At 55.2% G+C, this 57,671-nt stretch carries 51 protein-coding genes and 3 tRNA genes (1 of these 54 running past the window's edge); 19 read left to right on the forward strand and 35 right to left on the reverse strand.

Annotated elements, in window-relative coordinates; translation table 11 throughout:
• Positions 1–2 precede the first annotated feature (2 nt).
• From AC27FC_RS07495 to sdhC, 22 genes are all read right to left on the reverse strand, one after another.
• Positions 3–75: transfer RNA gene (locus AC27FC_RS07495), tRNA-Lys, on the reverse strand.
• Between the two features lie 3 nt (positions 76–78).
• Positions 79–154, reverse strand: a tRNA-Val gene (locus tag AC27FC_RS07500).
• A gap of 123 nt (positions 155–277) precedes the next feature.
• Positions 278–353: transfer RNA gene (locus AC27FC_RS07505), tRNA-Lys, on the reverse strand.
• Positions 354–514: 161 nt separating this feature from the next.
• Positions 515–1,309: a cell division protein CpoB gene (cpoB, locus tag AC27FC_RS07510; protein ID WP_023310799.1), complete on the reverse strand. Its 795-nt coding sequence runs from the start codon at positions 1,307–1,309 to the stop codon at positions 515–517.
• 9 nt (positions 1,310–1,318) lie between these two features.
• Positions 1,319–1,840 (reverse strand): peptidoglycan-associated lipoprotein Pal, encoded by a 522-nt coding sequence (gene pal, locus AC27FC_RS07515; protein WP_003858578.1) that lies wholly within the window; start codon positions 1,838–1,840, stop codon positions 1,319–1,321.
• 35 nt (positions 1,841–1,875) lie between these two features.
• Positions 1,876–3,168: a Tol-Pal system beta propeller repeat protein TolB gene (tolB, locus tag AC27FC_RS07520; protein ID WP_008501103.1), complete on the reverse strand. Its 1,293-nt coding sequence runs from the start codon at positions 3,166–3,168 to the stop codon at positions 1,876–1,878.
• Between the two features lie 134 nt (positions 3,169–3,302).
• The gene (gene tolA, locus AC27FC_RS07525) at positions 3,303–4,589 is read right to left on the reverse strand and encodes a cell envelope integrity protein TolA (protein ID WP_487159922.1); all 1,287 of its coding nucleotides are present in this window, start codon (positions 4,587–4,589) and stop codon (positions 3,303–3,305) included.
• A 28-nt stretch (positions 4,590–4,617) separates the two neighbouring features.
• Complete coding sequence (tolR, locus tag AC27FC_RS07530; RefSeq protein WP_003858589.1) at positions 4,618–5,046, reverse strand: colicin uptake protein TolR; 429 nt, start codon at positions 5,044–5,046, stop codon at positions 4,618–4,620.
• Between the two features lie 3 nt (positions 5,047–5,049).
• A complete protein-coding gene (tolQ, locus tag AC27FC_RS07535) occupies positions 5,050–5,742 on the reverse strand; it encodes a Tol-Pal system protein TolQ (protein WP_008501101.1) in 693 nt (230 codons plus the stop codon).
• On the reverse strand, positions 5,739–6,143 hold the full coding sequence (ybgC, locus tag AC27FC_RS07540; protein ID WP_003858593.1) for a tol-pal system-associated acyl-CoA thioesterase: 405 nt from the start codon (positions 6,141–6,143) through the stop codon (positions 5,739–5,741). The genes tolQ and ybgC overlap by 4 nt, the downstream gene beginning before the upstream one ends.
• Before the next feature lie 148 nt (positions 6,144–6,291).
• The gene (ybgE, locus tag AC27FC_RS07545) at positions 6,292–6,582 is read right to left on the reverse strand and encodes a cyd operon protein YbgE (protein ID WP_014831116.1); all 291 of its coding nucleotides are present in this window, start codon (positions 6,580–6,582) and stop codon (positions 6,292–6,294) included.
• Entirely contained in the window at positions 6,582–6,695 is a 114-nt protein-coding gene (cydX, locus tag AC27FC_RS07550) for a cytochrome bd-I oxidase subunit CydX (RefSeq protein WP_003858598.1), read from the reverse strand. Before cydX ends, ybgE begins: the two co-directional genes overlap by 1 nt.
• Before the next feature lie 14 nt (positions 6,696–6,709).
• Entirely contained in the window at positions 6,710–7,849 is a 1,140-nt protein-coding gene (cydB, locus tag AC27FC_RS07555) for a cytochrome d ubiquinol oxidase subunit II (protein ID WP_047061368.1), read from the reverse strand.
• A gap of 15 nt (positions 7,850–7,864) precedes the next feature.
• Positions 7,865–9,433, reverse strand: a complete 1,569-nt coding sequence (gene cydA / locus AC27FC_RS07560) for a cytochrome ubiquinol oxidase subunit I (protein ID WP_023310795.1) — start codon at positions 9,431–9,433, stop codon at positions 7,865–7,867.
• Positions 9,434–10,165: 732 nt separating this feature from the next.
• Positions 10,166–11,035, reverse strand: coding sequence for a succinate--CoA ligase subunit alpha (gene sucD, locus AC27FC_RS07565; RefSeq protein ID WP_008501094.1), 870 nt, complete (start codon positions 11,033–11,035; stop codon positions 10,166–10,168).
• Positions 11,035–12,201, reverse strand: coding sequence for an ADP-forming succinate--CoA ligase subunit beta (sucC, locus tag AC27FC_RS07570; protein ID WP_023310791.1), 1,167 nt, complete (start codon positions 12,199–12,201; stop codon positions 11,035–11,037). The genes sucD and sucC overlap by 1 nt, the downstream gene beginning before the upstream one ends.
• Before the next feature lie 83 nt (positions 12,202–12,284).
• Entirely contained in the window at positions 12,285–13,505 is a 1,221-nt protein-coding gene (gene odhB, locus AC27FC_RS07575) for a 2-oxoglutarate dehydrogenase complex dihydrolipoyllysine-residue succinyltransferase (protein WP_008501093.1), read from the reverse strand.
• Positions 13,506–13,519: 14 nt separating this feature from the next.
• Complete coding sequence (gene sucA, locus AC27FC_RS07580) at positions 13,520–16,327, reverse strand: 2-oxoglutarate dehydrogenase E1 component (RefSeq protein WP_033144953.1); 2,808 nt, start codon at positions 16,325–16,327, stop codon at positions 13,520–13,522.
• A 266-nt stretch (positions 16,328–16,593) separates the two neighbouring features.
• On the reverse strand, positions 16,594–17,310 hold the full coding sequence (gene sdhB, locus AC27FC_RS07585) for a succinate dehydrogenase iron-sulfur subunit SdhB (RefSeq protein ID WP_008501090.1): 717 nt from the start codon (positions 17,308–17,310) through the stop codon (positions 16,594–16,596).
• A 15-nt stretch (positions 17,311–17,325) separates the two neighbouring features.
• The gene (gene sdhA / locus AC27FC_RS07590; RefSeq protein WP_023310789.1) at positions 17,326–19,092 is read right to left on the reverse strand and encodes a succinate dehydrogenase flavoprotein subunit; all 1,767 of its coding nucleotides are present in this window, start codon (positions 19,090–19,092) and stop codon (positions 17,326–17,328) included.
• Positions 19,092–19,439 carry a succinate dehydrogenase membrane anchor subunit gene (sdhD, locus tag AC27FC_RS07595; protein ID WP_008501088.1) on the reverse strand — a complete coding sequence of 116 codons (348 nt, stop codon included), beginning with the start codon at positions 19,437–19,439 and terminating at the stop codon, positions 19,092–19,094. Before sdhD ends, sdhA begins: the two co-directional genes overlap by 1 nt.
• Complete coding sequence (gene sdhC / locus AC27FC_RS07600; protein ID WP_020684965.1) at positions 19,433–19,837, reverse strand: succinate dehydrogenase cytochrome b556 subunit; 405 nt, start codon at positions 19,835–19,837, stop codon at positions 19,433–19,435. The genes sdhD and sdhC overlap by 7 nt, the downstream gene beginning before the upstream one ends.
• A gap of 639 nt (positions 19,838–20,476) precedes the next feature.
• Here sdhC and AC27FC_RS07605 point away from each other — a divergent pair.
• The gene (locus AC27FC_RS07605; protein WP_023334930.1) at positions 20,477–21,760 is read left to right on the forward strand and encodes a citrate synthase; all 1,284 of its coding nucleotides are present in this window, start codon (positions 20,477–20,479) and stop codon (positions 21,758–21,760) included.
• A 99-nt stretch (positions 21,761–21,859) separates the two neighbouring features.
• On the opposite strand, the gene nei is transcribed toward AC27FC_RS07605, so the two are convergent.
• The 7 genes from nei to AC27FC_RS07640 form a co-directional block, all read right to left on the reverse strand.
• Positions 21,860–22,651 (reverse strand): endonuclease VIII, encoded by a 792-nt coding sequence (gene nei, locus AC27FC_RS07610; RefSeq protein WP_094934376.1) that lies wholly within the window; start codon positions 22,649–22,651, stop codon positions 21,860–21,862.
• An 18-nt stretch (positions 22,652–22,669) separates the two neighbouring features.
• Positions 22,670–23,410 carry a 5-oxoprolinase subunit PxpA gene (pxpA, locus tag AC27FC_RS07615; protein WP_094934377.1) on the reverse strand — a complete coding sequence of 247 codons (741 nt, stop codon included), beginning with the start codon at positions 23,408–23,410 and terminating at the stop codon, positions 22,670–22,672.
• On the reverse strand, positions 23,397–24,329 hold the full coding sequence (pxpC, locus tag AC27FC_RS07620) for a 5-oxoprolinase subunit PxpC (RefSeq protein WP_094934378.1): 933 nt from the start codon (positions 24,327–24,329) through the stop codon (positions 23,397–23,399). The genes pxpA and pxpC overlap by 14 nt, the downstream gene beginning before the upstream one ends.
• On the reverse strand, positions 24,323–24,979 hold the full coding sequence (gene pxpB, locus AC27FC_RS07625) for a 5-oxoprolinase subunit PxpB (RefSeq protein ID WP_094934379.1): 657 nt from the start codon (positions 24,977–24,979) through the stop codon (positions 24,323–24,325). Before pxpB ends, pxpC begins: the two co-directional genes overlap by 7 nt.
• Positions 24,980–24,993: 14 nt before the next feature.
• Positions 24,994–25,737, reverse strand: coding sequence for a type 2 GTP cyclohydrolase I (locus tag AC27FC_RS07630; protein ID WP_094934380.1), 744 nt, complete (start codon positions 25,735–25,737; stop codon positions 24,994–24,996).
• Between the two features lie 10 nt (positions 25,738–25,747).
• Positions 25,748–27,160, reverse strand: coding sequence for a deoxyribodipyrimidine photo-lyase (phrB, locus tag AC27FC_RS07635; protein WP_094934381.1), 1,413 nt, complete (start codon positions 27,158–27,160; stop codon positions 25,748–25,750).
• A 600-nt stretch (positions 27,161–27,760) separates the two neighbouring features.
• A complete protein-coding gene (locus AC27FC_RS07640) occupies positions 27,761–27,967 on the reverse strand; it encodes a YbfA family protein (RefSeq protein ID WP_023310781.1) in 207 nt (68 codons plus the stop codon).
• Between the two features lie 308 nt (positions 27,968–28,275).
• Here AC27FC_RS07640 and kdpF point away from each other — a divergent pair, with 308 nt between their 5' ends.
• The 9 genes from kdpF to potE all read left to right on the forward strand — a co-directional run bounded on the left by kdpF (position 28,276) and on the right by potE (position 40,208).
• Positions 28,276–28,365: a K(+)-transporting ATPase subunit F gene (gene kdpF, locus AC27FC_RS07645; RefSeq protein ID WP_014069365.1), complete on the forward strand. Its 90-nt coding sequence runs from the start codon at positions 28,276–28,278 to the stop codon at positions 28,363–28,365.
• Complete coding sequence (gene kdpA, locus AC27FC_RS07650; RefSeq protein WP_094934382.1) at positions 28,365–30,044, forward strand: potassium-transporting ATPase subunit KdpA; 1,680 nt, start codon at positions 28,365–28,367, stop codon at positions 30,042–30,044. Before kdpF ends, kdpA begins: the two co-directional genes overlap by 1 nt.
• A gap of 18 nt (positions 30,045–30,062) precedes the next feature.
• Positions 30,063–32,111, forward strand: a complete 2,049-nt coding sequence (kdpB, locus tag AC27FC_RS07655; protein ID WP_023310779.1) for a potassium-transporting ATPase subunit KdpB — start codon at positions 30,063–30,065, stop codon at positions 32,109–32,111.
• 12 nt (positions 32,112–32,123) lie between these two features.
• Positions 32,124–32,699 (forward strand): potassium-transporting ATPase subunit KdpC, encoded by a 576-nt coding sequence (gene kdpC, locus AC27FC_RS07660; protein WP_033144943.1) that lies wholly within the window; start codon positions 32,124–32,126, stop codon positions 32,697–32,699.
• On the forward strand, positions 32,700–35,387 hold the full coding sequence (kdpD, locus tag AC27FC_RS07665) for a two-component system sensor histidine kinase KdpD (RefSeq protein WP_033144942.1): 2,688 nt from the start codon (positions 32,700–32,702) through the stop codon (positions 35,385–35,387). It abuts the gene before it with no gap.
• Positions 35,384–36,061, forward strand: coding sequence for a two-component system response regulator KdpE (kdpE, locus tag AC27FC_RS07670; protein ID WP_008501074.1), 678 nt, complete (start codon positions 35,384–35,386; stop codon positions 36,059–36,061). Before kdpD ends, kdpE begins: the two co-directional genes overlap by 4 nt.
• A 279-nt stretch (positions 36,062–36,340) precedes the next feature.
• A complete protein-coding gene (gene speFL, locus AC27FC_RS07675) occupies positions 36,341–36,445 on the forward strand; it encodes a leader peptide SpeFL (protein WP_003858645.1) in 105 nt (34 codons plus the stop codon).
• A gap of 254 nt (positions 36,446–36,699) precedes the next feature.
• On the forward strand, positions 36,700–38,898 hold the full coding sequence (gene speF / locus AC27FC_RS07680; protein WP_094934383.1) for an ornithine decarboxylase SpeF: 2,199 nt from the start codon (positions 36,700–36,702) through the stop codon (positions 38,896–38,898).
• Positions 38,895–40,208, forward strand: a complete 1,314-nt coding sequence (gene potE / locus AC27FC_RS07685; protein ID WP_094934384.1) for a putrescine-ornithine antiporter — start codon at positions 38,895–38,897, stop codon at positions 40,206–40,208. Before speF ends, potE begins: the two co-directional genes overlap by 4 nt.
• Before the next feature lie 143 nt (positions 40,209–40,351).
• On the opposite strand, the gene pgm is transcribed toward potE, so the two are convergent.
• Positions 40,352–41,992: a phosphoglucomutase (alpha-D-glucose-1,6-bisphosphate-dependent) gene (pgm, locus tag AC27FC_RS07690; protein WP_058841816.1), complete on the reverse strand. Its 1,641-nt coding sequence runs from the start codon at positions 41,990–41,992 to the stop codon at positions 40,352–40,354.
• Positions 41,993–42,016: 24 nt separating this feature from the next.
• Entirely contained in the window at positions 42,017–42,565 is a 549-nt protein-coding gene (seqA, locus tag AC27FC_RS07695) for a replication initiation negative regulator SeqA (RefSeq protein WP_094934385.1), read from the reverse strand.
• A gap of 183 nt (positions 42,566–42,748) precedes the next feature.
• Here seqA and ybfF point away from each other — a divergent pair, with 183 nt between their 5' ends.
• The 4 genes from ybfF to fur all read left to right on the forward strand — a co-directional run bounded on the left by ybfF (position 42,749) and on the right by fur (position 45,361).
• Positions 42,749–43,522 carry an esterase gene (gene ybfF / locus AC27FC_RS07700; protein ID WP_196354700.1) on the forward strand — a complete coding sequence of 258 codons (774 nt, stop codon included), beginning with the start codon at positions 42,749–42,751 and terminating at the stop codon, positions 43,520–43,522.
• A 128-nt stretch (positions 43,523–43,650) separates the two neighbouring features.
• Positions 43,651–43,938: a LexA regulated protein gene (gene ybfE / locus AC27FC_RS07705; protein ID WP_028019455.1), complete on the forward strand. Its 288-nt coding sequence runs from the start codon at positions 43,651–43,653 to the stop codon at positions 43,936–43,938.
• Between the two features lie 155 nt (positions 43,939–44,093).
• Complete coding sequence (fldA, locus tag AC27FC_RS07710) at positions 44,094–44,624, forward strand: flavodoxin FldA (RefSeq protein WP_008501067.1); 531 nt, start codon at positions 44,094–44,096, stop codon at positions 44,622–44,624.
• A gap of 290 nt (positions 44,625–44,914) precedes the next feature.
• Positions 44,915–45,361, forward strand: coding sequence for a ferric iron uptake transcriptional regulator (gene fur, locus AC27FC_RS07715; RefSeq protein ID WP_014169146.1), 447 nt, complete (start codon positions 44,915–44,917; stop codon positions 45,359–45,361).
• A 140-nt stretch (positions 45,362–45,501) separates the two neighbouring features.
• On the opposite strand, the gene chiQ is transcribed toward fur, so the two are convergent.
• From chiQ to nagE, 4 genes are all read right to left on the reverse strand, one after another.
• Entirely contained in the window at positions 45,502–45,828 is a 327-nt protein-coding gene (gene chiQ, locus AC27FC_RS07720; RefSeq protein WP_032668313.1) for a ChiQ/YbfN family lipoprotein, read from the reverse strand.
• A gap of 47 nt (positions 45,829–45,875) precedes the next feature.
• Positions 45,876–47,273: a chitoporin ChiP gene (chiP, locus tag AC27FC_RS07725; RefSeq protein ID WP_196354701.1), complete on the reverse strand. Its 1,398-nt coding sequence runs from the start codon at positions 47,271–47,273 to the stop codon at positions 45,876–45,878.
• A gap of 446 nt (positions 47,274–47,719) precedes the next feature.
• On the reverse strand, positions 47,720–49,387 hold the full coding sequence (gene glnS, locus AC27FC_RS07730; RefSeq protein WP_029740147.1) for a glutamine--tRNA ligase: 1,668 nt from the start codon (positions 49,385–49,387) through the stop codon (positions 47,720–47,722).
• Between the two features lie 169 nt (positions 49,388–49,556).
• The gene (gene nagE / locus AC27FC_RS07735; RefSeq protein WP_075203929.1) at positions 49,557–51,578 is read right to left on the reverse strand and encodes an N-acetylglucosamine-specific PTS transporter subunit IIBC; all 2,022 of its coding nucleotides are present in this window, start codon (positions 51,576–51,578) and stop codon (positions 49,557–49,559) included.
• Positions 51,579–51,906: 328 nt separating this feature from the next.
• On the opposite strand from nagE, the gene nagB reads away from it, so the two are divergent.
• The 5 genes from nagB to asnB all read left to right on the forward strand — a co-directional run.
• Positions 51,907–52,707 carry a glucosamine-6-phosphate deaminase gene (nagB, locus tag AC27FC_RS07740; protein ID WP_023310765.1) on the forward strand — a complete coding sequence of 267 codons (801 nt, stop codon included), beginning with the start codon at positions 51,907–51,909 and terminating at the stop codon, positions 52,705–52,707.
• 55 nt (positions 52,708–52,762) lie between these two features.
• Complete coding sequence (gene nagA / locus AC27FC_RS07745) at positions 52,763–53,911, forward strand: N-acetylglucosamine-6-phosphate deacetylase (protein WP_094934388.1); 1,149 nt, start codon at positions 52,763–52,765, stop codon at positions 53,909–53,911.
• An 8-nt stretch (positions 53,912–53,919) separates the two neighbouring features.
• Positions 53,920–55,140 carry a DNA-binding transcriptional regulator NagC gene (nagC, locus tag AC27FC_RS07750; protein WP_094934389.1) on the forward strand — a complete coding sequence of 407 codons (1,221 nt, stop codon included), beginning with the start codon at positions 53,920–53,922 and terminating at the stop codon, positions 55,138–55,140.
• A 45-nt stretch (positions 55,141–55,185) separates the two neighbouring features.
• Positions 55,186–55,938, forward strand: a complete 753-nt coding sequence (gene nagD, locus AC27FC_RS07755) for a ribonucleotide monophosphatase NagD (RefSeq protein ID WP_023310763.1) — start codon at positions 55,186–55,188, stop codon at positions 55,936–55,938.
• Between the two features lie 249 nt (positions 55,939–56,187).
• A protein-coding gene (asnB, locus tag AC27FC_RS07760) for an asparagine synthase B (RefSeq protein ID WP_023310762.1) crosses the window boundary here: on the forward strand, positions 56,188–57,671 show its 5' portion. 181 nt of this gene lie beyond the right edge of the window; only the first 1,484 of its 1,665 coding nucleotides appear in the window; it begins with the start codon at positions 56,188–56,190; its stop codon lies beyond the right edge, outside the window.

A 57,671-nucleotide genomic window follows, 5' to 3' on the forward strand; every position in this document is an offset into this window, starting at 1 on the left:
GGTGGGTCGTGCAGGATTCGAACCTGCGACCAATTGATTAAAAGTCAACTGCTCTACCAACTGAGCTAACGACCCGAGTGGTGGGTGATGACGGGCTCGAACCGCCGACCCCCTCCGTGTAAAGGAGATGCTCTACCAACTGAGCTAATCACCCACTCTGTACTGCTGGTGTGCGTTAAGTGGTGGGTCGTGCAGGATGACTCGGCTTCGCCTCGCCCTACGGGCCGTTGCTGACGCAACGTTATCCTTCACGTTTTACTACTTCCACCTGACTTAGTGGTGGGTCGTGCAGGATTCGAACCTGCGACCAATTGATTAAAAGTCAACTGCTCTACCAACTGAGCTAACGACCCACTTTTACGCTGTTTTCACGTTGTTTGATATCCCGTGGCAACGGCGGCATATATTACTGATTTAAGAATTCAGCGCAACAAAAATTTCGATGAAGATCACTTAACTGCTTACGAATCATGCTGCACGACCAGAAATAACGCGATTTCTGGTCATGCGATAATCATCCCATCGAATTCAGACGTTTTTGCGCCTGCTTAGCACCTTCGGTACCCGGGAATTTGGAGACCACCTGCTGGTAAACCGCTTTGGCTTTCGCAGTGTCGCCTTTGTCCTGCATGATAACGCCCACTTTATACATCGCATCAGGCGCTTTTGGCGATTTCGGGTAATTTTTCACCACAGAGGCAAAATAAAACGCCGCATCGTCCTTTTTACCCTTGTTGTAATTCAGCTGACCGAGCCAGTAATTCGCATTTGGCTGATAAGTGGAATCAGGGTATTTCTTAACAAAGTTCTGAAACGCAGCAAGCGCGTCATCCTGACGAGATTGATCCTGCACCAGGGCAATGGCCGCGTTGTAGTCCGTATTCGCGTCACCGCTCTGTACAGGCGCACCTGTTGAAGCAGAAGCATCCGCAGCCGGAGCTGATGTCGCCGCACCGGTCTGATCGCCCGCGGCTGGCTGTGCTTGTGCTGCTGCACCACCGCTGCTCAGACTATCCATCTGCAGCAAAATCTGCTTCTGACGTTCCACAACCTGGTTCAACTGATACTGGCTTTCCTGAATCTGGCCGCGGAGAGAGTCAATATCGTTTTGGTTATCAGAAAGTTGTTGCTGGAGTTGGGTTAAAAGCTGGCTGTGAGCGTTAGAAATACGCTCGAGTTGAGTGACCCGGTCTTCTACCGAGCCTGAGCCGACACTACTGATTGGTGCCTGAGCAAAAGCGGCCCAGGGGGCCGCTATTCCAACCAGTAACGACAGACTCAACAGATGATGTCTGAAGTTACTGCTCATGCAATTCTCTTAGTAAACCAGTACGGCACGACGGTTTTTGGAGTAAGCCGCTTCGTCGTGACCCAGTACTGCAGGTTTTTCTTTACCGTAAGAAACGATGGAGATCTGGTCAGCAGAAACGCCTTTACCCTGCAGGTACATTTTAACAGCGTTAGCACGACGTTCACCCAGGGAGATGTTGTACTCTGGAGTACCACGTTCGTCCGCGTGACCTTCTACGGTGACTTTGTAAGATGGGTTGCTACGCAGGAAGTTAGCGTGAGCATCCAGCATCGCAGCGAAGTCAGAACGAATGTCGTATTTATCCAGATCGAAGTAAACGATGTTGTTCTGCTGCAGCTGCTGCATCTGAAGACGCGCTTGCTCTTCAGAAGACATGTTGCCATTGCCGTTCGCGTCCATACCGGTGCCGGCACCCATCATGCCTTCGCCGCTCTGGTCATTGCTGGCGTTCTTGTTAGAAGAACACGCTGCGATTGCCATTACAGGCAGAGCGATCATCAGCCCCTTCAGCACTTTGTTCAGTTGCATTTCTATGATTCCTTTAGTAATCAATTAATTATTATTTACAGATACGGCGACCAGGCAGGTGATTTTACCTGTCCATCAGTTGCCGGAATACGCGCTTTGAAACGCCCATCTGTAGAAACCAGATTCAGCACAGATCCCATCCCCTGAGAAGAGCTGTAGATTACCATCGTGCCGTTAGGTGCCAGACTTGGCGTTTCATCCAGGAACGTTGACGACAGAACTTGAACGCCACCCGCTACCAGATCCTGTTTGGCAATGTGCTGCTGCCCACCGTTGGAGCTCACCATTACCATAAATTTACCGTCGCTGCTCACGTCTGAGTTCTGGTTCTGCGAACCTTCCCAGGTAATACGCTGCGGAGCACCGCCGTTGATGTTGACTTTATAGATTTGTGGACGGCCAGCCTGGTCAGAAGTAAACGCCAGGTTTTGACTATCCGGGAACCATGAAGGTTCAGTGTTGTTGCTGCGACCGTCGGTCACCTGACGGATCTGGCCAGAGCCAATGTCCATCACGTACAGGTTCAGGCTACCGGTTTTTGACAGCGCAAACGCCAGTTTAGACCCGTCCGGAGAGAAGGAAGGTGCACCGTTGTGACGTGGGAAAGACGCCACCTGACGAACAGCACCGTTTGCCAGCGTCTGGATAACCAGCGCTGAACGGCCGCTTTCGAAGGTTACATAGGCCAGTTTAGAACCGTCAGGAGACCAGGCTGGAGACATCAGCGGCTGTGAAGAACGTTTCACCAGGAACTGGTTGTAGCCGTCGTAGTCAGATACGCGCAGCTCATACGGGAACTGACCACCGTTGGTCTGCACCACATAAGCAATACGGGTACGGAACGCCCCTTTAATGCCGGTCAGTTTTTCAAATACCGCATCGCTGGCAGCGTGTGCCGCGTAGCGCAGGTACTGCTTAGTGACCTTGTAAGAGTTCTGTGCCAGAACGGTACCCGGTGCACCGCCGGTATCCACCAGCTGCCAGGCCACGTTGTAAGAGCCGTCCGGGTTAGGCGTAACCTGACCCACAACCACGGCATCAATACCCAGTGCAGACCATGCTGCAGGCTGTACTTCCTGCGCGCTGCCCGGCTGCTGCGGCAGACGAGAACGATCTAACGGGTTGAATTTACCGCTGTTACGCAGGTCAGCCGCCACGATGCCACCGGCATCTTCAGGTGCAGCGCCAGGACCGGCCCACTGGAACGGAACAACACCGATTGGGCGTGCCGAGTCCACCCCCTGGGTGATCTCGATACGTACTTCTGCGTGCAGTACTGCTGCCCACAGCATTAAAAAACTAAATGCTACACGTAATGCCTGCTTCATCATATCTCCCTTATCCGGGTAACCTTACCCACGATAATTTAGCAGAATGTTAACAAACTCAAATAGACAAAACTACCAGAACCCTGTGACTAAACCTGGTCTATTTTTCCCCGTTTGCACGGGGAAAATGTAACTTAAGGTTTGAAGTCCAGCGGCGCATTTTTGAAGACTTCGTAAACTGCCTGAGACGGCGGTTTAGGCATCTTCGCCTGACGCGCTGCAGCCAGGGCCGCAGTACATAAAGCCGGGTCGCCACCTTCAGACTTGATATCCAGCAGCATGCCGTCCGGAGCCAGTTTTATACGCAACGTACACGTTTTACCGGTATAGGAAGACGCATCATAGAATCGGCTTTCAATAGCGGATTTAATCTGCGCGGCATAACCGTTGATTTCAGCCCCTGTCGCACCGTTACTCTTAGTGTTACCACTTCCCGTCGGCGCTGCGTTGTTTCCTTTCGCCCCACCGCCCGTTTTCGGTGCATTCTTACCGGAGCTTAAATCGCCCAGCAGATCGTCCACCCCTGCGGCAGCAGCGGCTTTTTCAGCAGCCGCGGCCTTTTTGGCCGCCGCTTTATCAGCAGCAGCTTTCTTATCGGCAGCGGCCTTCTCAGCTGCAGCTTTCTCATCGGCTGCAGCCTTCTCAGCTGCAGCTTTTTTATCGGCAGCGGCTTTTTCAGCGGCGGCAGCTTTTTCTGCAGCCGCTTTCTCAGCAGCAGCCGCTTTCTTCGCGGCCTCGGCAGCAGCTTTCTTCTCTGCTTCCTGAGCGGCTTTTTTCGCGGCTTCCGCTTCGGCTTTCTTCTGAGCATCAGCAGCGGCTTTCTTCGCCGCTTCCGCTTCAGCTTTCTTCTGAGCATCGGCAGCGGCTTTCTTCGCCGCTTCCGCTTCAGCTTTCTTCTGAGCATCAGCAGCGGCTTTCTTCGCCGCTTCTGCCGCTAATTTTGCCTGGGCATCAGCCTGTGCTTTCGCGTCCGCTGCGGCTTTTGCTGCCGCCTCTTCCGCCTGCTTTTGCTGTTCCTGTGCTTTCTTCGCGGCCTCTTCGGCTTGCTTCTGCTGTTCCGCCTGCTCTTTCGCAGCTTCCTGCGCCTGCAAACGCTCTTTCTCAAGCTGCTTCAGACGCTCCTGCTCTGCGGCCTGCTTTTCACGCAGTTCTTCCGCCTGCTGTTGCGACTGTTTTTCACGCTGCTCTTCAGCCCGTTTGGCACTCGCCTTCTGCTGCTGTTCGCGATTATAGTTCTGTACTACCGCACCGGGATCCACCATCACGGCGTCAATGGAAGACCCTCCACCGCCACCGGCTGATGCATCAATATGCTCGTCGAACGAACTCCAGATCAGCGCTGCAAAGAGAATCACGTGCAGCACTGCGGAGACGATTATCGCTCGCTTAAGCTTGTCGTTCTGTTCGGTTGCCTTTGACACTATCGGTTCCCAAAAACTACGCGGATGATCAAATAGGTTGGGTCATTAAGCCAACTGACTTAACACCCGCACTATGTAGCAAGTTCAGCGCTTTAATAATTTCATCGTAGGGTACGTCTTTCGCGCCACCGATTAAGAAGACCGTTTTCGGATTTGACTCCAGACGACGCTGCGCTTCAGCAATAACCTGCTCAGGCGGCAGCTGATCCATACGATCTTTCTCTACCACGACGCTGTATTGCCCTACGCCGGAAACCTCAATGATAACCGGAGGATCGTCATTGGTGCTCACCGCCTGTGATTCTGTCGCATCCGGCAGATCCACTTCCACGCTCTGGGTAATGATTGGCGCTGTCGCCATGAAGATCAGCAGCAGTACCAGCAGGACGTCCAGCAGTGGAACGATATTGATTTCGGACTTGAGCTCGCGACGACCTCGTCCACGCGATCTGGCCATGGTTTACCCCTTGTTGCTCTCGGTGCTGGTAAACGCCTGACGGTGCAGAATCGCAGTGAACTCTTCCATAAAGTTGTCGTAGTTCAGTTCCAGTTTGTTCACGCGCTGGTTCAGACGGTTATAAGCCATAACCGCAGGAATTGCCGCAAACAGACCGATAGCGGTCGCAATCAGTGCTTCAGCGATACCCGGTGCAACCATCTGCAACGTCGCCTGCTTCACCGCGCCCAGCGCGATAAAGGCGTGCATGATCCCCCACACGGTACCAAACAGGCCGATATACGGGCTGATGGAACCGACAGTGCCGAGGAATGGAATATGCGTTTCGAGATTTTCCAGCTCACGGTTCATAGAGATACGCATCGCACGCGAGGCACCTTCTACAACCGCTTCCGGCGCATGATTGTTTGCACGATGCAGACGAGCAAACTCTTTGAAACCGCTATAAAAAATTTGCTCGGAGCCTGTAAGGTTTTCACGGCGCCCCTGGCTTTCCTGATACAGACGAGAAAGCTCAATACCCGACCAGAACTTATCTTCAAACGCTTCAGCTTCACGGCCAGCGGCATTGAGGATACGCGTTCTCTGGATGATGATGGCCCAGGATGCGATTGAAAAACCAATCAAAATCAACATGATAAGTTTAACCAGAAGGCTTGCCTTCAGGAACAAATCAAGGATATTCATGTCAGTCACTGCTTAAACTCCGCGACAATAGACTTAGGAAGCGCACGAGGCTTCATTATGGTTGGATCAACACAAACAATCAGCACTTCAGCTGAGTTCAGTACGGTATTCTCTGCGTTGACTATCCGCTGCGTGAAAACCAGTGAGGTCCCGCGCATTGATGTAATTTCAGTTTGGACTTCGAGCATATCGTCGAGTCTGGCAGGCGCAAAATACTCAAGCGTCATCTTGCGTACCACGAAGGCAACTCGCTCAGCCAACAGCACCTGTTGACTAAAGTGATGATGGCGCAGCATCTCTGTGCGTGCCCGTTCATAAAAAGCAACGTAGCTGGCGTGGTAAACCACACCACCGGCATCGGTATCTTCGTAATAGACACGAACCGGCCATCGAAACAGCGTTGTATTCACTTTACATCCCGGTAATGCAACAAAAGTTAATGCTTTTAAACTTCGCTACTATACGCGCGGGAAAGAGGGTTGGGAATGGGAGAAAGTAAACGGAGAGTAAATTTTTATGGGCTCGGGTAAGCCCATAACGTTAACGGACATTTCTTATTCAGAAGAAGAAGAAAATCAAACCGGCGAGAAGCACCAGATCGGCAATCAGCGGGCAAAAAATTCCCTGCCAGTGAATGGCTTTCGGACGAAAGCCGACGCCGTGGATCACACCTGCGCACACCGCCCACATAATGAGAAAGCCGTGCCAGATTTCAAGCTCGCTGGTTTTCGCTGCAAAGCGCGAAGGGTCCCAGAAGATACAACCTGCCAGCAGTAATGCCATCACTAAAGAAAGCGCCCGTAACGGGCGCTTATCCATTACCGCGTAAAGCGTCGCGATAATATTCATCAGTGTTTTTCTTCACCCGCTTTGGTCGCTTCGACGTGCTCAAGCGCCAGGGCAGTGATGACACCAAATGCACAGGCAAGAAGCGTCCCTAAAATCCATGCGAAATACCACATATTCAGCTCCTTACTTAGTACATAGAGTGGGTGTTGCTTTCGATATGTTCTTTAGTGATGCGACCGAACATTTTCCAGTAACACCAGGTGGTGTAGAGCAGGATAATCGGTACGAACACGCAAGCAACATACGTCATCAGGTTCAGCGTCAGCTGGCTGGACGTTGCGTCCCACATGGTCAGGCTAGCATTCAGCATGGTGCTGGATGGCATGACGAATGGGAACATCGCAATACCCGCCGTCAGGATGATGCACGCCAGGGTCAGCGAAGAGAACACGAACGCCAGCGCGCCTTTCTCCAGACGAGACGTCAACACGGTCAGCAGCGGCAGCAATACGCCCAGAGCCGGGATCGCCCACAGCGCAGGGGTGTTATTGAAGTTCACCAGCCATGCGCCAGCCTGACGCGCCACTTCTTTGGTCAGCGGGTTAGACGGTGCCGAGTGGTTAATTGCAGAGGTCACCACATAACCATCAATGCCGTACACCACCCACACACCGGCCAGTGCGAAGCAGACCAGCGTGACCAGCGCAGCGACCTGAGCCGTCGCGCGAGAACGCAGGTGCAGTTCACCAACCGTACGCATCTGCAGATAGGTTGCGCCCTGAGTGATGATCATCGCCACGCTCACCACGCCGGCCAGCAGGCCAAACGGATTCAGCAGCTGGAAGAAGTTACCGGTGTAGTAAAGACGCATGTATTCGTCCAGGTGGAACGGTACGCCCTGCAGCAGGTTACCGAACGCCACGCCGATCACCAGCGGTGGAACGAAGCTACCGATAAAGATGCCCCAGTCCCACATGTTGCGCCAGCGGGTGTCTTCAATCTTGGAACGGTAGTCGAAACCAACCGGACGGAAGAATAAAGAGGCCAGCACCAGAATCATCGCCACGTAGAAGCCGGAGAACGCAGCCGCGTAGACCATCGGCCAGGCAGCGAACAGCGCGCCGCCAGCGGTGATCAGCCACACCTGGTTACCGTCCCAGTGAGGGGCGATGGAGTTGATCATGATTCGACGCTCGGTGTCATTACGACCGAGGAAACGGGTGAGCATCCCCACCCCCATGTCGAAACCATCCGTGACGGCAAAACCGATCAGCAGAACGCCAACCAGCAGCCACCAGATAAAACGCAATACTTCATAATCGATCATTTGATGACTCCTGTCTTAGCGTGCCGGCTGAGTAGTCGCAGTGGACTGCTCGTAGTGATAGCGACCGGTTTTCAGGCTGCTTGGGCCAAGGCGCGCGAACTTGAACATCAGGAACAGTTCAGCCACCAGGAACAGGGTGTACAGACCACAAATCAGCAGCATGGAGAAGATCAGGTCGCCCGCTGTCAGGGACGAGTTCGCTACCGCCGTTGGCAGTACCTCACCAATCGCCCATGGCTGACGGCCGTACTCCGCAACAAACCAGCCGGATTCGATCGCGATCCACGGCAGTGGAATACCGTACAGCGCGGTGCGCAGCAGCCATTTTTTCTCGCCGATGCGGTTACGAATCACGGACCAGAAGGACGCCGCAATGATCAGCAGCATGATGATGCCGCAGCCCACCATGATACGGAATGCGAAGTACAGTGGCGCAACGCGTGGAATCGAGTCTTTGGTTGCCATCTGGATCTGCGCTTCTGTCGCATCAGAAACGTTCGGGGTATAACGCTTCAGCAGCAAACCGTAACCCAGATCTTTCTTCACGTTGTTGAACTGGTCGCGAACGGCCTGGTCGGTAGAACCGGCACGCAGCTGTTCCAGCAGCGAGTAGGCTTTCATACCGTTACGGATACGCTCTTCGTGCTGAACCATCAGCTCTTTCAGACCGGTCACCTGCTTATCAACAGAACGGGTGGCGATGATACCCAGCGCATAAGGGATCTGAATGGCGAAGCGGTTTTCCTGAGCGTCCTGATCCGGAATACCGAACAGCGTAAAGGCAGCAGGCGCCGGTTGGGTTTCCCATTCGGCTTCGATGGCGGCCAGTTTGGTTTTCTGCACGTCACCCATTTCGTAACCGGATTCATCACCCAGAACGATAACAGAGAGGATTGCAGCCATACCGAAGCTTGCAGCGATAGCAAAGGAGCGCTTAGCAAACGCGAAGTCACGACCGCGCAGCATGTAGTAAGAGCTGATGCCCAGTACAAACATCGCGCCGCACACGTAGCCAGAAGCGACGGTGTGAACGAATTTAACCTGTGCAACCGGGTTCAGGACCAGCTCGGCAAAGCTGACCATCTCCATACGCATGGTTTCGAAGTTGAAATCAGACGCGATAGGGTTCTGCATCCAGCCGTTCGCCACCAGAATCCACAGCGCGGACAGGTTCGAACCTAATGCCACCAGCCAGGTCACCGCCATATGCTGGACTTTACCCAGACGGTCCCAGCCGAAGAAGAACAGACCTACAAAGGTGGATTCGAGGAAGAATGCCATCAGACCTTCAATGGCCAGCGGCGCACCGAAGATATCCCCTACATAGTGGGAATAGTAAGACCAGTTAGTCCCGAACTGGAACTCCATGGTCAAACCGGTTGCCACGCCCAGCGCGAAGTTGATACCAAACAACTTGCCCCAGAACTTGGTCATATCTTTATAAATCTGTTTGCCGGAGAGAACGTATACCGTTTCCATAATGGCCAGCAGGAACGCCATACCGAGCGTCAGTGGCACAAACAGGAAGTGGTACATCGCGGTCAAGGCAAACTGTAAGCGCGACAGTTCGACTATATCTAACATCATGACTCCTTGCTCATCGCATGAAGACTCCGAGAGTGAACCCCGTCAGAGAGAGATCCACACGCATGCCCCAATACAAATTATTCGCATCCTTGTCGTCGTTATTACCCTGAAGGAGGATAAAAACGATGACGTGAGGTTACAAATACGTTAATAAAAAACTCAAATTGATCCCGCAAATATAATACGCTGCAAAACCCTTACAATAAACAGGTTTTTATTGAATCACATTTACGTTTTTCGACGGCGATCAATTTATAGCAAAATTACCACTTTTCGGCCATTTTGATCGGGGACAATTTACCGCCTTTTGATGGGTTTTTCCAAGGATTAAACATTGATTTAAATCAAAAACAATCCTTTGTGTTAAATGTGTTTTGATGCGGTGAACATAGTAAAAACCATGTTAAAGATATGTATATAAAATACAATTAAGGTTATCAAGTCGATTGATGAATATAAACAGAAGTGATTTTTATTAACTCAGAAGCCCGAATGCCTAATTTATTCAGGACATAAATTTTAGTGCGCTTTTCGTTTTTTTCCATCCGCTCTCTTTAAGGTAAATAAATAACAATTATTTTACTTTTATCCTCCTCTCTAATTAACACCATTTAGTGACTATTGCATGACGCCCGGCAGGCAATAAAAAAGGCCGCTTTACAGCGGCCAACCATGTCGAAACGGACATTTTTATACTTCAACGCCCCCCTTTCGGGGAGCAGAGAGGACTTACTTAATGATGGATTTCAGTGCTTCGCCGATATCCGCCAGGCTGCGAACGGTTTTCACGCCTGCGGCTTCCAGCGCTGCGAATTTCTCATCAGCCGTACCTTTACCCCCGGCAATGATCGCGCCTGCGTGACCCATACGCTTGCCTTTCGGCGCGGTCACACCCGCGATGTAACCGACAACTGGCTTGGTCACGTGTTCTTTGATGTAAGCAGCGGCTTCTTCTTCCGCGCTACCACCGATCTCACCGATCATCACGATCGCTTCGGTCTGTGGATCTTCCTGGAACAGCTTCAGGATGTCGATGAAGTTAGAGCCAGGGATCGGGTCACCGCCGATGCCCACGCAGGTGGACTGGCCGAAGCCGTAATCGGTGGTCTGCTTCACAGCTTCATAGGTCAGCGTACCGGAACGGGACACGATGCCCACTTTCCCCGGCTTGTGAATGTGGCCCGGCATGATGCCGATTTTGCATTCGCCCGGGGTGATAACGCCAGGGCAGTTCGGGCCGATCATGCGCACGCCTGCTTCATCCAGCTTCACCTTCACGGTCAGCATATCCAGCGTCGGGATGCCTTCAGTGATGGTGATGATCAGCTTGATGCCTGCGTCGATCGCTTCCAGAATGGAGTCTTTGCAGAACGGTGCCGGAACGTAGATCACGGTCGCGGTTGCGCCCGTCGCTTCGACGGCTTCACGCACGGTGTTGAATACCGGCAGGCCCAGATGCGTGGTGCCGCCTTTACCTGGCGTTACGCCGCCAACCATCTGCGTGCCGTAGGCAATCGCCTGTTCGGAGTGGAAAGTCCCCTGGCTACCGGTGAAGCCCTGGCAGATAACCTTGGTATCTTTATTAATTAAAACTGACATTATTTCCCCTCCACTGCGGCAACAACCTGCTGAGCTGCATCCGTCAGACTTTTCGCTGCAATAATATTCAGGCCGCTGTCAGCCAGTTTTTTCGCGCCGAGTTCAGCGTTGTTACCTTCCAGACGCACAACCACCGGAACGTTCACGCCCACTTCTTCTACCGCACCGATGATACCGTCGGCGATCAGGTCGCAACGAACGATGCCGCCGAAGATGTTAACCAGAACGGCCTTCACGTTGTCGTCAGAGAGGATGATTTTGAACGCTTCGGTTACGCGCTCTTTGGTTGCGCCACCGCCTACGTCGAGGAAGTTTGCTGGCTCACCGCCGTGCAGCTTAACGATGTCCATGGTGCCCATTGCCAGGCCCGCACCGTTAACCATACAGCCGATGTTGCCGTCCAGCGCCACGTAGTTCAGCTCCCACTGTGCAGCCTGCGCTTCACGCGGATCTTCCTGAGACTGGTCGCGCATTTCGCGCAGATCGGACTGGCGGAACAGCGCGTTGCCGTCAGCGCCCAGCTTGCCGTCGAGGCAGATCAGGTCGCCCTGGGTGGTGATCACCAGCGGGTTGATCTCGATCAGCGCCAAATCGCGCTCCAGGAAGATGTTCGCCAGACCCATGAAGATCTTGGTGAACTGCTGAACCAGCTTGCCTTCCAGGCCCAGTTTGAACGCCAGCTCGCGACCCTGGTAAGGCATTGGGCCCGCCAGCGGATCGATTGCCACTTTGTGGATCAGGTGCGGGGTTTCTTCCGCCACTTTTTCGATTTCCACGCCGCCTTCGGTAGACGCCATGAACACCACGCGACGGGAGCTACGGTCAACAACCGCGCCCAGGTACAGTTCTTTCGCGATGTCGGTCGCCGCTTCAACCAGGATCTGGTTAACCGGCTGGCCGTTCGCATCTGTCTGGTACGTTACCAGACGCTTGCCGAGCCAATGTTCAGCAAACGCACGAATCTCTTCTTTGCTCTTAACAACCTTCACACCGCCCGCTTTACCACGGCCACCAGCGTGAACCTGACACTTAACTACCCAAGGGCCGGAACCGATTTTAGATGCGGCTTCTTCTGCTTCACGCGGGGTAGTACAGGCATAACCCACCGGAGCCGGTAAGCCATACCGGGCAAACAGCTGTTTGGCCTGATATTCATGTAAGTTCATGTGTTCTATCCATCCTTCAGGTAATCGTTAGGTCGTGCTTTTATTGGCCCGGCAGCCATACGCCGCCGGGCAAGACTGCAAAACTAGACGTCCAGCAGCAGACGGGTTGGATCTTCCAGCAGCTCTTTAATCGCGACCAGGAAGCCCACGGACTCGCGGCCGTCGATCAGGCGGTGATCGTATGAGAGCGCCAGGTACATCATCGGCAGGATCTCAACTTTACCGTCTACCGCCATCGGGCGATCTTTAATGGCATGCATACCCAGGATCGCGCTCTGCGGCGGGTTAATGATCGGGGTAGACATCAGCGAGCCGAATACGCCGCCGTTGGTAATGGTAAAGTTACCGCCGGTCAGGTCGTCTACGGTCAGCTTGCCGTCGCGGCCTTTAACAGCCAGCTCTTTAATGTTTTTCTCGATGTCAGCCATACCCAGGGTATCCACATCACGCAGAACCGGGGTGACCAGGCCGCGTGGAGTAGAAACCGCCATGCTGACGTCGAAATAGTTGTGGTAAACCACGTCATCGCCATCGATAGACGCGTTCACTTCCGGGTAGCGTTTCAGCGCTTCAACTACCGCCTTCACGTAGAAGGACATAAAGCCCAGACGGATACCGTGACGTTTTTCAAACGCGTCACCGTACTGCTTGCGCAGGTCCATGATTGGCTTCATGTTCACTTCGTTGAAGGTGGTCAGCATCGCGGTGGAGTTTTTCGCTTCCAGCAGACGCTCGGCCACGCGCTTGCGCAGGCGAGTCATTGGCACGCGTTTTTCGCTGCGGGCACCCAGAGCAGGCTGCGCTGCTGGTGCTGCCGCAGGGGCTTTCGCTTCTGCCTGAGCAGGCGCTTTCGCAAGGTGTTTGTCGATGTCTTCGCGGGTCAGACGACCGCCCACACCGGTGCCTTTGATGGCTGCCGGGTCGAGGCTGTGTTCAGCCAGCAGGCGACGGATCGCCGGGCTGAGGGCATCGTTAGACTGTTCTTCCAGAGAAGCCTGCTGGCGCTGAGCCGGCGTAGAGGCTTTCTCTTCAGATTTCGCGCTGGACTCTTTGCCCGCGCTGTTGCCTTCACGCAGGCGACCCAGGATCTGACGAGAGGTTACGGTGGTACCTTCATCTTCCAGCACCGCGTCCAGAACGCCATCCGCCGAAGCCGGTACTTCCAGTACCACTTTGTCAGTTTCGATTTCTACCAGCACTTCATCGCGCTTAACGGCATCGCCTGGTTTTTTGTGCCAGGTAGCGACGGTCGCATCTGCTACGGATTCAGGCAGGTCGGGAACAAGAATATCTACGCTACTCATTTTGTATCCTTTAATTAATCGACGTTCAGCGCGTCATTGACCAGATCTTGTTGCTGCTTCTGGTGAACGGACATATACCCTACCGCCGGAGAGGCGGAGGCCGGGCGACCTGCATAACGCAGGGCTGACCCAAATGGAATCACTTCACGGAAATGATGCTGGCTGCAGTACCATGCGCCCTGGTTGAGCGGCTCTTCCTGGCACCAGACAAAATCATGTACGTGAGCATATTGTTTCAGCACTTCCTGCATCGCCTGATGCGGGAACGGATAAAGCTGTTCGATACGCACGATGGCGACATCTTTCTGATCGTTCTTGCGGCGCTGTTCCAGCAGGTCGTAATAAACCTTACCAGAACACATCACCACGCGCTTCACGCCCTGCGGATCCAGCTCGTCAATTTCACCGATGGCTGGCAGGAAGGTTCCGTTCGCCAGTTCTTCCAGGCTCGACACCGCCAGCGGGTGACGCAGCAGGGATTTCGGCGACATCACCACCAGCGGACGGCGCATACCGCGCAGCGCCTGACGACGCAGCATGTGGTAGACCTGAGCCGGGGTGGACGGCACGCAGACCTGCATGTTCTGCTCGGCGCAGAGCTGCAGATAACGTTCCAGACGCGCGGAGGAGTGCTCCGGACCCTGACCTTCATAACCGTGCGGCAGCAGCATCACCAGGCCACACATGCGGCCCCACTTCTGCTCGCCGGAGGAGATGAACTGGTCGATAACCACCTGCGCGCCGTTGGCGAAGTCACCGAACTGCGCTTCCCAGATGGTCAGGGTGCGTGGTTCAGCGGTGGCATAACCGTATTCGAAGGCCAGAACCGCTTCTTCAGACAGCACGGAGTCCCAGACCTTGAACTGGCCCTGACCGTTGTGCACGTGCTGCAGCGGGGTGTAGGTTGAACCGTTGGACTGGTTGTGAACAACCGCGTGACGGTGGAAGAAGGTCCCACGGCCCGCATCTTCACCGGACAGACGAACAGGAATGCCTTCGTCAACCAGCGTTGCGTAAGCCAGCGTTTCAGCGCCGCCCCAGTCGAACAGCTTCTCGCCTGCCGCCATGGACTGACGGTCAGCGTAAATTTTCGCCACGCGTGACTGCATCTCGATAGCGTCCGGTACGGTGCTGATGCGTTTAGCCAGCTCCTGCAGGCGCTTCATCTCAACCTTGTTCGGGTAGCTCTCATCCCACTCGTGGTTGAGGTACGGCGACCAGGTAAAGGAGTGCATGTTCATCGGGCGCAGTTCTTTCACCACGCATTCACCCGCATCCAGCGCGTCGCGGTAGAGGTTGACCATTTCGGTCGCATCTTCCAGCGTCGTCACTTTGTCGCTCTCCAGCTTGTCAGCATAGATTTTGCGCGGGGTCGGGTGTTTTTTGATTTTCTGATACATCAACGGCTGGGTTGCACTTGGCTCGTCCGCTTCGTTGTGGCCGTGACGGCGGTAGCAGAAGAGGTCAATGAACACATCGCGTTTAAAGGTATTACGGAAGTCCAGCGCCAGACGGGTCACGAAAGCAACGGCTTCCGGGTCATCCGCGTTAACGTGGAAGATCGGTGCCTGCACCATCTTACCGATGTCGGTGCAGTACGGGGTAGAACGCGCGTCCAGCGGGTTAGAGGTGGTGAAGCCCACCTGGTTGTTGATCACGATGCGAACGGTACCGCCCACTTCATAACCACGCGCTTTCGACATGTTCAGGGTTTCCTGAACCACGCCCTGCCCTGTTACCGCCGCATCGCCGTGGATGGTAATTGGCAGCACTTTATTGCTGCTCGGCTCGTCCAGACGATCCAGACGCGCACGCACGGAACCGATAACCACCGGGCTAACGATTTCCAGGTGTGACGGGTTAAACGCCAGCGCCAGGTGAACCAGACCGCCTTCGGTTTCGATATCCGACGAGAAGCCCATGTGGTACTTCACGTCGCCGGTGCCGAGGTGTTCTTTATGTTTGCCCGCGAATTCGTCGAACAGGTCCTGCGGTTTTTTACCCAGCACGTTGACCAGCACGTTCAGACGACCACGGTGCGCCATGCCCAGTACCACTTCACGGGTGCCGCTCTTGCCTGCGTGACGAATCAGCTCTTTGAGCATCGGCACCAGCGCGTCGCCGCCTTCCAGCGAGAAGCGTTTTGCGCCCGGGAATTTCGCGCCCAGATAGCGCTCAAGCCCTTCCGCTGCGGTCAGTTCGTTCAGGAAGCGTTTTTTCTCGTCAGCCGAGAAGGTCGCGTGGCCCGCTACGGATTCGATGCGCTGCTGGATCCAGCGTTTCTCTTCGGTAGAGGTAATGTGCATGTATTCCGCGCCGATGGAGCCGCAGTAGGTTTGCTTGAGCGCGTCAATCAGATCGCCCAGCTTCATCGTGTCTTTGCCGATGGCAAAGGAACCTACGTTAAAGCTTTCCTGGAAATCGGCCTCGGTCAGATCGTGATACGCCGGATCGAGATCGGCCACACGGTCTTGCTGCCACAGTCCCAGCGGATCGAGATTCGCATGCTGGTGACCGCGGAAGCGATAAGCGTTGATAAGCTGCAGGACTTTTACCTGCTTCGCATTAGTGTCAGGGTCGGAAATCGCAGAAGAGTAACGTGAGGCATCCTTCGCCAGACGACGGAAATAATCACGTGTTTTGGAATGGAATTGATCCGGTTTGACCCCTGTGCCAGGCAACTGCTGGAACATGGAACGCCAGTTTGCGTCCACTGAGTCAGGATCGGTTAAGAAGTCTTCATAGAGCTGTTCAATCCAGCTCTGGTTCGCACCAGAAAGGAAAGAAGAGTCCAGCCAGGCTTTCATTGCGCCGTTCTGCATCGTGATCCCTTAAGCATTTTTATGCTTACTTTCGCCGTAGAAACTACCACGCACACCATGTGTACGTGCCGGGGTTCACCTGCGAGCTCTTTGTGGCCCGCGAAGGAACCTTTAGAAACTGTCTAAGGGTCTTTACCCTCACCCCTACCCTCTCCCTAAGGGAGAGGGGGAATGCCGTCGGCAGTTTTTAAAGATTTCCTGCAATCTGTCCCCTCTCCCTTGGGGAGAGGGTTAGGGTGAGGGGAACAGCGCTCCCCTCTCACTACTTACGCACTGCGCTGCAACAGCATCGACTTAATATGGCCGATGGCGCGCGTCGGGTTCAGCCCCTTCGGACACACACTGACGCAGTTCATGATGCTATGGCAGCGAAATACGCTGAAAGCGTCACTCAGCCCTTCCAGACGGCTATCGGTTTCGGTGTCGCGGCTATCGATCAGGAAGCGATAGGCAGCCAGCAGACCGGCCGGGCCGATAAACTTGTCCGGGTTCCACCAGAACGACGGGCAGGACGTTGAACAGCATGCGCAGAGAATACACTCGTACAACCCATCGAGTTTTTCACGCTGCTCAGGAGACTGTAAGTGCTCGCGAGCGGGTGGATTTTGCCCATTATTCAATAAGTAAGGCTTAATCTTCTCATATTGTGCATAGAATTGCCCCATGTCTACCACCAAATCACGCACGACCGGCAGGCCTGGCAGAGGACGGATAACAATTTTCTGACCAGGACGCTGCAGCGCTGAAATTGGCGTGATGCAGGCCAGGCCATTTTTGCCGTTCATGTTCACACCGTCAGAGCCACAAACCCCTTCACGGCAGGAGCGGCGGAACGACAGCGTAGGATCTTTTTCTTTCAGCTGGATTAAGGCATCCAGCAGCATCATGTCGCGACCTTCTTCCGCTTCCAGGGTGTAGTCCTGCATACGCGGAGCGTCATCAACATCCGGGTTATAACGATAAACTGAGAATTCGAGTTTCATTATCCTGTCTCCGCATTAGTAAGTACGAATCTTCGGCGGGAACGCCGGACGCAGTTTCGGTTCCATGTTGACGCTACGACGCGTCATGGATTCCGACTCTGGCAGATACAGGGAATGGCACAGCCAGTTTTCGTCATCACGATCCGGGAAGTCGAAGCGGCTATGCGCGCCACGGCTTTCGGTACGGAAGTTTGCCGACATCGCCGTCGCGAACGCGGTTTCCATCAGGTTATCCAGCTCCAGGCACTCAACGCGCTGGGTGTTGAATTCGCTGGAGGTGTCGTCCAGACGGGCATTTTTCAGACGCTCGCGGATCGCTTTCAGCTGCTCAAGACCTTTGGCCATCGCGTCGCCTTCGCGGAATACCGAGAAGTTGTGCTGCATGCATTCCTGCAGCGCTTTACGGATTTCCACCGGATCTTCGCCGTTACGGTTACCGTTCCAGCGGTTGAGGCGCTCAAGAGAGGCATCAATTTCGTCGTCGGTTGCGTCACGCAGCGCGCCCTGCTCGGCAATGGATTCCTGCAGATGCAGACCGACTGCGCGACCAAACACCACCAGGTCCAGCAGGGAGTTGCCGCCCAGACGGTTTGCACCGTGTACGGATACGCAGGCAATTTCGCCTACCGCGAACAGGCCAGGAATAACCACGTCTTCGCCCTGCTCGTTTACGGTCAGCGCCTGACCGGTCACTTTGGTCGGAATACCGCCCATCATGTAGTGGCAGGTTGGGATAACCGGAATCGGCTCTTTCACCGGGTCGACGTGTGCGAAGGTGCGGGACAGCTCCAGGATGCCCGGCAGACGGGACTCCAGAACTTCTTTACCCAGGTGGTCGAGCTTCAGCTTCGCGTGTGGACCCCATGGGCCGTCACAGCCGCGGCCTTCACGGATTTCGATCATGATGGAACGCGCCACCACGTCACGACCCGCCAGGTCTTTCGCATTCGGGGCATAACGCTCCATGAAGCGCTCGCCGTGCTTGTTCAGCAGGTAACCACCTTCACCGCGGCAGCCTTCTGTTACCAGAACGCCCGCACCGGCGATACCGGTTGGGTGGAACTGCCACATCTCCATATCCTGCACCGGCACGCCCGCGCGGATAGCCATGCCGACACCGTCACCGGTGTTGATGTGGGCGTTGGTGGTGGACTGATAGATACGGCCTGCGCCGCCGGTAGCCAGCACGGTAGCGCGGGCTTTGAAGTAAACCACTTCACCGGTTTCGATGCACAGCGCGGTACAGCCGACGATTGCGCCATCGGCGTTTTTCACCAGATCCAGCGCGTACCACTCGGAGAAGATGGTGGTATGGTTTTTCAGGTTCTGCTGATACAGGGTGTGCAGCAGTGCGTGACCGGTACGGTCAGCCGCCGCCGCGGTACGTGCCGCCTGCTCGCCGCCGAAGTTTTTCGACTGACCGCCAAACGGACGCTGATAGATGGTGCCATTTTCCAGACGGGAGAACGGCAGGCCCATGTGGTCCAGCTCCAGAATCGCTTCCGGGCCGGTTTTACACATATATTCGATGGCATCCTGGTCGCCGATGTAGTCGGAACCTTTTACCGTGTCGTACATGTGCCATTCCCAGTTATCTTCATGGGAGTTGCCCAGCGCAACGGTGATACCGCCCTGCGCAGACACAGTGTGGGAACGGGTCGGGAAAACTTTAGAGAGCAGCGCACAGGTCTGGCCGCTCTGGGAAATTTGCAGTGCGGCACGCATACCTGCGCCACCGGCACCAATTACAACAGCATCAAATTCTCTGACTGGCAGTTTCATTACACACCCCACACCACAACGAATCCATAAATAACGTAAACCACCAGTGCAACAACAATGGCCAGCTGCAGTGGAAGGCGAATCGCCAGCGGTTTAACGTAATCGGTCAACACCTGCCACATGCCAATCCAGGCATGAATAAGGATGGAGAACAGAGCCAGCAGGGTGAACACTTTGGTGAAGGCGGATCCGAAGAACCCACTCCAGATTTCCCACGTCAGCGTGCCGCTGGTCGCGAAGAAACCGATCATATAGATGATGTAAAGAGTGAGAACGATGGCGGTAGCACGGACCAGAATGAAGTCATGTACGCCGTTGCGTCCTAATGCGGAGGCGTTGCTTACCATACGAGAACTCCTGCGAGAAGTGAAAGCACGACAGTAATCACAAATGAAATGTTAGCGGAGCGTTTCCCGGCTTCGAAAGTCTCTTCCAGGTAGCCAAAGTCCATCAGCATATGGCGAACACCGACGACGACGTGGTACGCCAGCGCGGTCAGAATGCCCCACATGATGAATTTCACGAAGAAGCTGTTCATGATGGCGGAGGCCTGGAGGAATCCTTCAGGGGAAGAGAGGCTGGTGCCCAGTAACCACAGCAAAATACCGACCGCCACAAACGTAATCACACCAGAAACACGGTGCAGAATGGACGCTATTGCTGTTACAGGGAACCGGATCGTTTTGAGATCCAGATTGACAGGTCTTTGTTTTTTCACATTTCTTATCATGAATAACGCCCACATGCTGTTCTTATTGTTTCCTTCCTCCGGACTGCGATGCGGGTCAAGCAGCGTTCCTTTTCTATAACTGCGCGTCATGCAAAACACTGCTTCCAGATGCTTAAACGACACGTTACAACGCTGGGTGGCTCGGGATTGCAGGGTGTTCCGGAGACCTGGCGGCAGTATAGGCCGTTCACAAAATCATTACAATTAACCTACATACAGTTTGTCGGGTTTTCTCTGGAACAGTGATCAGGGTCACGATAACAACATCTTTTTAATTTTTAATCATCTGATTTGACAAATGTTAAACAATATTGTTACAAACATCATCAGAAAAGGCATATAATGCGCAAAAGTTATGAGGTCTCTCTTTCACCTGACAAATAGTTATGTAACAGTGTGATGGTATTGACCGAAGTTATCAGGACAGTTATTAGTGATATACAGGTTTGAATAATTCGGACTGCAAAAACGCTGATTTGCTGTTGTTTCACTGATATTTCATTCGTTTACCTGCAAGGCGCCATAGCTCTGTACCCTGGTTTGTCCTCGTGAGCTGAGCGGTAAGCCAAATAACAATCTGGTAACGGTGATTAACAGCTGAAAGCAAATCCGGTAAAGCGCAGTCTTAAGCATAAGGCGCTAAGGAGACCGTAAATGGCTGATACAAAGGCAACGCTCACCCTAAATGGTGACACTGCTATTGAACTGGATGTGCTAAAAGGCACGCTCGGTCAGGATGTTATTGATATCCGTACGCTGGGTTCTAAAGGTGTGTTCACCTTTGACCCTGGATTTACCTCTACCGCATCTTGCGAATCCAAAATCACCTACATTGACGGTGACGAAGGTATCCTGCTCCATCGCGGCTTCCCCATCGATCAGTTAGCCACCGAATCCAACTATCTGGAAGTGTGCTACATCCTGCTGAACGGCGAAAAACCGACGCAGGCGCAGTACGATGAATTCAAAACCACCGTGACCCGTCACACCATGATCCATGAGCAGATTACCCGTCTGTTCCATGCGTTCCGCCGTGACTCTCACCCGATGGCGGTGATGTGCGGGATTACCGGTGCGCTGGCGGCGTTCTACCACGACTCCCTTGACGTGAATAACCCACGTCACCGTGATATCGCGGCGTTCCGCCTGCTGTCCAAAATGCCTACCATGGCGGCGATGTGCTACAAATACTCCATCGGCCAGCCGTTTGTGTATCCGCGCAACGACCTCTCCTACGCGGGTAACTTCCTGCGCATGATGTTCTCCACGCCGTGCGAAGAGTACGAAGTGAACCCGGTGCTGGAACGCGCGATGGACCGTATTCTGATCCTGCACGCTGACCACGAACAGAACGCCTCTACCTCTACCGTCCGTACCGCGGGCTCTTCAGGCGCGAACCCGTTCGCCTGTATCGCTGCGGGCATCGCCTCCCTGTGGGGACCGGCGCACGGCGGCGCGAACGAAGCGGCACTGAAGATGCTGGAAGAGATCAGCACCGTTGAGCACATTCCTGAGTTCGTGCGTCGTGCGAAAGACAAGAATGACTCCTTCCGCCTGATGGGCTTCGGTCACCGTGTTTACAAAAACTACGACCCGCGCGCTACCGTCATGCGTGAGACCTGCCACGAAGTGCTGAAAGAGCTGGGTACCAAAGATGACCTGCTGGAAGTGGCGATGGAGCTGGAACACATCGCGCTGAACGACCCGTACTTCATCGAGAAGAAACTCTACCCGAACGTCGATTTCTACTCTGGCATTATTCTGAAAGCGATGGGCATTCCGTCTTCCATGTTCACCGTGATCTTCGCCATGGCCCGTACCGTAGGCTGGATTGCGCACTGGAACGAAATGCACAGCGAAGGCATGAAAATCGCCCGTCCTCGTCAGCTGTACACCGGCTACGAGCAGCGTGATTTTAAGTCTGATATTAAGCGCTAACAGAAGTTGGGTGCGGCCTGGTGCCCTCACCCCGGCCCTCTCCCACAGGGAGAGGGTGAAAACCTTAAAAACGGTAACCCATGGGTTACCGTTTTACTTTTATTTCTGGCAGTGCGGGCACCAGTAAAAGGGTCTCGAAGAGAGCATAATTCTGTCAATAATTCCGCCGCATCGCTCGCACTTTTTCCCCGCCCGATGAAACACCTTGAACCGGAACAGCGCCCCATGATGCGTGTTCTCATCCACCACGCCGCGCGTGTTGTACGACAGCCGCGGAATATCCAGCAGCGCGTGGGATAACGCCTCCAGCTGTTCATCGCTCAGCTGAGACGCTTTATGCTGCGGCGCCAGCCCGACTTCCCAGAGGATCTCTACCCGCAGGTAGTTACCCAGCCCGGCCAGAAAGGCCTGGTCGAGGAACAGACCGGAAAACTGTCGGTTACGGAATTTAGGTGATAACAGCCGGGCCTTCACGTCGCTTGCCGTCAGGCGCATGTCCAGCACGTCCGGCCCGACCCGCTGCAGGAACGGGTGCGTCAGCAGCTGCTCCGGCGTTAACATTTCGATATCCGACGCGCTATAGAGCAGGATCGCCTTATCCGCCGTTTGCAGCCTGACGCGCAGCACGCGGGTGGTTTGCGGCTGCTCGTCCGCCTCCACAACCCGCCAGACGCCGTAAAGCTGGTTATGGCTATATAACGTCAGGTTATGGGAAAAGTGCGTGAGCAAGGCCTTGCCGCGCGTTTCAATATGGGTCACCGTCTGGCCCACCAGCTGTGATTCAAACGGTTTCAGTTGAGGAAAAGCAAACCAGACATCCGTCAGGGGTTTGCCCTTTATCGCCGCCTCCAGGCTATCCGCCGCGCGGCGGATCTCCGGACCTTCTGGCATTTTGTGTCCTTATCGTCATTATTCGGCGCTGACGAGGATGCCCTCTTCAGAGAACGCTGCCCGCAAGCGGCGCGCGAACTGGAGCGCATGCTCGCCGTCGCCGTGTAAACATACCGTATCGGCCTGAACGTTTGCCGGTGTTCCATCCACGGCGATCACTCGCCCGGCGCGCACCATCTCCAGCGTCTGCGCCAACGCTTTGCCTTCATCGGTAATCAGCGCCCCGGCCTGCGTCCGCGGAACCAGGCTGCCGTCCGGCAGGTATCCACGATCGGCAAACACTTCCTGACGCGTGGTCAGCCCCAGCCGTTGTCCGGCGCGAATCAGCTCGCTTCCCGCAAGGCCTACCAGAATCAGCTGCGGATTACAGTCCCGCACCGCGCGGGCAATCGCCTCCGCCAGATCCGCATCTTTCGCCGCCTGGTTGTAAAGCATGCCGTGCGGCTTCACGTGGCGCATCACGCCGTTCTGGGCGCGCACCATCGCCTCCAGCGCGCCGATCTGGTAGAGCACCTGCGCATAGACCGTCGCAGGGGGCAGATCCATCGCCGTACGGCCAAAGTTTTCCCGATCGGGAAAGCTGGGGTGAGCCCCTATCGCGACGCCGTTTTTAATGGCATTACGCACGCTCTCCAGCATGGTTTGCGCATCGCCCGCGTGAAAGCCGCAGGCGATATTGACCGAGGTGACCAGGGTCATCAGTTCCGCATCAGCGCGGCTTCCCTCCCCCAGATCGGCGTTCAAATCAATCTTTACCATCAAGCCTCCACGCCAGCTGTTCGAGATAACGCTGCTGATCCTGCCGCGCTTTTAGCGCCTCCTCCAGCGAACACTTCACGAAGTGAATCGGCTGACCGAGGGGAATTTGCGCCAGATGGTAGCGATCCGCTTCAATGATGCAGGCAATGCGCGGATAACCGCCGGTAGTTTGCGCATCGTTCATTAACACGATGGGCTGACCGTTCCCCGGCACCTGAATAACCCCCGGCAATAAACCGTGGGAGAGCAGTTCCCGGTCCGTCGTGCGGGTCAGCGGCTGACCCTGCAGGCGGTAGCCCATGCGGTTACTCTGCGGGCTGATCTTCCACGGCGCGCGCCAGAAGGACTCTTTAGAAGCCTCGTCGAACTCATGATATTCCGGCCCCGGTAAGGCGCGGATCTGGTTTCCCCACAGCAGCTGTTTTACGCCCTGCGTGGTCGAGAAATGGCGCGCGGAGGCTTTGATTGCCAGCCGATCGCCGTCGCGCAACAAACGTCCTTCGTGACCGCCGATCCCGGCTTTTTGATCGGTACTGGATGAACCCAATATCTCCGGCACGTCGATGCCGCCAGCCACCGCGAGATAGCTACGCACGCCGTGCAGCGGACGTTTGAGCGTCAGGCGCTGCCCGGCTTTCGCCCGCAGCCGCCAGCCGGTCCACACCGCTTTGCCATCCAGCGTCGCATCACACCCTGCGCCGGTTAAGGCAAACCAGGTCTCCTGACCAAACTCAATCACACACTGACCCAGCGTAATTTCTAGCGCCGCCGTGCTGCCTGGGTTGCCCACAAGCAGGTTGGCAATCTCCAGCGAAGGACGGTCAAGCGCACCGCAGTAGCTCACGCCCGACTGGCGAAGACCAAAGCGCCCGGCATCCTGTACGGAGGTGTAAAGCCCGGCGCGAATAAGCGTTAACATACCCCCTCCTTCTGCGGGATAAAGCGAAGGGTATCGCCGGGACGCAGGAGTATTGGCGTCTCCAGCCCGGGTTCAAATAACGGTGTAGCGGTATGCCCAATAAGCTGCCAGCCGCCGGGCGATGTCAGGGGATAAACGCCGGTCTGCTCGCCGCCGATAGCCACCGTTCCCGCCGGCACGCTCACGCGCGGCTCGGCACGGCGTGGCGTATGCAGCCGGGGAGATAATCCGCCCAGATACGGGAACCCGGGCTGAAATCCCAGGAACCAGACCACGTAGTCAACCGAGCTGTGCAGCTCAACAACCTGCTTTTTGGTTAATCCGCAGTGATCTGCCACCACGCCAAGATCCGGCCCACCCGTACCGCCATAAACGACCGGGATCTCAATGGCGCGCGATTCCGGCTCCAGCGCCTCGCTCTCTTCCCACCAGCGCTGCAAACGCTCAATGGCATCCAGCGCCAGGGTATGCGGGCTACGCAGCACCACTGTGATGTTATTCATCCCCGGAATGGCTTCAACCACCTCCGGTAGTTCGGCCAGACGCTGGGTCAGCCGCCAGATACGCTTTTGCGTGGCAAGCGTCACCGGTGGTTCAAGCTCCAGAACCACGGCGGTTTCACCCAGAAGATAACAACGCGCTCGCTGCACTTAACTACCTCTCGTCAGGCTGGGTTAGGGATATCAATAAAGGTCACATCCAGACCGGTATTTTCCGTCAGCCACTCGCTGAGGGCGCGAATGCCGCCGCGCTCGGTGGCATGATGGCCAGCCGCATAAAAATGCAGCCCCTGTTCACGCGCCGAATGAATGGTCTGCTCGGAAACCTCGCCGGTGATAAAAGCATCGACGCCGAAACGCGCGGCGCTGTCGATAAAGCCCTGACCGCCACCGGTACACCATGCGACACGCTTCACCGTATCCGGACCGGTATCACCGCTCCACAGCGGACGACGGCCCAGGCGCGCTTCAATCCACGATGCCAGCTCCAGCCCCGGAACCGGCATCGCCAGCTCGCCCCACGGCACCAGCGGTTCAATTTCCCCCATCACGGTAATCCCCAGTAGCTGCGCCAGCTGGACGTTGTTGCCGAGCTCCGGGTGCGCATCCAGCGGCAGATGATAGCCGTACAGGTTGATGTCATTAGCCAGCAGCGTTTTCAGACGATTGCGCTTCATCCCGCGAATAATCGGCGATTCGTTTTTCCAGAAGTAACCGTGATGAACAATCACCGCGTCGGCGTTCTGACGAACGGCCTCGTCCAGCAGCGCCTGGCTTGCCGTCACGCCGGTGATAATTTTTTGCACCGTCTCACGACCTTCAACCTGGAGCCCGTTCGGGCCGTAATCGCTGAAAGAGGTACTGTTCAGTTTTTCGTTAATCAGGCTTTCCAGTTCGCTGTTTTTCATCATCACTCTCTTATGCTTTGCGGGCAGCTTCGTACGCCGCCAGCGTGGCGACACGCGCCTGTTTATGGTCGACAATCGGACGAGGGTAATTCAGCTTTACACGCTGTTTATCCGCCCATGCCCACGGTTCGTGGATCGCTTTAGCAGGTATACCGTTAAGTTCAGGAACCCAGCGGCGGATAAACTCGCCGTCCGCATCAAATTTTTGCCCCTGCGTGGTCGGATTAAAAATCCGGAAATAGGGCGCGGCATCGGTGCCGGTAGAGGCTGCCCACTGCCAGCCGCCGTTATTCGCGGCGAGATCGCCATCGATCAGCTGAGAGATAAAATAGCGCTCTCCGATACGCCAGTCGATAAGCAGATCCTTCACCAGAAAGCTGGCGGTAATCATCCGCAGGCGGTTATGCATCCACCCCGTCTCGTTAAGCTGACGCATGGCGGCATCGACTATCGGGTAACCCGTCTGCCCGCTTTGCCAGGCTTTAAGCTGCTTATCATTCGATTGCCACTTTACATTATCGGTCCAGCCAATGAAGGGCCGATGCTTACACAAACCCGGATGAAAGGTCATCAGATGGCGATAAAACTCGCGCCAGATAAGTTCATTCAGCCAGACGGCCCCTGCGCCCCCCTCCAGCGCCTGCGGCTGCTCCGCCAGCAGACGATGCAAACACTGGCGCGGTGAGATCGCGCCAAGCGCCAGACAGGCCGACAGGCGGCTGGTGCCCTCGATGGCGGGAAAATCCCGACGCGCGTCGTAATATCCCGCGTCCTGCTTGCAGAACTGGCGCTGTTGAGCGATTGCCGCTTTCTCATCGGCGGGGAACAGCGTTTCATCAAACGGCTGCTGAGGGTAATCAAACGTCAGCTCAGGCAGATCCTTTATGGCTTCGCCTCGCACGGCAGGCGCGGCAACGCACTCCGGCAGCGCCTCTTTCAGACGTTTGATAAAGGCATTTTTAAACGGCGTAAAAACTTTATACATCTCGTGGTTGCCGGTCATCACGCTGCCCGGTGCCAGCATCACGCTGTCATCAAACCCTTCGCAGACCACCCCTTCCAGCATCTTCTCCAGCTGACGGTCGCGCTGCTGCTCGTTGAATTCGTACTGATAGTTGTAAAAAAGATGCGTGACGTTGTGCTGCTTACATATCTCCTGCACCGTCTGAAGCTGTGCGGCAAAATCACTCACCTCTTTATAGAGAAGCGGTATGCCTTTTCCAGCGAGCGAGTGCTGCAGATCGTTCAGATACGCCCGGAGCAAGGCCGCCTGCCGGGGGGCCATATCGTGCTGCCGCCACTGCTCGGGCGTGGCCATAAACAGGGCCAGTACGTTAGCGTCTTTGGCGCGGCAGGCTGCCGCAAGGGCGATGTTGTCATGTACGCGCAGGTCCGCGCGAAACCAAACCAGATGGGTGGGCATAAAACTCCAGGCAATTATCCATTATGTCCGTAAGGGCATGCCGTAAAAGGAAAAAGCATGCATTGAACTACTTTGCCATGAAGTGTAGACGGGATGAAATAAAAAAGGCCGCCCGAAGCGGCCTTAGCGCTACTTGTCCTGCGCTATCGTGGTTAACGCGACAAACCCATTAGGTTCATCGCTCTTTACAACGAGTACGCTGGCGACAATGAACGCGATGCAAAAATAGCGTTTCATTATGCGGTCCCTGCTGCTAACCGCTCCACCGTTCACCACCGGTGATAAGTCGGTGGACACAAGCCCGGGTAGGCGGGCTGCTTTACGGCTGTAAGTACACCTTTCCCAGGACCGATGCCCATTTGCGAGATGGCGGAAAGGGACGCAGCATCATAATTAACATCCGCTGCGAAGGTAAGATACTCGAATAAAATTAGGAATTTATAAAGGCTTCGAGGGATTGCCATCTGCTTACAGGAAGGTATGATTAAAACCCCGGGTAGGGGCTGCAAGATCACCCAACGGACCGCGAATCCCGAGGGACAAAAAAAACCGCCAACAGTAATGTGGCGGTTTTTTTTATTGCTATGTGTAGTCTTAGTATCAGTAGAAATCGCAGGTCGCTTTCTCGGCCTGATCCATCCACACCGGCTTCTCGCTGGTTTTCGCCCAGACGCGATGCAGATAGCTGTAAAAACGTGCACGATCTTTCCAGAACAGCATCACCGGCAGAGCCAGCACGCCAGCCACTACGGCGAAAGCGCGGCGCAAGAACACGATATGAGCCGGATACTCTTTATAAAGATCCATATTTTCTCCCCTATAGTTGGCCGGAAACGTCATCCGGAAAATTCAAAATCTGTGACCTGGCTAAAATAATATCGCTTTGTTTGTAATTTTACTACTCATCCGACCACTTATTTTTGCCCATTTAGTGAATATTTACATTCACGCCGTAATTAAGTTACAAAAAAGTTAACAGTTTACTTATCAATAGTTAAATTGTGGGCTTTGCCATTTTTATACTTTTTTTACACCCGCCCTCCCCATTTTTGCGAAATCTTTGCGCCGGAAATCCTACCGTTAGTACAACAACGAAAGTCACCTGGAGGTGGATTGTGAGTGCAGGTCTTATTGCCGGCATCGTGCTGGTGTTCCTGTTATTGGGTTATCTGGTCTATGCCCTGATAAATGCGGAGGCCTTCTGATGGCTGCTCAGGCGTTTCTGCTTATTGCCAGCTTCTTAGTGGTACTGTTCATTCTGGCAAGGCCACTGGGATCGGGACTGGCACGATTGATCAACAACGTTCCTTTGCCCGGCACGGGAAGCGTTGAAAAAGGGATCTGGCGCGTGCTGGGAATAGACGATCGGGAGATGAACTGGCGTCAGTATCTGATCGCCATTCTGCTGCTGAATATCGTTGGGCTCATTGCGCTTTTTGCCATGCTGATGTTGCAGGGCATCCTGCCGCTGAATCCGCAACAGTTACCGGGCCTGTCCTGGCATCTTGCGCTGAACACGGCGGTGAGCTTTGTCACTAACACCAACTGGCAGTCCTACGCCGGTGAAACCACGCTGAGCTATTTCAGCCAGATGGTCGGGTTAACCGTGCAAAACTTCCTCTCGGCCGCCAGCGGTATCGCGGTGATCTTCGCGCTGACGCGTGCGTTTGCGCGTCAGAAAATCAATACCCTGGGTAACGCGTGGGTGGATCTGACCCGCATTACGCTGTGGATCCTGCTGCCAATTGCGCTGCTGATCGCGCTGTTCTTCATCCAGCAGGGCACCCTGCAAAACCTGATGTCTTACGCGCCCTATACCTCGCTGGAAGGTGCAAAACAGCTCCTGCCGATGGGGCCAGTAGCGTCACAGGAAGCCATCAAAATGCTCGGGACGAACGGAGGTGGCTTCTTCAACGCCAACTCGTCGCATCCGTTTGAAAACCCTACCGCATTGACCAATTTTGTGCAGATGCTGGCGATTTTCCTGATCCCCGCCGCGCTCTGCTTCGCCTTTGGTGACGTGGTTAACGATCGACGTCAGGGCCGCACCCTGCTCTGGACGATGTCACTTATCTTTGTAGTCTGCGTGGCGCTGGTGATGTGGGCTGAATGGAGCGGCAACGGCCATTTCATGCAGCTGGGGGCCAACAGCAATATCAATATGGAAGGTAAAGAGAGCCGCTTTGGCATTCTTGCCAGCAGCCTGTATGCGGTAGTCACCACGGCGGCCTCGTGCGGGGCAGTCAACGCCATGCATGATTCCTTTACGGCGCTGGGTGGCATGATCCCGATGTGGCTGATGCAGATTGGCGAAGTCGTCTTTGGCGGCGTGGGCTCGGGTCTTTACGGCATGCTGCTGTTCGTGCTGCTGGCGGTATTTATTGCCGGTTTGATGATTGGCCGCACTCCGGAATACCTCGGTAAAAAAATCGACGTCCGCGAGATGAAATTAACCGCGCTGGCGATTCTGGTCACCCCTGCGCTTGTGCTGCTCGGCACCGCGCTGGCGCTGATGACCGAGACCGGACGCAGCGGCATCTTTAACCCCGGCATTCACGGTTTTAGCGAAGTGCTGTATGCCGTCTCCTCTGCCGCCAACAACAACGGCAGCGCGTTTGCGGGCTTAAGCGCCAACTCACCGTTCTGGAACTGCCTGCTGGCGTTCTGCATGTTTGTGGGTCGCTTTGGGATCATTGTGCCGGTGTTGGCGATTGCCGGATCGCTGGTGAATAAAAAAATCCAACCGACCACCACCGGGACATTACCGACCCACGGCGCGCTGTTTATCGGCCTGCTGACGGGTACCGTGTTACTGGTCGGCGCCCTGACCTTTATCCCCGCCCTCGCGTTAGGCCCGGTCGCGGAATACCTCTCTTTACGCTGATTTTGCGGAGAAATTGTCATGAGTCGTAAACAACTGGCCCTGTTCGAACCGTCATTAGTTCGCCAGGCGCTCATGGATGCGGTGAAAAAGCTGAGTCCGCGCGTGCAGTGGCACAACCCGGTGATGTTTATTGTCTGGGCGGGAAGCGTGCTGACCACCGCCCTGGCGATTGCCATGGGAACGGGCCACATGCCGGGAAATGCGATGTTTACCGGCGCCATCAGCCTGTGGCTGTGGTTTACCGTGCTGTTCGCCAACTTTGCGGAAGCGCTGGCGGAAGGCCGGAGTAAAGCCCAGGCCAACAGCCTGAAAGGGGTGAAGAAAACCGCCTTCGCGCGCAAGCTACGTGAACCGAAATACGGCGCGCAGATGGACCACGTTCCGGCTGATGAACTGCGTAAAGGCGATGTGGTGCTGGTGGAAGCCGGTGACATTATCCCTTGCGACGGTGAAGTCATCGAAGGGGGCGCCTCGGTGGATGAAAGCGCCATTACCGGGGAGTCCGCGCCGGTTATCCGTGAGTCCGGCGGCGATTTCGCCTCCGTGACGGGCGGGACGCGCATTCTCTCCGACTGGCTGGTGATCCAGTGTAGCGTTAACCCGGGGGAAACCTTCCTCGACCGGATGATCGCCATGGTGGAAGGCGCGCAGCGCCGTAAAACACCGAACGAGATCGCCCTGACCATCCTGCTGGTGGCCCTGACCATCGTCTTCCTGCTGGCAACCGCGACCCTGTGGCCGTTCTCCGCCTATGGCGGCACCGCGGTCACTATCACGGTGCTGGTGGCGCTGCTGGTCTGCCTGATCCCCACCACCATTGGTGGCCTGCTGTCAGCCATCGGCGTAGCCGGCATGAGCCGTATGCTCGGTGCCAACGTCATCGCCACCAGCGGGCGTGCGGTGGAAGCCGCCGGTGACGTGGACGTCTTACTGCTGGATAAAACCGGGACCATTACCCTCGGTAACCGCCAGGCGTCAGATTTCCTGCCCGCCCCGGGCGTGGATGAAAAAACGCTGGCGGATGCCGCGCAACTCTCTTCGCTAGCCGATGAAACCCCGGAAGGCCGCAGTATCGTGATCCTCGCCAAGCAGCGCTTTAACCTGCGCCAGCGCGACGTTCAGAGCCTGCACGCCACTTTCGTGCCCTTCACGGCGCAAACCCGCATGAGCGGCATTAACATTCAGGATCGCATGATCCGTAAAGGCTCTGTTGACGCCATCCGTCGCCACATTGAGGCCAACAATGGCCACTTCCCGCCGGAAGTGGACAGCCTGGTCGAAAGCGTGGCCCGTCAGGGGGCGACGCCGCTGGTGGTGGCCGAAGGGGCACACGTGCTGGGGGTGATTGCCCTGAAGGATATCGTCAAAGGCGGCATCAAGGAGCGCTTTGCCCAGCTGCGTAAAATGGGGATCAAAACGGTGATGATCACCGGGGATAACCGCCTTACCGCCGCGGCGATTGCCGCCGAAGCGGGCGTGGATGATTTTCTTTCTGAAGCCACACCGGAAGCGAAACTGGCGTTGATTCGTCAGTATCAGGCGGAAGGCCGTCTGGTGGCGATGACCGGCGACGGTACCAACGACGCCCCTGCCCTGGCGCAGGCCGACGTGGCGGTGGCGATGAACTCCGGTACCCAGGCGGCAAAAGAGGCGGGCAACATGGTCGACCTCGACTCTAACCCGACCAAGCTGATTGAAGTGGTGCACATCGGCAAGCAGATGCTGATGACGCGCGGGTCGCTGACCACGTTCAGTATCGCCAACGACGTGGCGAAATATTTTGCCATCATTCCGGCGGCGTTTGCTGCGACCTACCCGCAATTAAACGCGTTGAACGTGATGCACCTGCACTCTCCGGCATCGGCCATTCTGAGCGCAGTGATCTTTAACGCCCTGATTATTGTCTTCCTGATCCCGCTGGCGTTGAAAGGCGTGAGCTATAAGCCGCTCACGGCCGCCGCCATGCTGCGCCGTAACCTGTGGATTTACGGCCTGGGCGGGCTGGTGGTGCCTTTCATCGGTATCAAGGTTATCGACCTGCTGTTGACGCTGTTCGGCCTGGTTTAAAAGGTGAATCAAATGACGATGTTACGCCCCGCTATACTTCTGTTTATTCTGCTGTCTCTCATTACCGGCGGGCTGTACCCGCTGGTGACCACCGCGCTGGGACAGTGGTGGTTTAAGGATCGGGCCAACGGCTCGCTGATTATGCAAAACGGTGAAAGCCGCGGTTCGCGCCTGATTGGTCAGAACTTTACGGATGCCCGTTACTTCCAGGGGCGCCCTTCCGCCACTGCCGAAAGCCCGTATAATCCGATGGCATCCGGCGGCAGCAACCTGGCAGGCAGCAACCCTGAGCTGGACAAAGCCGTTGCTGAGCGCGTGGCAGCCCTGCGCGCCGCTAATCCGCAGGCCAGCCGTGAGGTGCCCGTAGAGCTGGTGACCGCCTCGGCCAGCGGGCTGGACTACAGCCTGACGCCGGCAGCCGCGGCATGGCAAATCCCGCGCGTCGCCGCGGCCCGTCAGCTGACCGTCGAACAGGTTAGCCAGCTGGTTGCAGAGCACACGCAAAAGCCGCTGGTCAGCTTTATCGGCATGCCCGTGGTGAATATTGTTGAGCTGAATCTGGCGCTGGACGCGCTAAGGAAAAACTAAATGACCGACGAGCCCATGCGCCCGGATCCGGACAGGCTGCTTGAACAGACGGCCGAAGCCCATCGCGGCAAACTGAAAATTTTCTTTGGCGCCTGCGCAGGCGTCGGGAAAACCTTCGCCATGCTGACGGAAGCCCAGCGGCTTCGGGCGCAGGGGCTCGATATATTGATAGGCGTGGTAGAAACCCACGGACGCAAAGAGACCGCATCGCTGCTGAAGGGGCTGGCCACCCAGCCGCCCCGCCGCATCAGCCACCGCGGTCGGCTAGTCACCGAATTCGATCTCGATGCCGCCCTCGCCCGCCGTCCCGCCCTTATCCTGATGGACGAACTGGCGCACAGCAATGCGCCAGGCTCACGCCATCCAAAACGCTGGCAGGATGTAGAAGAGCTGCTCGAAGCCGGCATCGATGTTTTCACGACGGTTAACGTTCAGCATCTCGAAAGCCTGAACGACGTGGTCAGCGGCGTCACCGGCATTCAGGTGCGCGAGACGGTGCCCGACCCCTTTTTTGATTCCGCCGATGAAGTGGTGCTGGTTGACCTGCCCCCTGACGATTTGCGCCAGCGCCTGCACGAAGGCAAGGTTTATATTGCCGGCCAGGCCGAGCGCGCCATCGAACATTTCTTCCGTAAAGGTAACCTGATTGCCCTGCGCGAGCTGGCCCTGCGTCGTACTGCCGATCGCGTCGACGATCAGATGCGCGCCTGGCGCGACCTGCAGGGCCAGGAGCGCGTCTGGCATACGCGAGATGCCATCCTGCTGTGCGTAGGCCACGGCAGCGGCAATGAAAAGCTTGTCCGCACCGCCGCGCGCCTGGCGGCTAAATTTGGCAGCGTCTGGCATGCGGTGTATGTCGAAACGCCGCAGCTGCACGCGCTCCCCGAGAACCAGCGCCGCGCGATATTGAGTTCGCTTCGCCTGGCGCAGGAGCTGGGTGCCGAAACCGCCACTCTTTCCGACCCTCAGGAAGATAAAGCCATCCTGCGCTACGCCCGTGAGCACAATCTCGGGAAAATCGTGATTGGCCGTCGCCAGCATCGCCGCTGGTTTAGCCGCGAATCGTTTGCCGACAAGCTGGCCCGCCGCGCACCGGATCTGGACCTGGTGATCGTGGCGCTGGATGATAAGCCCACGCCGTTACCCAGCCGCGCGCCGGACAGCCGTGCCTTCAGCGATAAATGGCGCATTCAGCTGCGCGGCTGTCTTGTCGCCGTCGTGCTCTGCGCCCTGATTACCGTGATTGCAAGCCAGTGGCTGATCGCATTTGATGCCGCCAACCTGGTGATGATCTACCTGCTTGGCGTGGTGGTGGTGGCGCTCTTTTACGGGCGCTGGCCGTCGGTGCTGGCGACGGTGATCAACGTCATCAGCTTCGATCTGTTCTTTATTGCCCCGCGCGGCACGCTCGCGGTGTCGGACGTGCAGTACATTCTTACCTTCGCGGTAATGCTCACCGTCGGGCTGGTGATCGGGAATCTGACGGCGGGCGTGCGCTACCAGGCGCGTATTGCCCGCTATCGCGAACAGCGCACGCGCCATCTCTATGAGATGTCGAAATCGCTGGCGGTGGGCCGCACGCCGCTGGATATCGTGCAGACCAGCGAGCAGTTCATTCGCTCGACGTTTCATGCCAGCAACCTGATTTTGCTCCCGGACGAACACGGCAAGCTGCGCCCGCTGACGTCGGCCTCAGGCATGACGCCCTGGGACGAAGCCATCGCGCGCTGGAGCTTTGATAAAGGGTTACCTGCGGGCGCAGGGACCGACACCCTGCCCGGCGTGCCCTACCAAATTCTGCCGCTGCGCAGCGCCGATAAAAATCAGGGGCTGGTGATTGTTGAGCCCTCCAACCTGCGCCAGCTGATGATCCCCGAACAGCAGCGGCTGCTGGAGACCTTTACGCTGCTGGTTGCCAGCGCGCTGGAGCGGCTGGCCCTCACCGCCAGCGAAGAGCAGGCCCGGCTGGCGAGCGAGCGTGAAAGCATTCGTAACTCGCTGCTGGCGGCGCTCTCTCACGATCTGCGAACCCCGCTCACCGTCCTGTTTGGTCAGTCAGAAATCCTGACGCTGGACCTGGCGGCCGAAGGCTCTAAACACGCCCTTCAGGCCAGCGAGATCCGCCAGCATGTGCTGAATACCACGCGTCTGGTGAATAACCTGCTCGATATGGCGCGTATCCAGTCAGGCGGTTTTAACCTCAAAAAAGAGTGGCTCACGCTTGAAGAGGTGGTGGGCAGCGCCCTGAAAATGCTCGAACCCGGTCTGGGCGGGCGACATATCGCGCTGAACATGCCCGAGCCCCTGACGTTAATTCATGTCGATGGTCCGCTGTTTGAGCGGGTCCTGATTAACCTGCTGGAAAATGCCGGCAAATATGCGGGCGCCAGCGCCCAAATTGGGGTGGATGCGACGGTGGACGACGGCACGCTTCGCCTTGACGTCTGGGATACCGGACCGGGCATTCCTGCCGGGCAGGAGTTGGCTATTTTCGAAAAATTCGCGCGCGGCAATAAGGAGTCGGCCATTCCGGGCGTCGGGCTGGGGCTGGCCATTTGCCAGGCGATCATTGACGTTCACGGCGGGTCCATCTCCGCAGAGAATCGTCCCGAAGGAGGCGCGCGGTTTTGTGTTACACTTCCTCTGGAAACCCCGCCAGAACTTAATGAATTACCAGAGGATTTGTGATCAACGTTCTGATTGTTGAAGATGAGATCGCCATTAGCCGTTTTCTGCGCGCTGCGCTGGAAGGGGACGGTCTGCGCGTTCATGATGCGGGCACGCTTCAACGGGGTTTAATTGAAGCCGCCACCCGCAAGCCGGACCTGGTGATCCTCGATCTTGGCCTGCCGGACGGCGACGGCATCGATTTTATCCGGGAAGTGCGTCAGTGGAGCCAGATGCCGATCCTCGTGCTCTCCGCGCGTACGGAAGAGACGGATAAAATCGCGGCGCTGGATGCCGGGGCGGATGACTATCTGATTAAACCTTTTGGTATCGGCGAGTTACAGGCTCGCCTTCGCGTGGCGCTGCGTCGCCACAGCGCAACCACGCCAGCTGACCCAACCTACACGTTTGGGGATATCCGGGTTGACCTGGCCGCGCGGCGTATTGTGCGCGGTGAAGAAGAAATCCATCTGACGCCAATAGAATTTCGCCTGCTCGCCGTTCTGCTCAACAACCACGGCAAGGTTCTCACCCAACGCCAGCTGTTAAGTCAGGTGTGGGGACCCAACGCTGTAGAACATAGTCATTATTTACGCATATATATGGGACATCTTCGTCAGAAACTCGAAGTTGACCCCGCTCGCCCTCGCCATTTATTAACTGAAACCGGTATCGGTTATCGGTTTATGCTTTGAATAACTATTCATTTTATTTTTAAATAAAAACGAAATCCCTCAGACAATATTTCACAAATAACCCATAAATTATTTTTACGGGCTATTTTTGCTCATTTAAAACATTAACAACACAACCTGTTAACGCATCATCAACAAATCAGAATTTTGATCTGCGATATTCATCTAAAACGAATATTTATTTCTGATTTGATCGGTTAACGGTGATCTACCTCACGGTTAATCGCCTTTCCCTGGATAAAATGACCATGCTTTCAATTACTGAAAGGAAAATGAAACATGGAAAACAACAATCGCTTAATGCCCCATATAAGGCGGACAACACATATCATGATGTTTGCCCACCGAAACTGCTTTGACTTTCATCTCTTTAATGCCCGGTAGTCCTTCGACTTCTGGCGCACTCGCTTACAGGTTATCCTGAAATACCTTATTTTACAGGCCATTGCCTGTGAACTCGTGCGCTCATTCATTTTAATTCAGACTCATCTGCACCGGGCGGACTGAATTTCAATCATCAAAAAAGCAATTCACTGATTTTAATCAGCGGCCACCCTTTGCTTTTTTTCCGGTAAATTATCGATTTCTTTCTTGCAAGAAATCGAGGGACGCTTATTACCTAAAATAAAGAGAGAAAGATGAAAAGTTTAAAAATCGCAGCCAGCCGTGCATGTCCGGATTGCTTTACTACCCAGCGTGAACTGGTAGATGTCCGCGCCTCTGATTATATTGATGTTGCCGCCATTGTTCTGGCGGTCACGGATATTGCCAGCGGTATCCTGGACGAAATAGAAGCCACCGGTTTTGGCATTCCTGTTTTTGTCGCGACGCACAAAGAAGAGTTCATCCCGGCAGACTATTTATCGCGCATTCATGGCGTATTTGAGTATTCAGACACCAGCAACGACTTTTATGGACGCCAGCTGGAAGCGGCCGCCCAGAAGTATGAAACCCAGCTGCGCCCGCCGTTTTTCCGCGCCCTTGTCGACTATGTGAAGCAGGGCAATAGCGCGTTTGACTGCCCGGGGCATCAGGGTGGTCAGTTCTTCCGCCGCCATCCAGCCGGTAATCAGTTTGTCGATTTCTTTGGTGAGACGCTTTTCCGCTCCGACCTGTGTAACGCCGACGTGGCGATGGGCGATCTGCTGATCCACGAAGGCGCACCGTGCATCGCCCAGCAGCATGCTGCAAAAGTCTTTAATGCTGATAAGACCTACTTCGTGCTGAATGGCACCTCGTCATCCAACAAAGTGGTGCTTAACGCCCTGCTCACCCCGGGCGACCTGGTACTATTCGACCGTAACAACCACAAATCCAACCATCACGGTGCCCTCCTCCAGGCTGGCGCAACGCCGGTCTATCTGGAAACCGCGCGCAACCCGTACGGCTTTATTGGCGGCATTGACGCCCACTGCTTTGAAGAAAGTTATCTGCGCGAGCTGGTGGCAGAGGTGGCGCCAGGCCGTGCACGCGATGCGCGTCCGTTCCGCCTGGCGGTGATCCAGCTGGGTACCTACGATGGCACCATCTATAACGCTCGTCAGGTGGTGGATAAGATTGGACACCTGTGTGATTACATCCTGTTTGACTCGGCCTGGGTGGGTTACGAGCAATTTATTCCGATGATGGCCGACTGCTCTCCGCTGCTGCTGGAGCTGAACGAAAACGATCCGGGGATCCTGGTCACCCAGTCCGTACATAAGCAGCAGGCCGGCTTCTCGCAGACCTCGCAAATTCATAAGAAAGACAGCCATATCAAAGGGCAACAGCGCTATGTCCCGCATAAGCGCCTGAATAATGCCTTTATGATGCACGCCTCCACCAGCCCGTTTTATCCGCTGTTCGCTGCGCTGGACATCAACGCCCGTATGCACGAAGGCCAGAGTGGCCGCAACATGTGGATGGATTGCGTGGTGAACGGTATCGAAGCGCGCAAGCTGATCCTGGAGAACTGCCGGTATCTGCGCCCCTTCGTGCCGGAAACGGTGGATGGCCTCCCGTGGGAAAGCTGGGACACGGCGAAAATTGCGACCGATCTGCGCTTCTTCCACTTCGTACCGGGTGAAAACTGGCACGCTTTTGAAGGCTACGCTGAGCATCAGTATTTTATCGACCCGTGCAAGCTCCTGCTGACCACGCCGGGTATTAACGCCCGCACCGGGGAGTATGACGACTTCGGCGTGCCCGCCACTATCCTCGCCAACTTCCTGCGTGAAAACGGCATCGTGCCGGAAAAATGCGATCTCAACTCGATCCTGTTCCTGCTCACGCCTGCGGAAGATATGGGCAAACTGCAGCAGCTGGTGGCGCAGCTGGTGCGCTTCGAAAAACTGCTCGAGAGCGATGTTCCGCTGAAAGACGTCCTGCCTTCTCTCTACAAACAACATCCGGAACGTTACGCGGATTACACCCTGCGCCAGATCTGCCAGGAAATGCATGACCTGTACGCCCGCCACAACGTGAAACAGCTGCAGAAAGAGATGTTCCGCAAGTCTCACTTCCCACGCGTGATGATGAACCCGCAGGACGCGAACTACGCCTATCTGCGCGGTGAAGTTGAACTGGTCTCCCTGCGCGACGCGGAAGGCCGCATCGCCGCCGAAGGCGCGCTCCCTTATCCGCCAGGGGTGCTGTGCGTTGTCCCAGGGGAAGTCTGGGGCGGTTCCGTGCTGCGCTACTTTGCCGCGCTGGAAGAAGGCATCAATCTGCTGCCGGGCTTCGCGCCGGAGCTGCAGGGTGTGTACGTCGAGGAGTGTGAGGGTCGCAAGCAGGTTCGCTGTAACGTCATCAAACAACCCGCCGCTCAGCCCGCGCTGCTGAAAGGAGAGAAATTATGAGTAAGTCCAATAAGATGGGCGTGGTGCAGCTGACCATCCTAACCATGGTGAACATGATGGGCTCCGGGATTATCATGCTGCCTACCAAACTGGCAGAGGTGGGCACCATCTCTATCATCTCCTGGCTGGTGACGGCAGTCGGTTCAATGGCGCTGGCGTGGGCGTTTGCCAAGTGCGGAATGTTCAGCCGTAAGTCAGGCGGCATGGGCGGCTATGCCGAATACGCTTTTGGCAAGTCGGGCAACTTTATGGCCAACTATACCTACGGGGTGTCGCTGCTGATCGCCAACGTGGCGATTGCCATCTCCGCCGTGGGTTACGGTACGGAGCTGTTTGGCGCGACGCTCAGCCCGGTGCAAATTGGGCTGGCGACCATCGGCGTGCTGTGGATCTGTACCGTGGCTAACTTTGGCGGCGCGCGCATCACCGGGCAGCTCTCCAGCATCACCGTCTGGGGCGTGATTATCCCGGTTGTCGGCCTGTGCATCATCGGCTGGTTCTGGTTCAGCCCGACACTCTACGCCAACTCCTGGAACCCGCACCATGTGCCATTCTTTACCGCGGTCGGCTCTTCAATCGCCATGACGCTCTGGGCCTTCCTGGGTCTGGAATCCGCCTGTGCGAACGCGGAAGTGGTAGAGAATCCGGAGAAGAACGTGCCGATTGCGGTCCTCGGCGGCACGCTGGGCGCGGCGGTGATCTATATCGTCTCGACTAACGTGATTGCCGGGATTGTGCCAAACATGGATCTGGCAAACTCTACGGCGCCGTTCGGTCTGGCCTTCGCGCAGATGTTCACGCTTGAGGTCGGGAAAGTGATCATGGGGCTGATGGTGATGTCCTGCTGCGGTTCACTCCTCGGCTGGCAGTTCACCATCGCACAGGTCTTTAAATCCTCGGCTGATGAAGGTTACTTCCCAAAAATCTTCTCCCGCGTGACCAAAGCGGATGCGCCGGTGCAGGGCATGCTGGCGATTGTTATCTTCCAGAGCGGATTGTCGCTGATGACCATTAGCCCGTCGCTGAACAGCCAGTTCAACGTGCTGGTCAACCTGGCGGTGGTGACGAACATCATTCCGTATATCCTGTCGATGGCAGCGCTGGTGATCATTCAGAAGGTGGCGAAGGTGGATCCACGCAAAGCGCGTGCGGCCAATATCGTGGCGCTGATTGGGGCAATCTACAGCTTTTATGCGCTCTACTCATCCGGCCAGGAAGCGATGCTCTACGGGGCAATGGTGACCTTTATGGGCTGGACGCTGTACGGTCTGGTGTCACCGCGGTTTGAATTGAAGAATAAGCATAGCTAAAAAAAGCCCGGTGGCGCTAGCGCTTACCGGGCCTACGAGGTCAAAGCAAAACGGCAACCCAGGGGTTGCCGTTTTTAGTGTTTTCTCCCTCTCCCTGTGGGAGAGGGCCGGGGCGAGGGCATCAGCCCGCACCCATACCGCACTTACGCGTTTTTCAGCACTTCGCTGACAATCTCTACCGCCTCTTTCTCAATCTGCTGACGGTGCTCAGCGCCGAGGAAGCTTTCGCAATAGATTTTGTACGCATCTTCCGTACCGGACGGACGCGCGGCGAACCAGCCGTTCTCAGTCATCACTTTCAGACCACCAATGGATGCGCCGTTGCCCGGTGCAGCCGTCAGACGCGCGGTGATCGGATCGCCCGCCAGGGTGCTTGCGCTGACCATCTCCGGAGAGAGTTTGGACAGGGCCGCTTTCTGAGCTGACGTCGCGCTAGCCTGAATACGGTTATAGCTTGGTGCACCAAAGCGTGCCGCCAGGTCGTTGTAGTGTTCCTGCGGGTTCTTACCGGTGACCGCGGTGATCTCCGCCGCCAGCAGGCACATGATGATGCCGTCTTTATCGGTTGACCATGGCGTGCCGTCGAAACGCAGGAAAGATGCGCCCGCGCTCTCTTCACCGCCGAAGCCGAAGCTGCCGTCGTGCAGACCGTCAACGAACCATTTGAAGCCGACCGGCACTTCCACCAGCTTGCGGCCCAGCGCCTCGACCACGCGGTCAATCATCGCAGAGGAAACCAGCGTTTTACCGACGGCCACCTCTTTGCCCCACTGCGGGCGGTGCTGGAACAGATAGTTAATTGCAACAGCCAGATAGTGGTTCGGGTTCATCAGCCCGGCAGGGGTGACGATACCGTGACGGTCATAATCCGGGTCGTTAGCAAACGCCAGATCGAATTTATCACGCAGCGCCAGCAGGCCCGCCATCGCGCACTCGGATGAGCAGTCCATACGGATCGCGCCGTCTTTGTCCAGGTGCATAAAGCGGAAGGTCTGATCGACGTGATCGTTCACGATGGTCAGATCCAGCTTGTAGTGCTCGGCGATACGTTTCCAGTATTCGATACCGGAGCCGCCCAGCGGATCCACGCCCAGCTTCAGGCCGGCTTTCTGGATGGCCGCCATATCGACGATATCCGCCAGCCCTTCCACGAACGGCTGAACCAGATCCTGCTCTTTCACATGACCGGACGCCATGGCCGCATCCAGAGAAATACGCTTCACGCCTTTAAGATCGTCAGCCAGCAGCGCGTTCGCACGATCTTCCACCACTTTGGTGACGTTAGTGTCGGCCGGGCCACCGTTAGGCGGGTTGTATTTGATACCACCGTCTTCCGGCGGGTTGTGGGATGGCGTAATAACGATACCGTCCGCCAGAGCGCCACCTTTTTTGTTGTGCACCAGGATGGCATTAGAGACCGCAGGCGTTGGGGTGAAGCCATTGTTCTCCTGAACAATCACATCGACGCCGTTTGCCGCCAGCACTTCCACAACAGAGATGAACGCCGGTTCAGACAGGGCATGGGTATCTTTCCCCACGTAGCACGGACCGGTAACGCCGTTTTTAGCGCGCTCTTCCGCAATGGCCTGAGCAATGGCCAGAATGTGCGGTTCGTTAAAGCTGTGGCGCGCCGCGCTGCCGCGGTGACCAGATGTACCAAACTTCACTGCGTGTTCTGCGTTGCCCACGACCGGTTTCAGCACGTAATACTGCGCGGTCAGCTGAGCGACGTTAATCAAATCGCTTTGTTGTGCAGGTTGGCCTGCACGGCTGTGATTTGCCATTACCGGGTCCTTCTGATGCAAGGGTTAAATTGTACCGCAAACCTTTTCAATCAATTCCGCCGGGAACTGCATGGACTGCATGATGTGTTCAATCATGCTGCACTTGCGGCCCGTATTGGTATTGGTGATCACCCAGTACGGGGTGCCAGGAACATGTTTGGGTTTGGTTTGATTGCCATTTTGCAGCAGCGTCTGCTCGTCGCCCGCGAAATAGACGCGAGTACGGCCGTGAAGCGACTCGGTCGCTTCAGCAAACGCTTTGTTATCCAGTGAGTAAAGTGTAGACAGCACCAGCATAAAGCGGTTAACCGCCTTTTTCTGCTCCGCGTATTCATCGGAGAGCAGCAGCTCGCGCATCGCGCGCACTTTATCTTTTGCCGGCGTCACGACAGGTTTTGCTTGTGCAACAACGCTCGGCTGAGACACGACATCTTTGGTGACTGGGGTAGCAGGCTGTGAAGCGGCGGAAATTTTAAGCATGCGCCGTAAAATGTCGGACGCGCTCTCCCCGATATGCCGCGTCTGGCTGGCAATATACTGATAGAGTTCGTCATCAACTTCGATTGTTTTCATCTTAATCCAGTGCGATATCTTATCTGAATACAAGTCATTGGGATTATAAGGTCAAATCCCAACAGCGGATAGCGTCAAACCAGGTTGGCCGCAAAAGTCAGATTAAACTGGAACCTTGCAGCCGGGCGGCAGAATGGTCAACATGATACCCTAACCTGACATACGTAAAAAAAGAACTTTGCCATGAAATTGAATACCCGAGCGCAAACTGCACAATCGCCGAACAATAATTCTCCCATCGTACTGGTTCACGGGCTTTTTGGCAGCCTGGATAACCTGGGCGTGCTGGCGCGCGATCTGGTTACCGACCACGATATTTTACAGGTCGATATGCGCAATCATGGTCTTTCCGGGCGTTCCGACGAGATGACCTACGCGGCGATGGCGCAGGATCTGCTGGATACGCTGGATGCCCACGACCTGCAAAAGGTGACCCTCATCGGGCATTCAATGGGTGGCAAAGCGGTGATGGCCCTGACGGCACTGGCCCCGGACCGTATTAGCGGCCTGGTGGTGATTGACGTCGCGCCCGTGGATTATGACGTCCGCCGTCACGACGAGATTTTTGCCGCCATCAATGCGGTCACAGAAGCGGGTGTCGCTACGCGCCAACAGGCGGCTGCCGTCATGCGTGAGCATCTTGATGAAGAAGGCGTCGTGCAGTTCCTGCTGAAGTCATTTGTTGACGGCCAATGGCGTTTTAACGTGCCGGTGCTCTGGGAGCAATACAATAACATCGTGGGCTGGGAAACCGTCCCCGCCTGGCCACACCCTACTCTCTTTATTCGCGGCGGAAACTCACCTTACGTTACCGACGCGTACCGCGACACGCTGCTGGCCCAATTCCCGCAGGCTCGCGCCCACGTGATTGCCGGTGCCGGGCACTGGGTGCATGCGGAAAAACCGGATGCTGTGCTGCGCGCCATTCGCCGCTATCTTGCTGATACTGCAAATTGATTAAAAAGAAAGCGACTGGAAGGCTGCGGGCTTCCAGTCGTTGGCGTGCCGTTTTTGGTGATGTATGATGGCGCGCTTATCGCCCGGGCATTAGCAGGGCGGCGTGTTTCCCCCGAAGTCTCAGAATCATGGCCAAAGAACAAACGGACCGTACGACACTAGATCTGTTCGCGAATGAGCGTCGCCCGGGACGACCCAAGACGAATCCGCTTTCGCGCGATGAACAGCTGCGTATCAATAAACGCAACCAGCTTAAACGCGATAAAAATCGTGGGCTTAAGCGTGTCGAACTGAAGCTTAACGCCGACGCCGTCGATGCGCTGAACGAGCTGGCTGACGCGCGAAATATCAGCCGCAGCGAGCTCATTGAAGAGATGTTGCTCGTCCAGCTTGAGACGTTACGCAGCCAGGCATAAGTCTGAAAATCCCCTTTATCGCCCTTTTCATGTAGCACAGAGTGCAGTCCTGCGCGATAGCTGTTTCCGCAGGGTTGCCAGTTCTGCTATTATTGCCCTTATCCGTGGCCAAATTGCGCCACCATACTATTAAGTTTCAAGAGGTTATTTTACTCATGGCAATCATCGGCATTTTCTTTGGCAGTGATACCGGCAATACCGAAAATATCGCAAAAAACATTCAAAAACAGCTCGGTAAAGACGTTGCTGATGTGCATGACATCGCCAAGAGCAGCAAAGAAGATCTGGAAGGCTATGACATTCTGCTGCTGGGTATCCCAACCTGGTACTACGGTGAAGCCCAGTGCGACTGGGATGATTTCTTCCCGACGCTGGAAGAAGTGGACTTCAACGGTAAGCTGGTCGCCCTGTTTGGCTGTGGCGATCAGGAAGACTACGCCGAATACTTCTGTGACGCGCTGGGCACCATCCGCGATATCATTGAGCCGAACGGCGCGGTTATCGTAGGCCACTGGCCGACCGCCGGTTACCACTTCGAAGCGTCTAAAGGCCTGGCCGATGACGATCATTTCGTAGGCCTGGCCATCGACGAAGACCGTCAGCCAGAACTGACCGCAGAGCGCGTTGAGAAGTGGGTGAAGCAGATCCGTGAAGAACTGCACCTGGATGATATTCTGAACGCCTGATTTTATCGCGGCGCAACTGCGGTTGCGCCCATGCTCCAGGTCAAACCGATTAAATTAATCGCTACAATCTTTTAACTTTTTCGCCCAGACCTGTACAATGTCTCCCTGATAAAACGTGGTTTTCCATTGAGCAAGTTTGTTGGTGATACCACGTTTTTATAAGCATATTTTGCCTGAGACTTGCAGTTTTCATTTAGCCATGGCAGTTCTATAATGAGACGCATTATCCCGGGTGCATTTTCTGTCACTTCCTACAGAAGTGAATCGTTTAGCAACAGGACAGATTCCGCATGACTGACAACAATACCGCATTAAAGAAGGCTGGCCTGAAAGTTACGCTTCCTCGGTTAAAAATCCTTGAAGTGCTTCAGGGTCCAGACAATCACCATGTCAGTGCGGAAGACCTTTATAAACGTCTTATCGACATGGGTGAAGAGATTGGGCTGGCTACCGTCTATCGCGTGCTGAACCAGTTTGATGACGCAGGCATTGTTACCCGTCATAATTTCGAAGGCGGTAAATCTGTTTTCGAACTGACCCAGCAGCAGCACCACGATCACCTGATCTGCCTCGATTGTGGCAAGGTCATTGAATTCAGCGATGATTCCATCGAAGCGCGCCAGCGTGAAATCGCGGCGCGTCATGGCATCCGCCTGACGAACCACAGCCTGTACCTTTACGGTCACTGCGCTGAGGGCGATTGCCGCGAAGACGATCACGCGCACGACGCGAAATAATAAGATTCATACTCTGAGCCAGCCGCAAGGTTGGCTTTTTTTTTGCCTGGAAAAAGCCCGGTGGCACTGTGCTTACCGGGCCTACGGGCTATGACACCTTTGTAGGCCCGGTAAGCGCAGCGCCACCGGGCGTAAAGCACTTATTTATTGTTATTGCGTATCTCGTTCCAGATCTTATCGCAACGCTTCGCCACTTCCTGATCGTTACCGGTTTTACGCGCCTGGATGCAGGCCTGATAATCCATCACGCGGACGTTTTCCTGCGTCGCGAACTGCTCATGCGCTTTCTCTTTCTTCAGCACGTTCAGCACGCTCTGACAGGCTTGAATTTTCTCCGGCGATCCTTCCGCAGTATTTATGCAGGCGCTATACGCCTCCTTCAGACGGGAGTCCTCTTTCGGCGCCTGATTCTGAGCACACGCCACCAGCCCTGATGCCAGCAACGCGACGATTACAATTTTTTTCATCATGTGCAGTCTCCATGCCGGCGGGACTCAGCCCGCCGGTGCGTTCATCAGAAGATGGTGAATGGGGCAATAACCATGAATTTCACGTCACGCTCATCCTGGAAGATGTTGCCGTAACCGCCCGCATAGCTCGGGATATCGGAGTGGTTGTCATACTGGGTGAAGTGCAGTTTGAACATCGTGCCTTTCGCACGGCCATCCTGCAGGGTGTAGATAGCATCTAAGCTGTAGGAAGACTCTTTCAGGCGATAGTTGGGATCGTAGTATGCGTCCGGCGTGGCCATATCGGCAGGTTTTGCGTCCCAGGCGTAAGCGTAAGAAGCGCCCACCGCCCAGCCAGGCAGGTTCCAGTTTTTCAGGTCATACATTGCGCCGAAGAAGACCGCTTTCTCGCCGTCGGCGTTGAAGTCTGAGCGGTTATCCCACCAGATATCAAGACGACCGTTGGAGGAGGCGTAGGTCGGGGTCATACGCTGCAGGAAGTAGCCCTGCAGCCCTTCCGCCTTCACCCATGTGCCTTCCAGACGCAAATCAACCTGACCGACCTTGTAGCCGAAGGTTAACGCCTGCAGCCACGCGGTGCCGTCATAAATGTCGTTGACGCCACCGTTGCTGACTTTGTCGCGCGTACCGTAGAACTGGTAGCTGGTGCTCAGCGGGCTACCCGCGACATCGAATTTATAGCTGGCCTTAGCAAAGTACTGATCGACATAGCCCTGTGCCTGACCAAATGCCGCTTCTAGCACCAGATCGTTTTTGAAGTCGTACTTCGCGCCCAGCGAGTGCAGGTAATCGACTTTGGTTTTTTTATCGTTCTGGTAGAACTTGTCCATTTCGATGTGCCACGGTGCTTTGTACTCGTTGGTCCACATATAGGAGAAGCTCAACGCACCCGCATCACCGTAGTCAAAGTTCGCCCCGGCTTCGGCACCCTGATAGGTACCCGGCATAAAGCTCCAGTGCGGTGCTAACAGAGTCTGGCCAGTTGGCTGAATATAACCACCGCGCGCCCAAACCGGACCGTATTTAAATTTTGCAGCGGCTTTGTAAAGGCTGATACCGCTCTTATCCCCGGACCAGTCTTCTTTATAGGCTTTGTTGCTGGAGGAGAAGGCAATTTCGTTCGGGTGGGCGCTGTCGCCGTTTTCCGCCATTTCAATCGCGGTAAACGCAGCAATATCCAGACCGAACATATCCGCGGCATAGCCTGACTGGAAGTCCAGGTTGGCGTTCCAGGTGGAGTGAGAAAGGTTGGTTTTGTATTTGTCTTCGGTGACGTCTTTACGGTCACGTTCACGCTGCCAGTAATAAATACCGCCCGTGAGGGTAGAATCATCGATGAAGCCCACCGCTTTCGCCTCTGGTGTCACCACCAGACCCGACATTGCTGTCACACCGGCAATAGCCAGCGCCAGCGCACTACGTTTGCCACTGAACGTACGCATAGATTATTCCTCTTTGACGAATTAAAACGCCTGAAGCGGCGTAAATAAAAAAGACCAAATGGTCAGGGGTAGCTTTAAATACCCTCGAATTAACTACCGTCTTTAGGTTATTTTTCGCGTCGCGAATTATCAATGCTTTTTAGCGGACAAAAGTCAGGACTATGACGAAGTGCACATAATTGGTAGCGCTTTGTAACATTTGTGAGGAGGCGAGGAATGGCGGGGAATTATCAGGTATTTCAGTAGCTAGACGTGAGAATCCTTTCCTTTTTTATAACCTTTTTAACTTCCGCAATGATACAAACTTTTTTTTGAAAAATAAGTAGCACCTCATTGACCTGATATTTTTATCACGCCTTTTTAGGCCCTGGCTTAATACCCTGATCGTAAAATAAAAAAACGCCGCATAGTGCGGCGTTTGTCTCTCATTGACCAGAGCAGCAATATTATTCGCCGATCTTCGTCCAGGTATCACGCAGGCCTACGGTACGGTTGAATACCGGTTTTTCCGCCGTGCTGTAACGGCTGTCCAGGCAGAAGTAACCTTCACGTTCGAACTGGAACGCTTTGCCCGCTTCAGCGGCTTTCAGAGAAGGCTCCGCATAACCCTGCTTGATCACCAGAGATTCCGGGTTGATGGTCGCCAGGAAGTCTTCCGCTGCACCTGGGTTAGGCACGCTAAAGAGACGATCGTACAGACGGATTTCTACCGGCAGCGCGTGGGAAGCGCTCACCCAGTGAATCACGCCTTTCACCTTGCGGCCATCCGCCGGATCTTTGCTCAGCGTTTCAGCGTCATATGAACAGAAGATGGTGGTGATATTCCCTTCCGCATCTTTCTCTACGCGCTCGGCTTTGATGACGTAGGCATTACGCAGACGCACTTCTTTACCCAGCACCAGACGCTTGTACTGCTTGTTGGCTTCTTCGCGGAAGTCAGCGCGGTCAATCCAGATGTCACCGCTGAACGGCACGTCACGGCTACCCATTTCCGGTTTGTTCGGATGGTTAGGCATGGAGACCAGCTCGCTTTCACCCTGCGGATAGTTTTCGATAACCAGTTTAACCGGGTCGATAACGGCCATCGCGCGCGGGGCGTTTTCGTTGAGATCTTCGCGAATGCAGGATTCAAGGGAGGCCATCTCGATGGTGTTGTCCTGCTTGGTCACGCCGATGCGTTTGCAGAACTCACGAATAGAGGCGGCAGTGTAACCACGACGGCGCAGACCAGAGATGGTTGGCATACGTGGGTCATCCCAGCCTTCAACGTGCTTGTCGGTCACCAGCAGGTTCAGCTTACGCTTGGACATCACGGTGTATTCCAGATTCAGACGAGAGAACTCGTACTGGCGCGGATGTACAGGAATGGTGATGTTGTCCAGAACCCAGTCGTACAGACGACGGTTGTCCTGGAACTCCAGCGTACACAGGGAGTGCGTAATGCCTTCCAGCGCATCGCTAATGCAGTGGGTAAAGTCGTACATCGGGTAGATGCACCACTTGTTGCCGGTCTGATGGTGTTCCGCAAACTTAATGCGGTACAGCACCGGATCGCGCATCACGATGAACGGAGACGCCATGTCGATTTTGGCACGCAGGCACGCTTTGCCTTCTTCGAAGCCACCGGCACGCATTTTTTCAAACAGCGCAAGGTTCTCTTCCACGCTGCGATCGCGGAACGGGCTGTTTTTGCCCGGGGCGGTCAGCGTACCGCGATATTCACGGATTTCATCAGCAGACAGTTCGTCAACATACGCCAGACCCTTGTTGATCAGTTCAACCGCGTAGGCGTACAGCTGATCGAAATAGTCAGAGGAGTAGCAGATATCGCCAGACCAGTTGAAGCCCAGCCATTGCACGTCATTCTTGATGGACTCAACGTATTCGATGTCTTCTTTTACTGGATTGGTGTCATCGAAACGCAGGTTGCACTGTCCCTGGTAGTCTTGCGCAATGCCAAAGTTCAGGCAGATGGACTTCGCATGCCCGATATGCAGGTAGCCGTTCGGCTCCGGCGGGAAACGGGTATGAACTGTGGTGTGCTTACCACTGGCCAGATCTTCATCGATGATCTGACGAATAAAGTTACTCGGGCGGGCTTCTGCCTCACTCATCGTGGATTCCTCAAAGCGTAAACAACGTATAACGGCATATGATCTTATAAGCCGGACGTAGTGACAACCCTTAAAACGTCTCTGAAGAAAATAATGGGGGCTTTTGCTGCAAAAAAAAGCGGCGGAGGATATCCCCCGCCGCTTAAGGCATGACTCTACTCAGGAGCGATTACTTGCCTTTAATCTCATACAGCGGTGTTTGCCCCGCAACAACCAGACCTTTCGCCTGAATGACCAGGCCACTGAAGTCATCGATGTTGCTGCAAACGACCGGGCTTATCATGGAGCGCGCGTTGGCGTTCAGGAAGTCCAGATCCATTTCCAGAATCGGCTGCCCGGCCACCACTTCAGCGCCCTCTTCCACCAGGCGAGTAAAGCCCTGACCGTTCAGCGCAACGGTATCGATACCCATGTGGACAACGATCTCCGCGCCATTTTCGGTTTCGAGGCAGAACGCGTGGTTGGTGTTGAAGATTTTCACGATGGTACCGGCCGCCGGAGACACAACGGTTTTGTCCGTTGGTTTCACCGCCACACCGTCACCAACAGCTTTGCTGGCGAAGGCTTCGTCAGGCACCTGCTCAATCGCAACCACTTCACCTGTTACCGGTGAAACCAGCGCGGCTACCGTTTTGGCGTTCGGTACCGCCTGCGGTTTTGCAGCCGCTGGCGCGGCGGCAGGTGCGGCAGAAGCTTCTGCTGCGGCTACCGGACCAGTGGTTTTCATGGCATTAGCAATTTTCTCTGCCACGAAGCCAACGATAATCTGCACGCTGGTTTTGTTCAGGCGGATAACGCCGGAAGCACCCAGACGTTTGGCCAGCGCTTCGTTCACCAGGGAAGAGTCTTTGACGTTCAGACGCAGACGAGTGATACAGGCGTCGATACCGGTCAGGTTGTCAGAACCGCCGACAGCGGCGATGTACTGACGCGCCAGGCCTGAAACGTCCTGATCCTGAGCACCGCTCACGTTCACATCCTGACCATCCGCTTCGCTACCGGCCACGGCCAGTTCACGACCCGGGGTCATCAGGTTGAATTTGGTGATAGTGAAACGGAACACCATGTAGTAGATCGCGAAGAACACCAGACCTTGCGGGATCAGCATCCACCAGTGGGTCGCCAGCGGGTTACGGGACGACAGCACCATATCCACCAGACCGGCGCTGAAGCCGAAACCGGCAATCCAGTGCATGCTGGCAGCGATGAACACGGAGATACCGGTCAGCACGGCGTGGATCACATACAGAACCGGCGCCACGAACATGAAGGAGAACTCCAGCGGCTCGGTGATACCGGTGAAGAAGGCCGCGAACGCCCCCGCCATCATGATACCCAGCACTTTTGCTTTGTTCTCTGGACGCGCGCAGTGGTAGATAGCCAGCGCAGCACCCGGCAGACCAAACATCATGATCGGGAAGAAGCCCGCCTGGTAACGACCGGTGATACCGACAACCGCTTTACCTGCTTCGATGGACTGTGCGCCACCCAGGAAGTTAGGGATATCGTTAATACCGGCAACGTCGAACCAGAATACGGAGTTCAGCGCGTGGTGCAGACCGACCGGGATCAGCAGACGGTTGAAGAACGCGTACACGCCCGCACCGACAGAACCCAGTTTCTGGATGTGCTCACCGAAGTTCACCAGACCGTCGAAAATCATCGGCCAGACGTACATCATGATGAACGCGACAACGATCATCACAAACGAGGTCAGGATAGGAACCAGGCGGCGACCGCTAAAGAAGGAGAGCGCTTTTGGCAGCTCTACGCTGCTGAAGCGGTTATACAGTTCGGCGGAGATGATACCCACAAGGATACCGACAAACTGGTTGCTGATCTTACCGAATGCCGCCGGAACCTGGTCCGCCGGAATTTTTTGGATCATGGCCACCGCTGCAGGCGAGCAGAGGGTGGTTAACACGAGGAAACCGACAAAACCCGTCAGCGCAGCGGCACCGTCTTTGTCTTTGGACATACCGTAAGCCACACCAATCGCGAACAACACGGACATGTTGTCGATAATGGCGGAACCTGACTTGATAAAGAACGCCGCCAGCGCGCTGGTATTACCCCAGCCGTTGGGGTCGATCCAGTAGCCGACACCCATCAGGATGGCTGCGGCAGGCAGCGTGGCGACCGGCACCATAAGCGCGCGGCCAACCTTTTGTAAATAACCTAGAATACTCACTTTCTTCCCCCTATGAGACCCCGTTTAAGGCATGTTCTCAGCTCTGTTTTTTATTGTGTCACGAACTATAGATACAGTTGATGCTTCACTGGCATTGTGAGTGTGTGAAAAATTAATTCGTATCGCAAATTAAACGCGTACTTTTTGTGATTTTTGTCACCAAATATCGTTATTCACCCTCCCTTACACTGGCTAACAGCGAAAACTTATTTTATCATTCAAAAAATCAAGACGGATTGATCCGGCCTGAAAGTTTCCAGGTTACGCTTAAGTATCAGGTCCCGATAGCCATCCGCCCACTCTTCTACTTAAACTCTTGAGGTGAACAATGAGACTGATTCCCCTGGCAACTGCTGAACAAGTCGGTAAATGGGCCGCTCGCCATATCGTTAACCGTATTAACGCCTTTAAACCGACCGCCGATCGTCCTTTCGTTCTTGGACTTCCGACAGGCGGCACGCCGCTGACCGCCTATAAGGCGCTGGTTGAGATGCATAAAGCAGGCCAGGTTAGCTTCAAACATGTTGTGACCTTCAATATGGATGAATACGTTGGCTTACCGAAAGACCACCCGGAAAGCTACCATAGCTTTATGCACCGTAATTTCTTTGATCACGTTGATATTCCATCTGAAAATATTAACCTGCTGAATGGAAACGCGCCTGATATTGACGCAGAATGCCGTCAGTATGAAGAAAAAATCCGTTCTTACGGTAAGATCCACCTGTTCATGGGTGGTGTAGGTAATGATGGTCATATCGCGTTTAACGAACCGGCGTCATCTCTGGCTTCCCGCACCCGTATTAAAACGCTGACCCATGACACGCGCGTGGCAAACTCCCGCTTCTTTGACGGCGATGTTAACCAGGTTCCAAAATACGCCCTGACCGTAGGCGTAGGCACCCTGCTGGATGCCGAAGAAGTGATGATTTTGGTGCTGGGCGGCGTGAAAGCGCAAGCGCTCCAGGCTGCCGTTGAAGGCAACGTTAACCATATGTGGACCATCAGCTGCCTGCAGCTGCATCCTAAATCCGTCATCGTCTGCGACGAACCGTCCACGATGGAGCTGAAGGTTAAAACGCTGAAATACTTCAACGAGTTAGAAGCTGAGAACATCAAAGGTCTGTAATTGAATAACCGCCTCTTCATCAAGAGGCGGCCGCTTTTTTTAACCGGGGGTCGTTATGTACGCTTTAACCCACGGTCGGATTTATACCGGCCATGAAATTCTGGATGACCATGCGATTGTTATCGCTGATGGCCTGATTGAACGTGTTTGTCCGCTGGCAGAACTGCCGCCGGAGATTGAACAGCGCTCACTCAATGGAGCAGTAATCTCCCCCGGTTTCATCGACGTACAGCTCAACGGCTGCGGCGGTGTGCAATTCAATGACACCGCGGATGCGGTGACGGTCGAAACGCTGGAGATCATGCAGAAGGCCAACGAGAAATCGGGCTGCACCAGCTATCTGCCAACGCTCATCACCAGCAGTGATGACCTCATGAAGCAGGGTATCCGCGTGATGCGCGAATACCTGGCCAAACACCCTAATCAGGCGCTGGGTCTGCACCTTGAAGGGCCATGGCTGAATATGGTCAAGAAAGGAACGCATAACCCGGATTACGTGCGTAAACCTGATGCGGAGCTGGTTGACTACATGTGTGCGAACGCCGATGTGATCGTCAAAGTGACGCTGGCGCCTGAAATGACGGGTACGGATGTCATCAGCAAACTGGCTGGTGCCGGAATTATCGTTTCAGCAGGTCACTCAAACGCGACGCTGAAAGAAGCGAAAGCCGGTTTCCGCGCGGGGATTACCTTCGCAACGCACCTTTACAACGCCATGCCGTATATCACAGGCCGTGAACCGGGTCTGGTCGGGGCTATTCTGGATGAGCCAGACGTTTACTGCGGCATTATTGCTGACGGCTTACACGTCGATTACACCAACATTCGCAACGCTAAGCGGCTGAAAGGTGACAAGCTTTGTCTGGTGACGGATGCCACCGCACCGGCAGGTGCAAATATTGAGCAGTTCATTTTTGCCGGTAAAACAATATACTACCGCAATGGACTGTGTGTGGATGAAAACGGTACGCTGAGCGGTTCCTCTTTAACCATGATTGAAGGGGTGCGTAACCTGGTTGAACATTGCGGGATTGCGCTTGATGAAGTCCTGCGTATGGCCACCCTTTATCCGGCGCGCGCAATGGGCGTGGATAAACAGCTCGGCGAAATTGCACCAGGTATGGTTGCAAACCTGACGGCATTCACACACGATTATAAAATTATTAAGACCATCGTTAATGGTAACGAGGTCGTCACTGAGTAAGTAAAAGTATGACACCTGGCGGACAAGCTCAAATCGGTAATGTCGATCTCGTTAAACAACTTAACAGTGCGGCGGTATACCGCCTGATTGACCAGCACGGACCAATCTCGCGAATTCAGATAGCCGAACAGAGCCAGCTTGCTCCCGCCAGCGTGACAAAAATTACCCGCCAGCTCATTGAGCGCGGTCTGATCAAAGAAGTCGATCAGCAGGCCTCCACCGGGGGCCGCCGCGCCATCTCCATTATTACCGAAACCCGCAATTTTCAGGCCATTGGCGTCCGTCTGGGCCGTCATGACACCACGCTCACGCTGTACGATCTGAGCAGTAAAGCGATTGCGGAAGAGCACTACCCTCTTCCGGAGCGCACTCAGGAGACGCTTGAGCATGCGCTGCTGAATACCATTGCGCAGTTTATTGAAAGCTGTCAGCGCAAGATCCGTGAACTCATTGCCATCTCCGTGATTCTGCCAGGACTGGTCGACCCGGAAAGCGGCGTGATCCGCTATATGCCGCATATTCAGGTTGAAAACTGGGGGCTGGTCGACGCGCTGGAAAAGCGTTTTAAGGTGACCTGCTTTGTGGGCCACGACATTCGCTCTCTGGCGCTGGCAGAGCACTACTTTGGTGCGAGCCAGGACTGTGAAGACTCTATTCTGGTGCGCGTTCACCGCGGAACGGGCGCCGGTATTATCTCTAACGGCCGTATTTTTATTGGTCGCAACGGTAACGTCGGCGAGATCGGCCACATTCAGGTTGAACCCCTCGGGGAGCGCTGCCACTGCGGCAACTTCGGCTGCCTTGAAACGATTGCCGCCAACACGGCCATCGAGCAGCGCGTTCGCCATCTCCTTGAACAGGGTTACCACAGCCGCGTCACGCTGGACGATTGCAAGATAGGCACCATCTGCAAAGCCGCCAATAAAGGCGACGCGCTGGCCTGTGAAGTGATCGAGCAGGTAGGCCGCCATCTGGGGAAAACCATCGCCATCGCCATTAACCTGTTTAACCCCCAGAAAGTGGTGATCGCCGGTGAAATTGTGGAGGCGGAAAAGGTGCTGCTCCCCGCCATTGAAGGCTGTATTAACACCCAGGCGCTGAAAGCATTCCGCCAGAACCTCCCGGTGGTTCGTTCAAAGCTTGACCATCGCTCGGCGATTGGCGCGTTCGCGCTGGTCAAACGCGCCATGCTCAACGGAATTCTGCTGCAGCATTTGCTGGAAAGTTGATCGGACCTTATAGTAACGCCTTCTTTTTTTGATGTCGGACTGTCCATGACCATTAAGAATGTAATTTGTGATATCGACGGCGTGCTGATGCACGACAACGTTGCCGTGCCGGGTGCTGCGGAATTTCTTCACCGCATCATCGACAAAGGAATGCCTCTGGTTCTGCTCACGAACTACCCTTCCCAAACCGGTCAGGATCTGGCTAACCGCTTTGCCACGGCGGGCGTCGACGTTCCGGACAGCGTGTTTTATACCTCGGCAATGGCCACGGCAGATTTTCTGAAGCGTCAGGAAGGGAAAAAAGCCTACGTGGTGGGTGAAGGTGCGCTGATACACGAGTTGTACAAAGCTGGCTTTACCATCACTGACGTGAACCCGGACTTCGTGATTGTCGGCGAAACGCGCTCCTTTAACTGGGAGATGATGCATAAGGCAGCATACTTTGTCGCCAGCGGCGCGCGCTTTATCGCGACCAACCCGGATACGCACGGCCGTGGTTTTTATCCGGCCTGCGGCGCGCTGTGCGCCGGTATCGAAAAAATCTCAGGTCGTCAGCCGTTTGTAGTCGGTAAACCGAGCCCGTGGATCATTCGTGCCGCGCTCAACAAGATGCAGGCCCACTCTGAAGAAACCGTTATTGTCGGCGACAACCTGCGCACCGATATTCTGGCCGGATTCCAGGCGGGTCTGGAGACGATTCTGGTCCTCTCCGGCGTCTCTCAACTTGATGACATTGATTCGATGCCGTTCCGGCCAAGCTGGATTTACCCCTCCGTCGATGAAATCGACATCATCTGATACCGAACCACGCCTCAGGGCGTGGTTTTTCATTTATGGCCTACAAAAATAAAGTCTCATCTAACAAAAAGCACGTTTCATTGCATAATCATCAATAAAAGAATTTCTGGCGTGCTCTTTTTTCACTATTCCGCAATCACTGTTGCACTATTTCCGTTTTCACCCGTAAAACGCTTGCGCGCCCTGCCCCTTTGCGGCATTTTCATAAGCAAGCAACATTACAAAGCAACAGGGTTAACGGAGAAGGTTATGTGTTCAATTTTTGGCGTACTGGATATTAAAACTGACGCGGGCGAACTGCGTAAAAAGGCACTCGAACTGTCCCGCCTGATGCGCCATCGCGGACCAGACTGGTCAGGCGTTTACGCCAGTGATAAAGCGATTCTAGCTCACGAACGTCTGTCCATTGTTGACGTCAACGCCGGTGCACAGCCGCTGTATAACGAGAAAAAAACGCACGCGCTGGCTGTCAACGGTGAAATCTACAACCACCAGGCGCTGCGCGCCGAATACGGCGACCGCTACGCGTTCCAGACCGGTTCTGACTGTGAAGTGATCCTGGCGCTGTATCAGGAGAAAGGGCCCGAGTTCCTGGACGACCTGCAGGGCATGTTCGCCTTCGCCCTGTACGACAGCGAAAAAGACGCGTACCTGATTGGCCGTGACCACATCGGCATTATCCCGCTGTACATGGGCCACGATGAGCACGGCAACTTCTACGTGGCCTCTGAAATGAAAGCCCTGGTGCCGGTATGCCGCACCATTAAAGAATTCCCGGCGGGCAGCTATTTGTGGAGCAAAGACGGCGAGATCCGCTCCTATTACCAGCGTGACTGGTTCGACTATGATGCGGTAAAAGACAACGTCACGGACAAAGCCGAGCTGCGCCAGGCCCTTGAAGACTCCGTGAAAAGCCACCTGATGTCTGACGTGCCCTACGGCGTGCTGCTCTCCGGCGGTCTGGACTCCTCCGTGATCTCCGCGATCACCAAGAAATTCGCGGCCCGTCGCGTGGAAGATCAGGAGCGCTCAGAAGCCTGGTGGCCACAGCTGCACTCTTTTGCCGTTGGCCTGGAAGGGGCTCCTGACCTGAAAGCCGCGCAGGAAGTGGCGAACCACCTCGGCACCGTGCACCATGAGATTCACTTCACCGTGCAGGAAGGTCTGGATGCGATCCGCGATGTGATCTATCACATTGAAACCTATGACGTGACCACCATCCGCGCCTCAACGCCGATGTACCTGATGTCGCGCAAGATCAAAGCGATGGGCATCAAGATGGTGCTCTCCGGTGAAGGTTCTGACGAAGTGTTTGGCGGCTACCTGTACTTCCACAAAGCGCCGAACGCCAAAGAGCTGCACGAAGAGACCGTGCGTAAGCTGCAGGCGCTGCACATGTTCGACTGTGCGCGTGCCAACAAAGCGATGTCGGCCTGGGGCGTGGAAGCGCGCGTGCCGTTCCTGGATAAGAAATTCCTCGACGTGGCGATGCGCATCAACCCGCAGGACAAGATGTGCGGCAACGGCAAAATGGAAAAACATATCCTGCGTGAGTGTTTTGAATCCTACCTGCCGGCGAGCGTGGCATGGCGTCAGAAAGAGCAGTTCTCTGATGGCGTTGGTTATAGCTGGATCGACACCCTGAAAGAGGTCGCGGCGAAACAGGTTTCCGACCAACAGCTGGAAACCGCGAGCTTCCGCTTCCCGTACAACACGCCGGGCTCGAAAGAAGC

The sequence above is a fragment of the Enterobacter sp. C3_dUdeg genome (assembly GCF_057536195.1).

What these genes read in the sequence shown, in the direction of transcription:
- nei (WP_094934376.1), bottom strand. Translation starts at nt 22,651, where the DNA reads ATGCCAGAAGGTCCGGAGATCCGCCGCGCGGCGGATAGCCTGGAGGCG.
- sdhB (WP_008501090.1), bottom strand. Translation starts at nt 17,310, where the DNA reads ATGAAACTCGAATTCTCAGTTTATCGTTATAACCCGGATGTTGATGAC.
- chiP (WP_196354701.1), bottom strand. Translation starts at nt 47,273, where the DNA reads ATGCGTACGTTCAGTGGCAAACGTAGTGCGCTGGCGCTGGCTATTGCC.
- tolR (WP_003858589.1), bottom strand. Translation starts at nt 5,046, where the DNA reads ATGGCCAGATCGCGTGGACGAGGTCGTCGCGAGCTCAAGTCCGAAATC.
- nagB (WP_023310765.1), top strand. Translation starts at nt 51,907, where the DNA reads ATGAGACTGATTCCCCTGGCAACTGCTGAACAAGTCGGTAAATGGGCC.
- nagA (WP_094934388.1), top strand. Translation starts at nt 52,763, where the DNA reads ATGTACGCTTTAACCCACGGTCGGATTTATACCGGCCATGAAATTCTG.
- ybfF (WP_196354700.1), top strand. Translation starts at nt 42,749, where the DNA reads ATGAAATTGAATACCCGAGCGCAAACTGCACAATCGCCGAACAATAAT.
- pxpC (WP_094934378.1), bottom strand. Translation starts at nt 24,329, where the DNA reads ATGTTAACGCTTATTCGCGCCGGGCTTTACACCTCCGTACAGGATGCC.
- speF (WP_094934383.1), top strand. Translation starts at nt 36,700, where the DNA reads ATGAAAAGTTTAAAAATCGCAGCCAGCCGTGCATGTCCGGATTGCTTT.
- cydB (WP_047061368.1), bottom strand. Translation starts at nt 7,849, where the DNA reads ATGATCGATTATGAAGTATTGCGTTTTATCTGGTGGCTGCTGGTTGGC.
- ybfE (WP_028019455.1), top strand. Translation starts at nt 43,651, where the DNA reads ATGGCCAAAGAACAAACGGACCGTACGACACTAGATCTGTTCGCGAAT.
- ybgE (WP_014831116.1), bottom strand. Translation starts at nt 6,582, where the DNA reads ATGAATATTATCGCGACGCTTTACGCGGTAATGGATAAGCGCCCGTTA.
- cpoB (WP_023310799.1), bottom strand. Translation starts at nt 1,309, where the DNA reads ATGAGCAGTAACTTCAGACATCATCTGTTGAGTCTGTCGTTACTGGTT.
- fldA (WP_008501067.1), top strand. Translation starts at nt 44,094, where the DNA reads ATGGCAATCATCGGCATTTTCTTTGGCAGTGATACCGGCAATACCGAA.
- sdhD (WP_008501088.1), bottom strand. Translation starts at nt 19,439, where the DNA reads ATGGTAAGCAACGCCTCCGCATTAGGACGCAACGGCGTACATGACTTC.
- odhB (WP_008501093.1), bottom strand. Translation starts at nt 13,505, where the DNA reads ATGAGTAGCGTAGATATTCTTGTTCCCGACCTGCCTGAATCCGTAGCA.
- phrB (WP_094934381.1), bottom strand. Translation starts at nt 27,160, where the DNA reads ATGCCCACCCATCTGGTTTGGTTTCGCGCGGACCTGCGCGTACATGAC.
- potE (WP_094934384.1), top strand. Translation starts at nt 38,895, where the DNA reads ATGAGTAAGTCCAATAAGATGGGCGTGGTGCAGCTGACCATCCTAACC.
- glnS (WP_029740147.1), bottom strand. Translation starts at nt 49,387, where the DNA reads ATGAGTGAGGCAGAAGCCCGCCCGAGTAACTTTATTCGTCAGATCATC.
- nagC (WP_094934389.1), top strand. Translation starts at nt 53,920, where the DNA reads ATGACACCTGGCGGACAAGCTCAAATCGGTAATGTCGATCTCGTTAAA.
- kdpC (WP_033144943.1), top strand. Translation starts at nt 32,124, where the DNA reads ATGACGATGTTACGCCCCGCTATACTTCTGTTTATTCTGCTGTCTCTC.
- cydA (WP_023310795.1), bottom strand. Translation starts at nt 9,433, where the DNA reads ATGTTAGATATAGTCGAACTGTCGCGCTTACAGTTTGCCTTGACCGCG.
- fur (WP_014169146.1), top strand. Translation starts at nt 44,915, where the DNA reads ATGACTGACAACAATACCGCATTAAAGAAGGCTGGCCTGAAAGTTACG.
- pxpA (WP_094934377.1), bottom strand. Translation starts at nt 23,410, where the DNA reads ATGGTAAAGATTGATTTGAACGCCGATCTGGGGGAGGGAAGCCGCGCT.
- sdhA (WP_023310789.1), bottom strand. Translation starts at nt 19,092, where the DNA reads ATGAAACTGCCAGTCAGAGAATTTGATGCTGTTGTAATTGGTGCCGGT.
- seqA (WP_094934385.1), bottom strand. Translation starts at nt 42,565, where the DNA reads ATGAAAACAATCGAAGTTGATGACGAACTCTATCAGTATATTGCCAGC.
- sucD (WP_008501094.1), bottom strand. Translation starts at nt 11,035, where the DNA reads ATGTCAGTTTTAATTAATAAAGATACCAAGGTTATCTGCCAGGGCTTC.
- AC27FC_RS07630 (WP_094934380.1), bottom strand. Translation starts at nt 25,737, where the DNA reads ATGAAAAACAGCGAACTGGAAAGCCTGATTAACGAAAAACTGAACAGT.
- nagD (WP_023310763.1), top strand. Translation starts at nt 55,186, where the DNA reads ATGACCATTAAGAATGTAATTTGTGATATCGACGGCGTGCTGATGCAC.
- pal (WP_003858578.1), bottom strand. Translation starts at nt 1,840, where the DNA reads ATGCAACTGAACAAAGTGCTGAAGGGGCTGATGATCGCTCTGCCTGTA.
- sucC (WP_023310791.1), bottom strand. Translation starts at nt 12,201, where the DNA reads ATGAACTTACATGAATATCAGGCCAAACAGCTGTTTGCCCGGTATGGC.
- sdhC (WP_020684965.1), bottom strand. Translation starts at nt 19,837, where the DNA reads ATGTGGGCGTTATTCATGATAAGAAATGTGAAAAAACAAAGACCTGTC.
- AC27FC_RS07605 (WP_023334930.1), top strand. Translation starts at nt 20,477, where the DNA reads ATGGCTGATACAAAGGCAACGCTCACCCTAAATGGTGACACTGCTATT.
- kdpD (WP_033144942.1), top strand. Translation starts at nt 32,700, where the DNA reads ATGACCGACGAGCCCATGCGCCCGGATCCGGACAGGCTGCTTGAACAG.
- pgm (WP_058841816.1), bottom strand. Translation starts at nt 41,992, where the DNA reads ATGGCAAATCACAGCCGTGCAGGCCAACCTGCACAACAAAGCGATTTG.
- sucA (WP_033144953.1), bottom strand. Translation starts at nt 16,327, where the DNA reads ATGCAGAACGGCGCAATGAAAGCCTGGCTGGACTCTTCTTTCCTTTCT.
- tolB (WP_008501103.1), bottom strand. Translation starts at nt 3,168, where the DNA reads ATGAAGCAGGCATTACGTGTAGCATTTAGTTTTTTAATGCTGTGGGCA.
- chiQ (WP_032668313.1), bottom strand. Translation starts at nt 45,828, where the DNA reads ATGAAAAAAATTGTAATCGTCGCGTTGCTGGCATCAGGGCTGGTGGCG.
- AC27FC_RS07640 (WP_023310781.1), bottom strand. Translation starts at nt 27,967, where the DNA reads ATGGATCTTTATAAAGAGTATCCGGCTCATATCGTGTTCTTGCGCCGC.
- kdpA (WP_094934382.1), top strand. Translation starts at nt 28,365, where the DNA reads ATGGCTGCTCAGGCGTTTCTGCTTATTGCCAGCTTCTTAGTGGTACTG.
- speFL (WP_003858645.1), top strand. Translation starts at nt 36,341, where the DNA reads ATGGAAAACAACAATCGCTTAATGCCCCATATAAGGCGGACAACACAT.
- kdpB (WP_023310779.1), top strand. Translation starts at nt 30,063, where the DNA reads ATGAGTCGTAAACAACTGGCCCTGTTCGAACCGTCATTAGTTCGCCAG.
- cydX (WP_003858598.1), bottom strand. Translation starts at nt 6,695, where the DNA reads ATGTGGTATTTCGCATGGATTTTAGGGACGCTTCTTGCCTGTGCATTT.